Here is a 57,671-nt window from a genome sequence, read left to right as displayed (position 1 = left end):
TGTGATTTCTGCTCTGGGGTGCTTGTGGGCACCCGTCATCGGCGACCGCGCGACCCCGGAGCCATTGAGTCTTTCCACTATGCGTTGGCTTCGCGGATATATAGGACGTGGATAGCTCTGGCGATGTGGCCGGCGCGGTGGGGACAGCAGCGGAGCTTGGCCAAATTTCCCATGACTTGAGCTGGGCGATCGCTCGTTCGCCAGGCCGGCGGAGGCGGGCGTGGGAGCGGGCGGTGCTGATGCGGATCGGGTCGTTGACGGTCCTGGTGCGCCGTTGCCCATACGTGCGGCTCTCCCGGCACGTCACCAGTTCGCACAGGCGGGCGTATTCGGCTCTGGAGTCCTCACGGGTACTCCCGGGCGCCGTCTCCTGTCCGGGGCCTCCGGATGGCGGTGCTTCGTCGGTGGCGACGTCTTCGTCGTAGAGCCCAGCAGCGGCAAGGAGTCCGCTCTCGTCGAAGTCCTCGAGGAACCGCGTAGTGATCGCGTCGATCATCCGGACCCGCGCCGTGCCCGATCGGCGGGCGAGTGCGTAGACGGACCATGGGAGACCGCCGTCGGGCGCATGCTCGGCGAACCACGTCCGTACGGCGGCGTCGCCGTGAGCACGAGGAACGTCGGTGTGGCCGGGCAGGTCCCACAGTCCAGCGTGGAACAGCGCGGCGATCGGGTAGTCCGGCCGGCCCTCGCGGCGTTCGCCGTCTCGGCGGTGCGTCTGCAGCAATGGGGTCAGCGCGCCGGTGGTGTCGGCCCATCCCAGGAGGCGATCGTGGCCGGCGCGGGCGCGGCCGATCGCCCACAGGAGGACCACGGCCTGCTTCAGCATCGGCTTGCCGGCGACCGAGGCGCAGCGCAGGCCGCCGATGGCCGACGCGATCTCGCCCGCGGTCTGAAGACCGATCGGGTCGGCATCGGCTTCGCTGGTCACTTCGAAGCCGAGACGGCGCAGAACGGTGACCGCGTGGCCGATGCCGCCGGAGAAGTCTTTCGCCGCCAGGGGAGACCGGCCAGGAAGGTGACCATGGGCGACTCCCGCGATGGCCTTGGAGTCGTAGCGCGCTCCGTCGTACCGGAGCCAGTATCGCCGGGAGGAGTCGAACCCGTGCTTCTCCAGGAAGGCGTCCCGGCCAAGGCGGTCGAATTCCTCGCGATCGCGGCGAGGACTGCTTCGCGCGTGATGTCGGAGAGCGCCATGATCGCACCGTACGCCAGCTACATGACAGATATGGCGTGGCGCGTGCGGGCCGGTCGGGGCCCCGCTCCAGGTCGCGCAGCGAGAACAGATTTGGTGGACCATCGAGGAGTTCACCCAACGGCTCGGAGCCGAGAGGAAGCGGACCCATCTGCAGCTGTGCGCGGACGCCGCCGACCTGTTGAAAGCGGTCGGCCCGCAGGGACTTCAGCGGCCCGGGGACGACACCGTGGAGCACCGAGAGGCCGGCCAGAGCCGGAATGCCGACGAGCATGTACGGCTGGCCGGAACGCCGGCGCAGAGGGCGGCCGAGCCCAGCATCAGGGCCAGGAACGGACGAGTCTTGAGTCGGGTGATGAGAACGGCGAGCACGGCCAGGATCAGGCGGGTGTCATGACCGCTCTACGAGGAGACGACGATTGCGCCGTTCGCAAACGCGGGCATGGCAGATCTCTTCCTGCCATGCGTCTGGACGGAGGGGCCGATGCCTGTCATCCCGGCGTCACGACACCCGACGCCGCGAACGTGCTCGCATCGCCGGTGAGTGACACGCTGGGGCCGCTCACGAACCAAGCCGCGCCACTGAACCGGCGAACCTCTGTGGTCACCGTATGAGCGGTGAATGACGTGGTCTTTACGGAAGGACGCGCATCCGTTCGCCGCGCGCGCCCGTGGCGGCGTGTGGGACGGGTATCACCGTCGCGTGGAGCCGAAACTGTTCCTGTCGGGCGTCGTGACCAGCGATTTCTTCCATCACATCGGGTGGATTCACAAGGTTCTGATTGCGGTGGGCCTGGTGCTCGTGGTCACGTTCGTCGTGAGCCGGATCGTCCTGGCCCGGCGGGGCCACGACCGGGAGAAGTCACGCCGTCGGCACCGAGGTAGACGGCACGGCCCCGGAGAGGAGGGGGCCGGTGGGCCCGGCGACGAACGGAGGTGACCGCGCCCGTACGAGGCCGGCCACCGTGTCCTGGGGCAGCGCCCCGACGTACCAACGTCTCCGCGAGGTGCCCTCCAGCCCCGGAGAGGTCGAGCGGCTCATCAACGGTGAGCTGGATCGCGGGCTCACCGAGGACCAAGGTGCGCAAGGAGATCCGGGAGCGCTGCCTGATCGAGTCGCATGGCCTCGGCCGGAGCGCCCCGGTGGGCGCGGCCGAGGGCGACGATCGGCACGGTCGGCACGCCACAAACGTGCCGGCCGTGCCATGGGGTCACGGCGAGGGCGGGGTGATCGGGCCCGCGCCCGGCGTGGTCAAGGACATTGTGTCGCGTCGCCTGCCGGGTGCCTGGTGGGTGTCTGGAGTGCCTTGCCGGGCGTGACCTTGCGTACGCCGCCGCCCGCGAGCCGGACCGGGAGTGGCGGGCCGGACCGCAGGGTCAGCTTCGTCGCCTGCTGTCCGACGGAAAGGTCGAACGTGCGTCCGTGCCACTTCACTCCCGTGATGTCGACGCCCGGCAGTTGCGGAGGCAGGAAGGGGTTGATGGTGATCTCATCGGTTCCCCAGCGCAGGCCGGTGAAGCCGTACAGGAACTCCTGCAGGTAGCCGCCCTCACCGGTGGTGAAGGTGAACGCGCCGCCGTTGCGGGTCTCGTACCACTGGTTGAACGGTGCGGCCAGGAACGGGTCCGCGCTGTTGCGCAGGTAGGTGTAGACCGTGCAGCCGGGGGATCCGAGGGCGGCGCTGTTGATGGCGGCGATCGCGTCGGTCATCGACGGGCCGTTCGGGTCGGTGCGCTGCTTGTAGTAGTCGAGGTCGTTCTGCGCCAGGCCGGGCGACATCGGCACACCCCACGGGTACTGCAGCAGGGTGACGTCGGCCTGCTTGACGGTCTGCCCGTTGTAGCCCTCGAACTCGGGGTGGATATTGGCCGTGGCGTCGACCGGGATCTCCAGGCCGTCCGCGACCTTGCTCCACGCCGGATCGGCGGTACGGCCGAGGATGCCGGCGGCGCGGGTCGCGATGCGCAGGGACGCCTGTGCGCCGGCGTTGGTCGTCGCGCTGTTGTTCACGTTGTCGTGGTACTCATCCGGGCCCATGACGTCGTTGATGTCGTATCCGCCGGCCGGGTCGGGCACGGCGCGCGTGGCCCAGTAGTCGGCGATGTCCCTCAGTACCGGCCAGGCCTTGTCCCGCAGCCATGCCTTGTCGCCGCTCGTCTCGTAGTACTGCCACTGCGCCAGAGCGACATCCGAGTTGATGTGGATCTCGCTCTTGCCCGTGGTGCAGCACGGCGGGGTCTGCTCCGTGCCGCTCAGCGCGCTCTCCCACGGGAACTTCGCGCCCTTGATCGGCTGGGTGGGAGTGGACAGTTTCGCGGCGTCGGCCTCGGCCCCGGGCAGCAGCTTCTGCCGGTAGGTGTTCGCGCCGACCGCGATGTCGGGGAACTGCGCGAGCAGCGCCGGGTACATCCAGGTCTCCATGTCCCAGAACACGTGGCCGGCGTAGCCGTCCGAGGACAGCCCGCCCGGGCTGGCGCTCCAGGTGACACCGGCGCGCATGCTCGCGAGCAGGTAGAACATCGACGCGTGGATCCGTGCGGTCGTGGTCGCGTCGCCGGGGACCGAGATGCCGGACCGCCACAGGCGTGCCCAGGCGCCGTCGTTGCGGGCGAGCGCGTGCCGGTAGCCGCCCTTGGCGGCGCGGGACGCGGTGTCCGCGGCGGCCCGCTGCGGGCTCGCGGCCTTGAGCGACCGGTCGGTGTCGACGCTGGAGGCCACGCCGACGTACTTGGTGATCCGGTACGCCTGACCGGCGTGAACGGGGAAGCTCGCGCTCTGCCCCGCGCTGCCATCGCCGGGCGCGGCGATCGCCTCCGTGGGCACGGTCTTGTCATCGACGCGCAACACCGAGTTCAGCCCGGCGGTGACCAGCTTCCCGTCGCTCACGACGGTCTGTGACAGCGTCGCGGTCCTGCCGTCCACGCGCGGGTCCGAGGTCGAGGCGTGGTTCAGTCCCCGGCCGTCGAACTCGTCCACCACGGTGGCCGTTCCACTCCAGTGCGGCACGGCCTTCACGCTCACCGTCCCCAGATGACCGTCCGCGCGGTTGGCGTTGACCTCGTACGTGAAGCTGGTCCTGTCACCCGCGGGCGAGGTCCAGTCGAACGACGTGCTCAGCACCCCGGTACGCAGGTCCAGCGACTGCTCGTAGTCGCTGGTGGTGCCGACCGTGTCGGGGGCGATCCGCGTCGGTCGCTGCCCGCCGTCCGGATACAGCGCGAGGTAGTCGACGTTCACCCGGGCCTCGTCGCCCTGGGCGACGGTGACCTCGAGCGTGTTCGCGCCCGCGTTCAGCGTCACCGGCACGGTCACCACCCCCCAGTCGTCCCAACTGGACAGGCTGGGCACCGTCAGCTGTTGGAGCGTGCCATTCACGCCGAGGTGGATGGTCTGCGGGCTCCCGCTCGCGTTGCCGTACCGTACGGCCAGCGTCGCCTTGCCGGCCGGCGCGTCGCGGATCTCGATGACGTCGGTGCCGCCGACCGTCGGTCGGCCATTGGTGTTCAGACCGGCCAGATAGCCGCCGACGGTCGAGCCGGAGTGGGAGGTCTCGACGAAAGCTCCGCCGGAGATCTTCCCGTACGCCGCCGGGCACAGCTGGTCGAACGCGCAGGACCAGCTCCCCGTCCCGTAGACGCCACCGCTGCGGCCGAAGCCGAGCGTGGTCCAACTCGGCAGGCTGGCTCGCTGCTCGTTCTGGCCGGCCGGGTGGGCGTAGAAGCCGGCGAGCTCGGACTGGGTGACGATGGGCCTGCTGCCGTACCCCTCGCCCGCCGCGGGCACTCGCGCGGCCAGGTAACCGTTGCCGACGAACGTCGGGGAATAGTTCTTCGAGGTGTCGGTCGTGCTCAGCACCCAGCCTTCGCCGGTGAGCCGGCCCGTCGGCGGCGCGGCCGAGGCCGGCACCGCCGCCGTGCCCAGCACTACGCAGCCGAGTGCCGACACGACGGCCGCCGCGCTCCGTACGAGACGGCGGGGTCGGTCACGATGGGAGCGCGATCTCGTCATCAACGCACATCCTTGCCCGCTTGATTCGGTGGATACGGCCAGGTGAAGGGCCCGGGTCAACGTACGGTCCGGCCGAATACGCCGTCAATAGTGAATGAAGGGCGGTATTCCACCTTTTCGAGCCGGTGTCAGAGGCCCCGCTGGTCCAAGATGCTCATCAGGTTCCGCTTGCGCTTCTGTGTGGTGCGCAAGGCGGCGAGGTACGCGGTGAACTCGGCCTCGGTGCCCAAGCGCCGGTGGCAGTCGCGGGCCAGGAGGAGCAGCCGGGCGATCTCCTGGTAGTTGCCGTCGCCGGTGCGGCGGGTGCGCGGCTCGATCACCCGCAGGTAGACCTTCAGCGCGTCGGCCGGACGCTCCTCACGTACGAGGTCGGCGAGGGCGAGCCACTGCCGTTCGTTCGCCCGCTCCTCGGCGGCCCGCCAAGCGGCGGCCACGTCCCCGTCGTCGATCAGTACGTCGACCAGCACCGAACCGGCGTAGTAGACGTCTGGGACGTCCGGAACCGTACGGTGGGCGAGCAGATCCAGGGTCGCCGCGCGTTCGGTGTCCCAGCAGCCGGCCGTCCGGGCGGCGTCGCGGAGCCTCCGGTAGTCCTCCAGTGACGGGGCCGCGCGGAACCTGTCCCGCCGTACGGCGACCGCGTCGGCGAGCCGGCCGTCCCGTTGGTACCGGTCAACGACGTAGTCCGCGAGCCGGTCTTCGACGTACGGCTGCCGGATCGTGTCGCGCAGTCCGCGCTCGGCCCACTCCAGAGCCTCGGCGTCCCGTCCGACGCGGTCGAGTTCTTCGGCGATCCGCAGGTGTGTACGGCCGATCGGGTCGAGGTCGTCCGCGAGTGCGGCGACCAGCGCGTCCACGTCACCTCCGACCCGGGCGATCTCCTGTTTCACGTACTTCGCGGCCCAGCCGGATGACCCTTGTGCGGCCTCGGCGACTCGTTCGGTGAACCTGGTCCGGCCCGTGTCGCCCAACAGGGCCCAGTAGTCGCCGAGGTCGATCTCCGGCAGGTGTGACCAGTCGCCGAGCATGTGGCCGGCCAGCCACTCGGCGGTCTCCACCGGGTCGATCTCGGCGGCGGTGCAGGCCTCTCGGTGCGCCGTCTCCAGGGCATCGGCGGCCTCGCCCAACGTGCCGTCGGAGTCGTCGATCTGGTCATACACCTCGCCGAGGTACGCGATGGCCTCCCGGGCCAGCGTCACCGTGTAGGACGCCTTTCCGGCGGCGGTCAGGGACCGCAGCACGCCCGCCACCCCGCCGACCTGCTCCGCGTAACCGGCCGCTCCCGCGTACTCGACGTAGCCGTACCGGCCGTACGGCGCCGTGTCCAGCAGCGGCTTGATCTGCGCGCGCAGGGTGGCGATGTCGAGGTCAGCGTCCGCCTGCTCGGCGGTGGCCCGTATTTCGAGGCGGCGGCGGAGATTGCGGTCCTCGGCGATCTGCTCGCGCAGCAGGGCGAGCAGCCGCTCCCGGGGAAGGGCCTCCAGCCAGGTGTCCAGCCGCCGGCCGTTGAGGGCCGCACGGGACTGCGCCTGTCTCACGTCGAGGCCGCGTTCCAGGACGGCGAGGCCGACGGCGACGCAATGCTTGCAGAAGTTGCCGTCCTCACCGTACGGGCAGTCGCAGTCGCCGGACAGTTCACCGTCGGCGTCGAAGGCCAGGGTGACCTCGTACTCGTCGCTGCCGTAGACGGTCGCGGTGACGCCGGTCTCGGTGGCCTCCAGGCCGGTGACCGCGTCGAGGTAACTCTGGGCCCTCGCATACGACCGGTCGCCCGCGAGGTCGAGCAGAGCATCCTTGGAGAACGTCGGAACGCCGGTCATGCGCCCTATCCAACCGAATCCGGCAGCCGAACGAACGGGAACCGTGAAGGTAGCTCATCATTCAGGCCGAGAGCAGGTCGGTGAGGAGGAGTTCGAGGGCCGACTCCTCCTGGACGGCGACGCCCAGGGCGGTCATGGCGGGGGTCAGTTCCGGATCCCAGAGCGCGTCGACGGGGGCGCCGGTCAGGGGCGGCAGCGGCGTGCCTCGGTCGCGGGCCGTGGCGACGTGTTCCTCGTAGTCGGTCGCCCGCATGCGCCAGGGGCGGGCGGAGTACCGGCCGATCATGCGGTTGGCGATGGCGATTCCCGGCCAGTCGAAGTCGCCCCGGTAGGCGAGGCGCGCTCCGGCGGCGTGCAGGGCGTCGAGCAGGGTGAGCGCCGTGGTCGTCGGATTGCCGGATGCGCAGACCAGCGGCCGGGCGCATCCGCGGTCGGCGGCGGCCTCGACGACGCGTGGGTTCTCGCAGACGTGGACCTCGGTGTCCGGCGGGAGACGCCAGGTGATCCGGGCCAGGTCGCGCAGCGTCAGGTGGGTCTCGAAACCGGCTCGCGTGCGGTCGCGGAGCAGGCGTACGGCGGGTTCGTCGCCGAGGGGCACGAGCCCGTACGTGAGCACCGTGGTCGAGACGCGGTCGACGGCCACGCCGGCCGCCTCCCACAACTCACGGCGGGAGCGGGCGTCCTGTGGCGGCGGCACCTCAAAAGCACGGGCAAGGGCGCGCAGGACGATCCGGGACAGCAGGGTGCCGTCGTCCAGGCCGTGCGCGGTCCCGGTCACCCGTTCGGCGAGTTCGCCGCGCCCCGGCACGCCCGCCCTGCCCATGCCCGCGCCCGGGGACACCGGACCGGTCAGGACGCTCATGACGTCGATGGCCTGGCCGATCAGTCGTCTCGCGCGGTCCGGGGCGAGCCGGGCCAGGGTGCCGGCCCGCCGTAGCTCTTCGAGCCACGGTCCGGCCCAGACCGCGTCGGCGAGGCCATGGGACCGCAGCGTGTCGTCCGCGGCGGACCAGATCGCTTCGGCGGTGGCCCGGCGGGCGTCGCGGGCGGCGGGGCGGTCGGTGAGGGGGCCGCGGAGTTCCGTGACGACCTCGACGAGGCCGCGTCCGGCCGCGCCCGTACGGAGTTGCGCGTCGAGGTCGGCGAGCGCGATCGACACCGTGTCTCCGGCGTACGGGCGGCCGGTGAGCAGGGCGAGAGCCTCGCGTTCGGCGGCCGTGACGCCGTCGAGGCGTAGTCTGCCGCGCGCCTGGAGGCCGTTGCGTTCGAGGCGGTCGCGCAGCCGGTCCCAAAGGCGGGCGAGAGCGGGCTGGTCGAGCCACGCGCGTGTCCGCGCGCTCATCCCGGGCTCGGTCGCGGTCACGTGCTGACCAGTCGCTTGTGCCGGCCGTCCCAGGTGAAGTGGACGGTGGCCACGCCTCGGACGTGGGGGTCGCGCAGGCACTCGTAGATGTGCAGGCTCGGCACGGTCGCGAAGCAGCCCCACAGGCGTTCGCTGGTGACGATGAAGTCCAGGTCCAGTTCGACCAGCAGACCCAGCAGTCGCCCGTGCGTCGGCTCGTCGACCTTGGCGAACGCGTCGTCCAGCAGAATGAGGCGCGGGGCGGCCGGGGCGGCGTCGCTCAGCGAGGAGAAGTGCGCGGCGGCGGTCGCGAACAGCACCAGGTACGACACGACGCGCTGCTCGCCCTGGCTGAGCGCGGTCCGATGGCTGAGCACCCGTTCCCGGTCGGGGTTGGCGGCGTCGGTCACCTTCACCCGGAACGCGAACCAGGTCCGGTAGTCCAGCGCCGTGCGCAGGTGCAGGGCGTATCCGGCGGACGGATCGGCGCGTCGGGCGTCCTCGATGCGACGGCGCAGGGCGTCGCGGAGGCGAGCGGACTGGTCGCGGGTGCGCAGCGCCGACGGGCGGCGGAGCAGGTCGACGGCCGCGCGGATGTCGGCGTCGGCGCCGGCCGGCAGCTCCCACACGAGGCGGGTGCCGATGCCGTGCGACGAGCGGACCTCCTCCAGAGTCTCGTTCATCGCCGCGACGAGGTTGTGCGCGGCCAGGACCTGCCGGGACAGGTGATCGCCGAGCTCTCCCAGCAGGTACCGCTCGAACACGTCCTGCTCCCGCGTGGACAGCCGCAGCCGGGCCTCGGCGAGGGCCGCGCCGATGCGCGTGCCGACGACGGCGACGTCGTGTGCGCCGGTGTCGTCGTGCAGGGCGAACCGTTTGACGCCGTCCGTCTCATCCACCCCCGCGTCGTACCCCCCGGCCAGGTTGTCGCGCAGCTCCTCACCACGACGCAGGATCAGCGAGTCGCTGACGTCGGCGGAGGCCGGGCCGAGCCGGGTGCCGACGTCGTCGGCGAGGGCGTTCAGCGCCTTGATCCGCGCGCGTACGTCGCCGTCCTGCGCGGCGTCGTACGCGCGCAGCGGCTCCTCGAGATCGCCCAGTTCGGCGGCGAGCGGCAGGCCGGGCAGGCCGAGCGGACGCCGCAGCCGGACGCCGCCGTCGACGACGGTCCGTTCCTGCTCGGCGAGGGCGGTGAGGGCGTTCTCGCGCCGTACGCCGGCCTCGATGCGTTTCCTGAGGAGCTCGGCATGCCGGGACCGGAGCGCCGGCAGGCCGCGTGTCGCCGTGTCCAGCCGGTCCTGGACCTCGCGTTCCCGCCGGAGGATCTCCTGCTCGCTCGCACCGACCGACTCCTCCAGCAGCGCCAGCTCGCGCCGCGCGGCGGTGAGCGTCGCCCGTGCGGTCGCGTACCCGTCCTCGGCGTTCGTACGTTCGGCGCGCGCCTTCTCCCAGCCGGCGCGGACCGCGCCGTGCGCCGACAGTCGGTTCAGCACGCGGTCGGTATCACGGCCGAGCGTGCCGATCCGAGCCTGCAGGGCGCCGAGGCCGGCGCGGATCCGGGCGAGGTCGTCCCGGTCGGCGGGCAGGCCGTCGGCGCCGGCCTGCGCTTCGGCGCGGGTGCGCAGTTTCACCGCGGCGGCGCGGGACTCCTCGGCAGCGCGGCGTGCGTTCGTCAGATCCGCGGTGAGCCGTCCCGTTTCGGCGATCGCTTCGTCGTACGCCGTCCATGCGTCGGTAACGGCCCGTGGCCGGGGGACGTCGCGCAGCACCCGGCGGAGCGCGTCGCGCCGCTCCTCGATCCGCGACCGTGCGGCCCGTGCGGTCTCCAGCGTGGCCGCCAGCTCCTGGATGCGGGCGGTCAGGGCCGCGATGCGGCGCTGCCGGGCCGCCGCTCGGGCGCCCGCGCCGACGTACTCGGGGTGGTCCTTGCCGTACGCGCCATGGGCCACGCCGAGGCGCCATCGGCCGTCCACGGCCGCCCAGTTCGAGGCCGCCTCCGTCTCGCCGAGCCCGATCGAGCGCAGCAGTCTCTCCAGACCGGCCGCGCCGACCCCCTCGGCGGGTACGGGGCGGAGCACGTCGGCCAGGCTCGGGCCGGCGACGAGGGTGGCGGGGCGGAGCAGGACGTCGCGCGTGTCGGCGGCCAGGACGGTGCCGTCGGCGCACACCCAGGCGCTGAGGAGTCCGCTCGCCTCCAGCGCGGCCTCCAGGCCGGTACGGTCGGCGTCGGCCAGTCCGTCCGCGAAGTCCAGCAGCCGGAACAGCGGCGCGCCGCCGTGCGCCGGCCGGTCGGCGGTGGCGTACGGGGAGCGGGGTGGTTCGGGATCGGACTGCCGTTCCCAGCGACTCCGTTCGGCACGCGACTTGGACAGGTCGGCGTCGATGGAACGCTCGCGGGCGACCGCCTCGTCGCGTTCGATCTCGTAGGCCGCCAGCACCGGGTCGGCCACCTCGTGCGCTGCCTGAGCGATGGCCTCGGGGACGTCCCGGTCGAGGCAGCGGTCGGCGATCGGGAGTTCGTCGTCCTCGTCGGGCAGCGCCACGAGCGACTGGACCGCCGTCGGATCCGGGAGCCGGTCCGCCCACGCGCGTACGAGCCGGGCGTACCCGGCGGACGCCTCGACCAGGCGGGCGCCACGCTGTCGCTCGCGGTCCTGTGCGCCGCCGAGCTGAGCTTCCAAGCGCTCGGCCTCCTGCCGCAGGGCCGCCGCCCGGGTCTCCGCGGCGGCGACCTCCTTCAGCCGCCCGGTGAGCGCGTCGGCGGCGCGCTGCCGCTCCTTGACCACCTTCGTGGCCTCGGCCAGCCCGTCGCGCCAGGCGGCCAGGTCGGCGGTGGTCCGTTCGCCGAGCGTCTCGGCGCCGGGGCGTACGGTCTCGTGGTCGTGGCCGTCCGGGTCGGTGATCGTCTCGGTGGCGTGCGCGGCGAGCGTCGTGGTCGTCGCGGCGGGCGGCTCGCCCAGCAGCGCCTCGTCGATCCCGCACGCGCGGCTGCCGATGCGGGCATCGCGCAGCGAACCGCGCAGATCCGTCAGGTCGCCGGCGGCGGCATCGGTCTCCGCGCGGAGCCGGTCCGCGGCGGCCGCCTCGCCCGTACGGGCCAGGTCGGCGGCGATCCAGGCGCTGCGCGCGGCGTCGTCCACGGCGCGTACGGTGTTGCGTTTCTCCCGCAGGTCGTTCAGCGCGCCGTACGCCGCGCTCTCCCGCAGCGCCCGAAGGTCGGCGTCCGCGGCGTCGCGGGCCTGCTCCAGGCTCGCCACCCGATCCTCCGCCTCGGCCTCCTGCTCCTTGAGCTGCGTGAGGGTGCGTTCGGCGTTCCCGGCCGCGCGGCGTCGTTCACGGAGCCGGGACAGGGCGTCGTTCACCTGTGCGACGCGGCTGCGGAGGACGCCGCGCAGGTAGCCGCGGTACGCGGTGAGGAACGTCGTCAGCGCGGCGTCGGTCCGCTCCAGCCGCGCCAGTTCGTCGCGTACGGTGTCGAGGTCGTCGAGGTTGCGGGCGACCTTGTCGATGACCTCGTCGTCGAGGGGAGGCAGGGCGTCGCTGAGCACCTTCACCAGCTCACCGGACTCGATCCGGTCGCCGATCGTCGGACGGCGCAGCCCGTACAGCAGGTGGACCAGGTTCCGGTACCGCGCCAGGTCGGTGAGACCGAACAGGTCCCGGGCGACGCGAGCGCGGTAGTCGGCGGCGCGGTCGAAGCAGTTCTCCGGGCCGATCAGCTCCCGGAGTTCGGCGGGCGTGGGACGGCGGGTGGGGTCGTGCAGCGGTAGGTCGTCCCCGACGGTGAGCGAGGTCACGAAAAACATCGGCTTCGCCTCGCCCGTCGACCTCGACGCCCGGATCCCGGCACCGAGCGTGAGGCGTTCGCCCGCGCCGTCGTCGGCCGTCCGGGCGAACTCGATCCACAGGTAGCCCAGCCGGTTGGTGCCCGTCGTCCAGCCGTCGAGCATCAGCCACTTCAGCGTCGTCTTGCCGCCGCCGGCGGCGTCGATCCTGCGCGTGTCGCCGTCCAGCAGGAACGGCAGCAGCATCTCCAGCGCCTTGGACTTGCCGGCGCCGTTCTTGCCGCGCAGCAGCAGCCGCCCGCCGCCGAACAGGAACTCCTCGTCGTACTGCCACACCTGGTGGATCCCGGCGCGGCTCAGCCGGAAGCGGTGCGGGTTCCTCGGCAACGGGGTCACGTGGTCACCTCGGGGGAGTAGCGGGCGGCGGCGGCGAGCAGCCGCAGGCGGCCGTCGCCGGACCGGTCGATCAGACGCATGCGCAGCAGGAGGTCGGTGACGGCCTGGCACAGCAGCTCGGAGGACTCGGTGTACCGCTCCGCCCACGCCTTGCGGTGCCGCTCGACCAGCTCGGCGAGCACGGACTCGATCCTGCCATCGGGGAGGTCGGCGGAGCCGCCGTCCGGGGTCAGTTCGGCGACGAGGCGCTCGAGGACCAGCAGCGCGGCCCAGGGCACGGTCCCGGTGCCGGGGAACTCGATGTCGCTCAGCTCCCCGGCCGGATCGAGCAGCGCGACGCCCTCCGCCCGGATCTCGGCGTCCAGGCCGCAGAACTCCTCGAACGTGCGCTGCTCGCGGCGCTGGTTGCGGCGCAACCAGTCGCGTTCCTCGTCGGTCAGCTCGTCGACGTAGACGACCGGGGTCTCCACCAGCCGCCGCCGTACGGCGTGCCGGGGACCGGCATGCTCTGGCGTGGCGGCCAGCTCGATCAGCTCGTCGGCCGAGGGCGCGCGGCCGATCGGGCCGCTCACCAGGCGCCGCGCGATCTCCCGGTCGACGGTCAGCAGCGCCTCGGCGCTGCCGTCGCCGGAGTAGGACTCCACCGACCCCTCGTCCTCCGAGAGCACGTGCCAGGTCATCAACTGTTTGAGCGCCGCGACCAGCGCGCGGCGTTCGACGATGCGGTTCGGTTCGCCCAGGTCGATGCCCGCCTCGGCGGCGGCGGCCCGCGTACGGGTGACGATCTCCGACAGCAGCAGTTGCTCGGGCGCGGTCACCAGCACCGACAGCGCCAACGCGAGATAGGCGTACGTGCGAGGGGTGAAGGGCGCACCGGAACCGCGCTCGAGCCACCGGCCGGAGTTCCGTCCGAGGCCCGCCTTGAGCAGCCGCGCGAAACCGGGCTCGACGACGAGCCGGTACCCCAGCAACTGCCCGAACTGGCGAGCCAGCTCGTCCGCGTGCCGCCGGATCAGCGGGAACTCCTCCGGATGCGTCTCCGGGGTCACCAAGGGCTTCCGCAGCAGCAGCCGGGCCGCGGTGCGCCGCTCGGCCGCCAGCTCGTCCGCGAAGTCGCCTGCACCTGCCGTCATCCCGCCGCCTCCAGATCCGGGCGCGCGGCGGCGCCGAGGTCGACACGCAGCCCGTCGAGGACGAGATCGCCGTCCGCGCCGTGGACGACGGTCTCGGCGCCGGCCGTGCGGACGAGGCGGAGCCGTACGTCCAGGTCGTCGTCGGAGGTCTCCACGGTGTCGAACGCCGGCGGAACACCCGCCAGGGAGCGGGCGAGCAGGTCGAGGAACAGTCGCGTCGCTGGACCTGACAGTCGTACGTCGCCGAGCCGCGCGCCCGCCGCGCGGAGCTCGGCCGCCGCCGCGCGCTGCCGGCGGGTCTCCTCCTCCGCCTGCTCCCGCAACCGCGCCCTCTGATCCTCGTAGTCCTCCGGGCCCGCGGTACGGCCCCGGGGCGCGCGCGACCCGCGATCCTTCAACGCCACGGGCACACGGGCGGCAGGTCCGTCCCACCAGCTCGTCGTCGCCGGCACGTCCTGGTCGGTGTCCGGGGCGACGCCGAGGTGACGCGCCCCGTACAGCCCGAACGCCGCGACGAACAGGTCATGGGCGGTCGCGTCGTCGGCGCCGTCGAACCACTGCGCGAGCCGGATCAGGTCGCGCCGCCGGGACAGCCCACCGCCCGCCGACCGGATCATGCGCTTGGCGTTGGCCAGCAGCGCCTGCAGGGCCCGCAACGTCGCGTCGCGCAGCTGGTCGACCTGGCTGCCCTGGCCTGTGTCGTCGAAGAACCACGCGCGCAGCCCCGCCCAGTCGTCCAGCTCGCGGCCGCGGCTCCGCTGGATCCGTACGTCGGCGTCCTGGAGAGCGGCGAGGCCCTGGTCCGCTGCGTCGATGCTCGTCAGGAGGGCCGGCAGCCGCGGCCACAGCACCTGGATGCTCGCCTCGATCTGCGGCGCGAACAGCGCTACATCGTCGGTGATGGTCTCCGCGTAGTCGAGCAGCAGCTCCTTGAACCCGCTGAACTCCGCGCCGGCCAGGTCATACCGGAAGATGACCTGGCCGAGGTAGGCGTAGAAGTCGCGGACCGAGTCGGCGAACTGGCCGAACTGTGCGAACAGCGTCGAGACGCGGTCCAGCGCCTCGCGCGGGTCGATGCCACCCGGCCGCTCGGTCTCCTCCTTCAGCTCGGCCAGGCCCCGGGCCACGAGGGCGAGCAGCTCCCGGCTCACCTCCCGCGCGGCATCGGCGTTGAGGAGGATCTCGTCCGCCTGCCGCTGGATCCGCTCCCCGAGGGCGGACAACTGATAGCGGGAGCGGACCCGGTGGTACTCCCGGATGCTGCCCGCCTTGACCGGTCGTGAGCTGGGAATGAGGTTCCCCCAGGCCGTCAGCGCGTCCAGCTTCGCGGCGACCGTCTCGACCGGGTATTCATCGTGGAGCCGTTCGACCAGGTCATGCGCTGACAGATCCGCCAGCAGGGTCGAGGTGAACACCCGCATGATCGCGATGTACGCCGTGCGGTCCGGCACGGTGAGATAGGAGTACGCGGTCAGCCGCTCCAGATCTTCCTCCACGGTCAGCCACCGTACGCGCCGAATCTCATCGGAACGGACGGCTCGCCCATCTCGGGTGCTCCCGGTCTCCACGCGGGCGGCGACCCGGCGCGCTCTGCTGACGCGGACCGGCGGAGCCCGTCGGGCATCCTGCCCGTGAGGCCGCCGATCAGCGGGTCGTTGGTTTCCGAGAGGTCGCTTTGAAGGCGGCTTTGCGGGCGGCTTTGGCGATCTTCTTGTCGGGGTGATGGTCGCCGGTCAGGGTCAGGACCTCCATGACGTCAGGGTGGTCCAGGCGCCACATCACGTCGAGGAGATGCTGTGGCCCCTCACCGGGCGGGAGGGCCTCGCGGAGCTGTTCGGCGATTTCATCCGGGTCCAGAACGGGGCAGGTCGCGGCGATCGAGTCGGTCAGGAGCCACGCCAGGTCTTCGGGAGTGGGCTGCAGCTCGGCCGGGGCATCGGGAGGCTGGATCCCTGCGAGTTCGGCGAGCGCGACCTTGGCGTACGGGCGTAGCCGCGGGTCATCCAGGGCCTCGCGCCACCGCGGTTCGGCGGCGGCGCCGATCCGGGTGGCCATCGTCGTGGCGAACAACCGGTCCGCGGTGCTGCCCGTGGCGGCGGTCCGGAGCAAGTCGTCGGCGGCGGCCTCGGCGCCGCGCAGTTCGACCCAGGCCGTCAGCTCGGCGTCCATCTCCTCCTCGACGCCGCCCTCGGCCACCGCGATCAGGTCCGCGGCGGTCATCTCCTGCGCCGGCGGAAGGATCGGCACGTCGACACCGGACTGTTCCAGCTGGAGGCGTACGGTCCAGATGGCCGGCGGGGTGAGCCGGACCAACGGCGCGGCGTCATCGGAGGGCCGGTCGAGTTCGACCGCGCCGAGGTCCCGCAGGCACGCGAGCAGCAGGTCGGCCGGGTCGCCGTGTTCTTCGGTCCAAGCCGACCAGCTGCGATCCGCGAGGTCGGGCGGGAGGTCGGCGGTCGCTCCGTCGCGGATCATCTCGTGGAGCTCAACGGCCGGGATGCCCTCGGCGCGGGAGAGGAACAGCGCCATGACGATGGCGACACCGGCACCGTCGAAGACGAGTCGCGTCTGCTCGTCCGGGTCGACGCCGGCGAACTGTTCACACGACAGGACCTCGGTCAGCGCCATCTGCCAGGTGTCCAGCACCTCGTCGTCGTCTGCCGACGGCCAGTCCCCGGCGGACGGACCCGTCGTCACGTAGGTGTCGTGCCAGGACAGGAACTCGGTGTGTTCGGCGAAATGCCACACATGCGCGAGTTCACCGGCGTCGATGCCGAGAGCGGCCGTCGCGTCCGCCACATCGTCGGCTTCCAGTTCGTAGCCGTCGGCGATGTCACGTCTCTCGCCGACCCAGTCGGCCAGCCGCCGGGCGCGGTTCAGCAGGACGCTGGCCCGCGCGGCCTCGGCCAGCTCGCCGTCTCCGGGCAGTCGCAACGGCGGCAGCCGGTCCGGCAGTCCGAACGCCTCCGCGAGATCGAGGGTCTCGTCCTCGTCGAAGGGGCCGGCACCCTCAAAGCCCGTCAGGTCGTGGTCGTTCTCGCTGATCCAGCGGTCGACGGCGCTCTGATCGGACAGATCGACGCCGTCGGCCGCCATGGACTGTGCCAGCGACCGCGCGGGCCCCCAGTTCGCGGGGTCCATCACCGCATCGGCGAACCGCGGCTCGATCCCCTCCAACTCGGTCTCCAGCCGTGTGACCTTCGCCTTGCTCAGCCTTCCGGTGTCACGGCAGAACGCCAGCAGGTCCCGTACGGTCGGGATCACCGCGGCGGCGTCCTCGGCCTCCAGTACGGTCACCTTCCGGGGATAGACCTCCAGCAAGAGTTCGCTCAGGTCACCCACGGCCAGGTCGGTGAGGCCGAGCCCCAGATGATCGTGCAGCAGGTCCAGGAGCAGCCGCGCCTCATCGGCGTCGCCGCCCGGCGGACGGCCGGCCCGATCCGCCCACCCGCGCAGCTCCGTGAGCACCGCCTTGGCCGAGTCGTCGAACATTTCCGCCACGTCGTCGAACGTACCGACCATCGTGCACCGGGCGGGACCGATCCCACGCCATGGTCCGGATCCGCGCCGGAATCTTTGCCGCGACGAGGTCCGGTGCGGCGCCGACGGCCGCCGTGGTACGGCGTTCAGCCGCGGTCGGCCCACCAGCTCATCACCGCGCGGACCAAGGCACCGGCGCGGTTGTCGGACTCGATCGTTACGGCGTATCCCGCGTCACGGGCGCCGTCTCCGGTCACCGGGCCGACCGTGGCGACGGCGACCGGGCCGTTCAGTGCCTCGCGTACCCGGTCGCCGATCCCGGCCGCGTTCGCCAGCGTCGCCAGGCCGTGGGCGGCGCTCGGTGACATGAAGGTGACCACGTCGAGTTCACCGGCGACGGCCGCCTCGGCGAGTCGCGTGCCCGGGCCCGGGTCGTCGGGTGGGGCCGAGACGTACGGGGCGAGCTTCTCGACGATCGCTCCGGTCTGAATCAGTTTCCCGTACGGATCGCCGCCCGCGCCGTGTACCTGCACGGCGACCACCTCGTCGGTGCGGACGTGTTCGGCGAGCCAGGCCTCGACCTGGAAATCGCGTTCGTCCGGAGCGACCCATACCGGGGTGACGCCCAGGCGCTTGAGCCCGCCGGCGGCCTTCTGACCGCGCGCCACCACGGTCGCGTTCTGTAGTGCCCGCACCAGGGCGTCCCGGCGGCCGGTGCGTTCGGCGGCGGCGGCGAGCAGACGCATGCCCATGCCGGTCGAGGCGGCGAACCACAGCGGCCGAAGCTCCACCAGCCGGTCGATCGCCACGGCGATCACGTCGTCATCGACCGGACGGTCGCCGCCGAGCGTCGGGCCGTGCAGCACCCGCGCCCCGCGGCGTTCGAACGCCGTGACCAGCTCGGCGCCCTTGCGCGCGGAGGTCACACCGACCCGGATCACTGCCTCCGGGCTCGCCGGCTCACCCTTCATAGGTCCTCACAACAGGTCTGGGAACCGGCGGCTCGTGCCGGTGACGACCCCGGCCTCCCGCGGCCGGCTCGGCCGACGACGTCGTGCGCGGCGCGGACGAGCACCGCGCCCCTCCGACCAGGCTACCGAGCGCGACGACGGGCCCATGAAGGGAAGGATTACGGCCGGTGGTGGCTGGAGACGGGCGTCTGCCTGGTGGGGACCCACGTGGTCATGTCGCCGCCCGCGCGGAGGCCGTCCATCGCCCCGGCGAGGTCGTCGGCCAGGGCGCGAAGCGTGCGCGCCGGCCCGCAGCGCGGGACGGGCGCCGGAGGCCTCCTCATGGGGGTGTACGGCGTGTCGATCCTGAGCGTGTAGTCGCCGGTCAGCCGGCGCAGGGGCATGGTCAGGGGAGCGATCAGGTCCAGGTCCGGGACCGGCGAGGTCTCCATGGCCGCCGCCGTGGCCAGGGCCTTGGCGCGTACCGTGATCGCGCTGTACGAGGCGAGCCGGCGGGCCACCGGTGCGCTGTCGATGCCGGCGAGTGAGGCCCCGCCCCACGGGTGGGTGGCCAGGGCGAGCTGGTGCATTCGTGCGTCGAGGCGGCGGGCCGACATCAGCAGATCCGTCCCACAGCCTCGGCCGGCCGTCTTGTCCCGTACCTCCTTCACGAGACTCACCAGGTCGCGGACGAACGCGTCGCGTGCGGCGGCCGTGGTGTTCCGGTTGTGCACCGGCAGGATCAGAACGGCGATGAGGGCCGCGACGCCGGCGCCGACCGCCGTCTCTTCGAGCCGGGTGAGGATCAGCGTGTCGCTGAACTCGCCCAGGGCGTTGTACAGCAGTCCCATCAGCGTGGTGATGGCGAAGGCGAGGACCCCGTAGGCGACGCGGATGAAGTACACGGCGAGGAAGACGCACACCGCCATGACCGTGACCACGAGGGTGTCGTGGCCACGGGTGAGGTGCACGGCCGCGATCGCCGTCACCACGCCCAGCGCGGTTCCCAGCACACGGTGGGCGCCCTTGACCAGCGTCTCGCCGGAGGTGGCCGTGCCGGTCAGGACGATCAGGCAGGCGAGCATCGCCCAGTAGAACCGTACGGACGAGACCGGGAGCGCGCACAGCAGCGTCAGCAGCGAGGCCAGCCCGGCCTGGACGCACTGCCGGCTGTTGAGGGACAGGCGCAGCCATCGCGGACCCTTGACGCCGCCGGCCTCCAGCGCCTCGGCGGCGGTGCCGAGCGAACCCGGGAGGTTTCCGGCGATCAGCTGGACGCCCGGCTCGAAGGCTGGCGTCGGCGGGCCGTCGTCCGTGGCGTGCCGGGGACCCGCGTGCGGCCTGAGGGCGTCACACAGCCGATCGGCCGCGTCCGCCAGGCTGGTGAGGAGGAGGCCTTCGCTCTGGTGGAGGCCGCGTCCGTCCAGCTCACGCGCGTGTTCGCGCGCGCGGTCCAGGTCGCGGACCGCCAACGCCCGGAGCGTGGCGGTGGCGGCCGAGAGCACCGGCTCCGGCAGCGCGGCCGAACCGGCCAGTGCGATCGTCGCCGTGGCGAGTTCTTCGACGGCGAGCTCGGTGGCGAGCAGGCGGGTACGCAGCCGGTAGGCGTGATCGTGTTCGACCGCCGCCGGGGAGGCCAGATGTCCCTCGGCGATGAGGGCGGCCTCCAGCACGTAGAACCTGCGGGCGTGCAGCTCGCGTGCGTTCTTGGCGCCCGGTTCGGTGAGCAGGTCGGCGCAGGCACGGGCCACCGCCGCGACCCGCAGGTCGAACGCGCGCAGTGCCGCGCCGAGCCTGGTCCGGGGACGCTGGTACGTGAGCCCGGCCATCAGGATGACGAGAATCGCCACCGCGGATAGGAACACCAGGCAGAGGGGCAGGAGCTGATCCGGGCGGACCCGCGAGAACGCGCCGAACATGTAGGCGAACCACCCCAGCAGCCCGTAGTTCATGCCACGGATGCCGAAGCGCCGCACATAGACCGCGACCACCGTCAGCACGACGAAGCCGAGCCGCGAGGCGAGAAGGTGACCGTCGACCGCGACGGCCACGACCACTCCGGCGAACGCGACGAGTGGCATCCCGGCGGCCGTGAGGAGGGCGTCGAGGCGGGTCCGGCCGGCCAGCAGGAACGAACCGTTCATGGCGATCATGCCGCCCAGCAGCATGGCGACCAGTGCCGGCAGCCCGGCGGCCGGTCCCACCCAGTGCTCGGCGAAGGCCACGCACGCCACCGCGAGCGTGGCACGCCACGCGAGATGCCATCGAGATAGTCCGGGATCGGCGGCGACCATTCTGTCGATGGTGGTGCGGGCTCGCTGACCGGCCCGGCCTGTCCACCCGGACGTCATCGCATGGCTCCTTGTCGTGAGGGGGTAGGTACTGAATCCTATAGACGCTCCTTACAGCGCCATCGGCCAAGGTGGCTCGACCCGGCCCGTTCCCCGCGGATCAGCCCGTTGCGGCCCTGGTGCACGAGGACCCACCGCCGGTCCTCAGTGGCGGCTGAGGTAGGTGAGGACCGCGAGGACGCGGCGATGCCCGCTGTCGGCGGGCGAGAGACCGAGCTTGGCGAAGATGTTGCCGATGTGCTTGTGGACGGCGTTCTCGGTGATGACGAGCCGGGCCGCGATCGTGGCGTTGTCCTTTCCCTCGGCCATCAGGGCGAGCACTTCGCGTTCGCGCGGCGTGAGATCGGCGATCGGGTCACGGGCGTGACGGGTGAGAAGCTGCGCGATCACCTCCGGGTCCATGACGGTGCCGCCGGCGGCGACCCGCCGCAGCGCGTCGATGAACTCGCTCACCCGGCTCACCCGGTCCTTGAGGAGGTAGCCGACGCCGCCGCGGCGATCGGAGATCAGCTCGGTGGCGTACTGCTGCTCGACGTACTGGGACAGGACGAGCACCGGCAGGCCGGGGTGCCGGCGGCGGGCGTCGAGCGCGGCGTGGATGCCCTCGTCGCGGAAGGACGGTGGCAGCCGTACGTCGACGATGGTGACGTCCGGCCGGTGTTCGGTGACGGCGGCGACGAAGCCCGGGGCGTCCTGAGTGATCGCGGCGACGTCGAAGCCCTTGGCGGTCAGCAGGAGCTCGAGCCCGCTGGACAGCAGGACGTTGTCCTCGGCGATCACGACCCGCACGGCAGGCTCACAGCGATCGTGGTCGGGCCGCCGGCGGGGCTGTGCATGCGGACGGTGCCGTCGAGCGCCAGGACGCGGTGGCGGATTCCGGCGATGCCGGTACCCCGCGTCTCGTCGGCGCCGCCGATCCCGTCATCGGTGACCTCGACGGAGAGCCGGTCACCGTCGCGGGCGATCCGGACCGTGCTCCGGGCGGCCCGGCTGTGCTTGACGGCGTTGGTCAGCGCCTCGGCGACGGTGAAGTAGGCCACGGCCTCGACCGCGGCGGGCACCGTCCCGAGATCCCCGATGTCCAGCTCCGTGCCGATCGCCGATCGGGTCCCCAGCGCCGCCAGCGCCCCGGCGAGGCCGCGGTCGGCGAGGATCGGCGGGTAGATCGTCCGAATCACCGCACGAAGCTCCGCCATGGCCTCCTCGGTCCCCTCGTGCGCCTCCCGCAGGAGCCGGTCCACCATCTCGGGGTCCGTCTCCAGCGACTCACGGGCCGCGCCCAGCCGCATCGCGATGGCCACCAGCCGAGCCTGGGTGCCGTCGTGCAGGTCGCGTTCGATCCGGCGGAGTTCCGCACCGTGCGCGTTCATGGCGCCGGCTCGTGTCTCGGTCAGGGTCTCCACCCGCCGCGCCAGCCGCTCGGCGACCGAGGGGGACAGCAGCGCCACACAGATCCGGGCGTGCAGGCGCGCCAGCAGCGGAACCAGCCAGTAGGTCAGGGCCGCGAAGATGATGATCTGCAGGGTCCCCAGGGTCAACGACGTGCTCCACCCGGACAGTGGAACACCGAAGGCGAAGCCGCCCGCGCGGGTGCCGGCGGGCAATGCCCACCACAGGGGCACCGTGACGGCGGTGGCGACCGCGTTGCCGGCGCACACGACAACGACGAGCCCGAACGCCAGGCTGGTCACGATGTAGGTGCACAGCCACCCGAGAAAACGCCACGTACCGACACGGACGAGGCCGGAACCGGGAGAACGCAACAGCCGCTCGGCGCGGCCACGATGCCAGGACGCCCAGGCGCGAGCCATCGTCGGGACGGGGAGTACGGGCAGCGCGACCAGGGTGACCGCGGCGGCCGACAGGCTTCCCAGCAGGTAGCCCAGACCACGCCACGTCGCCGTGAGCCGGCTGGTCTCAGGGTCGTTCATTCGCACGAGTCTGGGCCATGGTGAGCGAGCCGGGCACTACAGCCTGCCACCCCTTTTTCCCACTGGTGAGCGGTATCGTCCGCTCGCTTCCGCCGGACCTAGCGTCAACGCCCATGACGACCTCACCGATTCGTTCACCACGGCGGCGCGCCCGGTCCGTCCGGCGGAACCTGGCCCTGGCCGCCATCGTGGCCGGGACCCTCTCCGCCAGTGCGCCCGGCGCGATGGCCGCACGACAGCACGACGACCAGAAGCGGCTCCGGCGTGACGCCGCCGCGATCACCGCACTCGGCGTGACGGGCGTCCAGGCCCGCTTGATCACCTCTGACGGCCGGAACCTGACCGCCACCAGCGGCGTCGCCGACGTGGCGACCCGTCGGCCGGTCTCCCCGAACGGCCACTTCCGGATCGCCAGCGTCACCAAGGCGTTCGTCGCCACCGTGATCCTTCAACTGGCCGGCGACGGCAGGCTCTCCCTGGACGACACGGTCGAACGATGGCTGCCCGGCGTGGTCTCCGGAAACGGAAACGACGGCCGCACGATCACCATCCGCCGGCTGCTCCAGCACACCAGCGGCATCCACGACGACTACCCCGACTACACCTCGGCGGAGGACTTCTACCGGCACCGATACGACGTCTACACCGCCGAGCAGACCGTCGCCCGGGCGATGCGTCACCGGCCGGACTTCCAGCCCGGCGAGGACTGGAGCTACTCCAACACCGGCTACGTCCTGCTCGGCATGATCATCCAGCGGGTCACCGGGCACTCCTGGCATGAGGAGGTACGGGACCGGATCACCCGGCCGCTCGGCCTCCATCACACCTTCTGGCCGGGTACCTCGCCCACGCTGCCCCGGCCACACGCCGAGACCTACCAGAGGTTCCAGCCCGGCGGGCCACTCGTGGACGTCACCGAGCAGGTCGGCTCCGGCACCAACGGAGAGGCCGGACTCGTCTCCACCACCGCCGATGTCAACCGGTTCTTCCGCGCCCTGCTCGGCGGCCGGCTCCTGCCCGAGGCGCAGCTGGCGCAGATGAAGCAGACCATGCCCGTCAGCGGGGAGTACCAGCGGTTCATGCCGGGCGCCCGCGACGGGCTGGGGCTCTTCTCCCGCCCGCTCTCGTGCGGCGGGGTGTACTGGGGCCACGAGGGCGGCGATTCGGGCTGGATCACCGCCGACGGCGTCACGGCCGACGGCCGGCGCAGCGTCACGGTCTCGCTGTCGGGCGTGTACGCCGATTCACCGGACGACGTCCTGCGGGTGGAACAGGCCGAGAGCAAGCTGGTCGACGACGCCCTGTGCACGGCCCCGGGCACCGACCGCACCCAGAGCTGAGCATCAACCACATGACGCGGGCGCGCTCAACGGCGGGTCTGATCACCCGCGCGGATCACGCGCCACGGGCCGGCAGGCTCACCGGGAGCCTGCCGACCCTGGAGACCCGACGCGGTTCAGCCGTAGCTGATCGTCGTGGCGGTTCGGATCGAACGGGCCGGGACCGTCACGGTCAGTGTGCGGCGGTTCGGGTCGTACTTCCAGCTTCCGGCCGGTGCCGGGGTGCCGTTGACGCGTACGGCCGACGGGGTGCCGGCGTTCGTGAAGACGGCCGTCCACTGGCGGCTGCCGACCTGGCCGCCGAACGAGCCCTTCGCCGGTGCGATCCGCAGCGTGTGGTTCTTGTCCGTGTAGCGCATCCTGGTCGTCGCCGACTTCGGGGAGGCGGACCGGCCGTCGTCCTCGTACAGCGAGTACGTGCCGTCCGCGCCGCCCGACACCGTCAGCGTCACCTTGGTCAGCGGGTTCTGCACGTCGTTGGTCACGTTGTCCGTACGGGTCGGCACGATGCCGCCCGCCTTCACGAACACCGGCATCGAGTTCCAGTCCGACGTCACGTCCGCCACCGCCGGGCCCGTGTAGGTCTTGCCGGTGAAGTAGTCCGTCCACTTGCCCGGCGGGAACCACACCGACGTCGTCGAGGACGTGCCCGCCGACGTCGCCGGTGCGACCAGCACGTCCGAGCCGTAGAAGTACTCACGCGACGCCGCGTCGTACGCGCCCGGCTGGTCCGGGTACTCCAGGTACGTCGCCCGTACCGCCGGCATGCCGGAGACCGAGGCCTCCCGCGCCAGCCCGTACGTGTACGGCACCAGGTCCTCGCGCAGGTTGAGGAACTTCTCCGCCGCCGTACGCGCCTGGTCGTCGTACTGCCACGGCAGGCGGTCGCTGTGGTTGCCGTGCAGCCGCAGGATCGGCTGGAACGCGCTCAGCTGCACCCACCGTACGTACAGGTCGTCGGCGAGGTGCGACGGGCCGTTGAAGCCGCCGATGTCGTGGCTGACCGCCGACAGGCCCGTGGCCGCCGACTCGCCCGGCGTGTAGCCGACCTCGAAGCGCAGCGTGTCCCAGCTCGACGTCGTGTCGCCCGTGAAGTGCACCGTCGTACGCTTGTCCGCCCACGGGCCCGTCGGTACGCCCGCCTGGCCGCTGTAGCCGCCCGCCTGCAGGGACCCGAACGCCCGGGAGAAGGCGAAGCCGCGGCCCACGTTCTTGGCCGTGTCATCGGCGTACTGCTGGTTGATCCACGCGTCCGGGGTGACGCCCGCGAGGGACGAGCGGGAGTCCTCGCAGCACCAGTCCAGCCACCAGAAGTCCGCTCCCTGCTTCTCCGTCGCCTGGTGCAGGTCGAAGTAGGCCTTGAGCTGCTTCGGGTCGCCCCAGTCGAACACGTGGCAGGTCTGGCCCGGGTCGGCCGAGCAGCCGCTCGCGGCCAGTTTCCCGTCGGCCGTGGCCTGGGCCTTCGCGTACTGCGCGTCGTCGCTGCCGATGCTCGGGTGGATGTTCAGCGTGTTGTGCAGCCCCTGCCGGGCGGACCAGTCGAAGAACGCCGCCGGGTCGGGGAACTTCTTCGGGTCCATCTCCCAGCCGTTCCAGGTGGAGGGCGACTTGTAGTCCGTGTCGGTGACCAGGACGTCCAGCGGCACCCCCTCGGAGCGGAACCGCGGCAGCACGGTGTTCTCATAGTCCGCGGCCGTGAAGTCGTAGTACTCGGAGAACCACACGCCGTACGCCCACCGCGGCAGCAGGTTCGGCGGGCCGGTCAGCGTCGCGAGGTCGGCCAGGCCGCGCTTGTAGTCCTGCCCGTACCCGAAGAGGTAGGAGTCCTGGTACGTCTTCTGGGCGGGCCGCTGGTGGACGGCGCGCGTCGCCGGGTCGTACAGCGCCGACGTGGTGTCGTCGAGCAGCTCCCAGCCGTCGCGGTACAGCAGGCCCGGTGTGGTGACCGCGCTGCCGTTGACGCCGTCGAGGCCGCGGCGGTACCCGCCCAGCGGGCTGTGGACCGGCCGGACCGGCGACGTCGTCGAGGTGACGGCGACCGTGTCGAGGTTGACGTGGCAGCTGTCGGCGGACGGGCAGCCGATCGCGACGGTGTCGGAGCCCTTGGTCAGCGTGACCGGGATCGTGGCCGTCGACCAGCTGTCCCAGTCGGCGGTCACCGGCAGGCTGGAGGAGGTGGCCGTCCCGCCGTTCACCGCGGTGGAGACCGTACGCGCCGAGCCGCTCGCGTTCGCGTACCGGAGCTGGAGCGCGTACCGGCCGTCGGCGGGCACGTTCCGCAGCGCGATGGAGTCCGTGGCGCCGGCCCGCTCCAGGCCGGCGACGAAGCCGCTGCCGGCGTAGCCGTTGTGGTCGGCGCCGACCTTGGCTCCTCCGGTGAGCGCGCCGTCCTCGGCCTCGCACACGGTGCCGTAGTCGCAGGGAGTCGCCGTGGCGGCCGGCGCGGGGTACGGCGCGCCGGGCGTGGTGACGGCGAGGCTGTCGATGTTGACGTTCCCGGAGTCCTTCGCGCCCCGGGAGACCACCAGCGTGTGCCGGCCGGCGGACAGCGACAGCGACATCGAGGCGACCGCCCAGGTGTTCCAGTCGGCGGTCGTCGGCAGCGAGAGCGTCGTCGCGTCGCCGTCGTCGACGGCCGCGCTCAGCGTACGGGTCGTGTTCCCGCCGTCGCCGCCCACGCTGTTGGCGTACCGGAGGCGCAGGTCGTACGTCCCGTCGGAGGGCACGTCGAGCTGGTACGTGAGCGAGGCGCCCACGCTCTGGAAACCGGCGGCGAACCCGGTGCCGGTGAACCCGCTGTGGTCCGAGGCGACGCTCACCCCGCCCGTGAGGGTGGTCTTCTCCGCCTCGCACAGCGTGCCGACGGGGCAGACCGCCGGCGCCGGCCAGGTGGGATGCGCGGTCACTCCGGTACGGAGGCTCACCGACACGTTCTCGGCGGTGAACGGCCCGGAGCCGACCTTGTACCGCAGGGTCATCCGGTCGGTGGCGATGGTCAGCCAGCCCTTGCTCACCTTGTGCGTGAAGGGCGTGTTCCCGAAGTCGTCCCGGCCGATCGCGTTGAACGTCGCGGCGTCGGTGAATTCGCCCTCGCCCGCGTACTCCATCCGGATCAGGGTGGGGGAGAGGACCTCGAACCGCGCGTCGCCCGAACGCACCGCCCGGTGCCGCGCCCCGCCGCCGGGCGAGGCGGCGGCCGGTGGCGCCGCCGCGATGGCGAACACCCCGGCCAGCGCGGCGACCAGCGCGACCACTTTCATGCGCAACGGCCGAGGCCGCCACGCTCGTCCAACCCGCCGGCGAGTCGACCTCATCCAACGCCTCCGGTGTTCGAAAATGTTCGATTAACTTCGCAGCAGATGATCAACCACCCGGTGCAGACGCAAAATGGCACGCGATCGGACAAAGATCAAGAGGTTGGAACGCGCCAGGATCGGCCAGGCCTTCTACCAGTCGTGCCCGTGGTCCCAGCCGTGGTCGTCGTCCCCGTCGTGATGCCCGCCGTCGTGATGCCCGGCGCCGTGGTGTCCGCCGTCGTGCCCGCCGTCATGGGCGGGGCCGTCGGCGCCGTCGTGGTCGCCGCCCTGCCGATCGCCGGCGCCCGCCCGGTGACCCGGCTGCGATGCGAGGTGGCGTTCCAGGACGTCCTGGAGATAGTCCACGAGCGTGTCCGCGGCCTCATCGAACCGATCGAGCCGTTCCTGGTCTTCGAGGGCTTCACTGACGATCCGCGCCTGGTCCGGCTCGGCGTCGTCATCGGGCCGCACGGCCTTCGTCTTCCGCCCGGCGCCTCCGGCCCGCTCCGCGGCGACGAGGAGGTAGGGCGCGTGGCGCGCCGTGACCTCGGCCGCGTCCGGGTCACCGCGACGCGCGGCCTCGGCACTGATCCGCAGCCGGCGCAGGAAACGCCGGAGCTGAAGGTGGCGCCGGCGGTCCGGGCGCCTGCGCTGTTCGCCGACGTCCGAGCGCACCGCCGCGATGGTCACCGCGGCGAACCAGAATGACAGCGCCGTGACGCCCCATCCCTCGTACCCGAACAGCCAGGAGCGCCCGCCGACCAGGCCGGCGAGCGCGAAGAACGCCGTCAGCCCTCCGGCCCACAGCAGGCCGGAGACGACTCCCCAGTACTCCGTCCAGCCTCTCGGGCGGTCGAACGGCCGATCCCATCCGCGTTCTCGCGCGGTGTTCTCAAGCTCGCTCACGATCGCCGGGGCGATGGAATGCAAGGTGTCCGGGCGGAGCGTCGTGGTGGTGTTCCGCGTGCCGAACAGTGCGTTCACCAAGAGTCTCTCGTAGCCGATGAGCCGTGCGTCCCGGGCGGCGTACGTCAGCCGCCAGGAGCCCCGGCCGTCATCGGCGGCGTGCACCACGCGGCGGTGGACCAGCTCGGCCAGGACCACCATCGGCGCGGCTTCCCGGGCGTTCCCCCGGAGCCCGGTCCAGGTCAGCAGGGCGAGCCCCGGATCGACGCCGCGCGGCGGCCGGCGACGGGTGCGCGCTCGCGCGTCGGAGCCGGGCCAGCGGCTCGCCCACCACAGTGCCGCGAGCGCGAGGAGCGTACCGCCGGCCAGCAACCCCGCGACGACTCTCAGCACTGTGCACTCCCGCGCCGCCAGGGGACACCCGGCCATCGGTCGGCGAAAAAGTCGAGGGCGAGGTTACTCCGCCCGCGTCTACGATCGCGGCATGCGGGACGACGAATTCCTCACCCACGTCGGCGAGCGGCTCGCCGGGCTTCCTCGCGTTCAGGCGGTGGCGCTCGGCGGGTCGCGGGCGGCCGGTACGCATCGGCCCGACAGCGACTGGGATCTCGCCGTCTACTACCGCGGCGACTTCCAGCCCGATGACCTGCGCGCGCTCGGGTGGGAGGGGCGGGCTTCCGAGGTCGGCGGCTGGGGCGGCGGTGTCTTCAACGGCGGCGCCTGGCTGCGGATCGACGGGCGGAAGGTCGACGTGCACTACCGCGATCTCGACGACGTCGAGCACCGCCTGGCCGAGGCGCGCGAGGGGCGCTTCGCGGTCGAGTGGCTCCTGTTCCACCTCGCCGGCGTCCCGACCTACATCGTCGTCGCCGAGCTCGCCGGCAACCGGGTGTTGCACGGCACGCTGCCGCGGCCGGAGTACCCGCGAGCGCTGCGTGACAGCGCGCCCGGTCGCTGGCGCGCCGACGCGCGGCTCACCCTCGACCACGCGCGGGGGGCACACGCCGTGAAGGGGCACGTCGCCGAGACGGCCGGGGCGATCGCGACCGCCGCCCACCAGGCCGCGCACGCCGTGCTGGCGGAGCGAGGGGAGTGGGTCACCAACGAGAAGACGCTGCTCGACCGGGCGGGGCTCCGCGGCGTCGACGCGATCCTCGCCGCGGTCGCCGAAGAACCCGTGAAGGCGGTCGACGCCGCCGTGCGTCTCGTCGGGTGAGGCGGCGACCGCCCGTCCGTCCCGGGTGATCAGCCGCAGCCCTCGAACTGCGGCACCGTGGTCGTCAGGTGCAGGCCCGTCGCGCCGAACCACTTCCGCAGGAGCTGGGCCGCCGTCCCGTCCAGGTACATCCCGGTGATCGCCTTGTTGATGTCCTCGCAGCCCGTGATGTCGTCCTGCTTGATGCCGACGCCGTACCGCTCGTCGGAGATGGGCGCGTTGACGAAACGCACCGACCGGCCCTTCTGGGCGGCGAATCCGGCGAGGATCAGGTCGTCGGTCGAAATGGCGTCGAGGCTGCCCCCGATGAGCTTGGTCATGCAGTCGCCGTACGTCGGGGCCTTGACCACACGGGCCGGCACGCCGCGCTCGACCGTGACACGCTGCCAGGACACCGACCCGGTGACCGCGCACAGGCGCCGGCCGGCCAGGTTGCGGACGTCCTTGACCCCGGTGTCGCTCGCGCGGACCAGCGTGTCCTGGTGAGCGACGTAGTACGGCCCGGCGAAGGCGACCTTGGTCTTCCGCTCGGGCGTGATCGAGTAACTGGAGATGACGAGGTCGACCTTGCCGGACTGGATCCAGCTCTCCCGCTTGTCGTACTGCACGACCTTGAAGTCGACCTTCTTCGGCTTCTTCTCCATGTGCGCGGCGATGTAGCGCGCCACGTCGATGTCGAAGCCCTGGAAGCCACCGTCGGGCTGTTGCGCCCCCAGTCCCGGCTGGTCCTTCGAGACCCCGATCACCAGGGTGTCCTTGTCCGCGACGGACGTGCCGCCGCCGGTGCCGCACCCGGCCGCGGTGAGGAGCAGCGCCAGCGCGGCGCCGATCCGACTCAGAGCTACTCGCATGACTCGCTCCCCTTACCGGAACTCGGACAGCCGCGGACGCACGCCGACCAGGACGAGGATCGCGATGACGACCGCGGCGACGGGCAGGCCGACGCTCCAGCCGCTCAGGCCGTGGTCGCCGTCGCGGATGGCGCTCTTGAACGCCTTCTGATGGATCGCGGTGAGCGACACGAGCGACTGGTCGTACGCGGCGAAGTCACGCGAGGCCGTGCCCATGCGCAGGACGATCGCGTCGTGGCGTCGTCCGGCGGTATTGGCCAGCGTACGCAGCTGGGAGTCGTCGTGCTGCACCGTCTCGTACCCCTGGAGCGTCCGGTCGACGGCGGCGCGCTGGCCCGGCAGCGTGACGTGCTGCGACTCCAGGCCGAGGAAGCCCGTGAACCCGCTGTGGGCCGCGATCCGCGCGTCGACCTGCTGGTAGTACTGCTGGAGATTGCCGGCCGTGACCGAGAGGATCTCCTGCGACTTGTCCAGGTAGACCTGTTCGTACGTGTCGGCCTGGTCGGGGTCGAGCAGGTACCTCGTCTCGTCGGCGTCGGCGTTGTTGCTGATCGCGCGGGCCCGCGACAGCGACAGAACCGAGTCGAAGCCGTCGTTCTTGGCCTTGCTCAGGTGGCGTGCCTCGCTCGCGAGCAGGCCGACCGTGGCCGCGACGAGCACCACCGAGGCCAGCGTCGCCAGCGCGAGCACCGGGTTGATGAGCCGGCGGAAGCGACGGGTCAGGTACACCTGGAGCCCGACGAGGATCACGATGAGCACCAGGCCGGTGACCACCACCCACGCGATCCCGTCCAGCACCGCCGTGTGCTTGGACTCGTACGTGCGCCGCACCGTCGTGCCGTTGTCGAGCGTGAGGTTGTAGGCCTTGGGCAGCACGTCGAGCTTCATCAGGTCGGTGGCCTGCCGGTACAGCTTGCGGACCTGGTCGCTCGGCGCTCCGGCGGCGTGGGGCTGCTGCTGGTCGAGTTGCTGCGCCTGGCCGGCGAGCTGCTCGTACCGGCCCAGCGCGTCGAGGATCGAGCGCGCGGTCTGCTGCTCGGCGCTGTCGCCGCTCGCCAGGTTGGAGCCCTGCAGCAGGGCGCGGTGCGCCTCGGAGCGCCGCTGGTCGTACACCTGCAGGGCCTTCGCCCGGCCCGAGCCGAGGTCCTCGCGACCCATGAGAAGGACGGCGGCGAGCTGGGCGTCCATGTCGCTGAGCGCGTAGTAGAGGTCCCCGGTGGCGACCACCTGGGGGCCGGCGTCGTGGCCGATGATCTTGAGGCCGTCGCGGGCGTCCTGCACGGCGAGTGCCGCCACCGTGAACACCGCGGCGACGGCCAGCACGGCCAGGAGCGCGAGCCCCCGGATCCGTCCGGGCAGCGTCCGGAGCCGTACGACCCGTGCCACGCCGGCCAGGCGCGCCGGTGGCCGGGACGGCGGAGCTTCTGTCATGGTCACCGGCCTCAGCCCTTCCGCAGCGTGATGGTCGTCCAGACGCCGATGTGGATGCGGTCGCCGTCGCGCATCGGCACCTCGACGTTGACGGGGATCGGCTCTTCCGAACCGTTGACGGTCGTGCCGTTGGTGGAGCCCGGGTCGACGAGGCTCACCGTGCCGTCCGGCCGGGAGAGCAGGACCGCGTGCGTGTGCGACGCTCCCGGATCCTCCGGCGGCTCGCTCAGATCGATCTCCGGAACGGTGCCCTGGGAGACGCTCCGCCGTCCGATGCGTACCTGCGGCCGGTCCAGCGGGATCCGGCGCTCGGGACAGTACGGCGGGAAGGTGAAGGCGCTGTTCGCCTCGTTCTGCCGCAGCACCGTCTCGTAGTAGTCGCGGTCGGCGTTGACGATCGCCGTCCACGCGGCCGGCTTCGTCGCACCGGACCCGCTCGCGCCCCACCGGCCGGTCGCCGGCTCATCCGACGGCCCCGACGGTCCCGACGGCACCGAGGGCACCGAAGGCACCGAGGGGACCGAGGACTCCGAGGCGGGCGCGGGGCCGGTTCGCACCGGGCCCGTCGCACCCGAGCGTCCGGCCCCGACCGCGAAGTCGTACCCGCAGCCCTCACAGAACCGGCCCGTACGCGGTGTCGCGCAGTCCGGGCAGGCCTCGCCCGACCCCGCCGCCGGGGGAGCGGCCGTGGCGGCCCCGTTCCCGGCCCCGCTGCCGGGTGCCGCGAGGATCGAGGACACCGTGGGCCCCGTCATGCGGGTGCCGCAGACGTCGCAGTAGTCGTCGGCGCCGGATGAGTGTCCGGCCGGACAGGTCGGCATGGATCAGGCTCCGCCCTTGCGCGTCCGTACGGTCTTGCTCGACCGGGTGTCCAGGGACATCTCGTCGGCCTTGTCGACGTTCTTCTTCAGCCGTACGGTGCCGGTCGCCTGGTCCTCGACGTCGACGACCTTGTCCAGCAGGCCCGCGATCGCCTCGTTGCCCGACTCGTGGGCGAGCTTGACCGCGCGGCCGAGGCGGGCGGTCGCGGTGTCGACGTCGCCGCTCTTGCGGGCCGCCAGTCCCTCCTGGATGGCCTCGGCGAGCTCGGCCTGGCCGGTGAAGTGGGCGACCTTCGGGTTGATGCGGGTCGACTGGGCCTCATCGTCGGTCCACTCCGCCAGGACGTTGCCGGTGGCGAGCACCTGCTCCTGGCCGCCGCCCGCGCCGGGCAGCACCAGCTTGACCCAGGCGGCGCGCAGCTCCTGGCCGATCGTGCCGGGCGGCACCTCGACGCAGATGTGGTAGTCGCGGCTCTCCGCGCCCCACGCGCCGATCGGGTAGTCGCCGGCGCGGGGCCCGGCCTCGACCCGCTTGCCGGTGAGGTCCTCGACGCTCGGCGTCACCTGTTTGACGAAGCGCAGCCGCGCGGCCTGCGGCGTCCAGACCCGCAGGGCCACGTCGGCGACCGCCTTGCCCATGGCCGCCTCGGTCATCGCGCGGAAGTCGGCGACCAGGTCGTTCGGGCTGGCGACGATGTCGACGCTGCCGAGCATGGTCGAGGCCACCTTGCGCAGCTCGGCGACCTCCCAGTCGGTGCCGACACCGCGGCAGTCGCACACGAAGTGGCCGGCGCAGGACTGGAGGACGGCGTCGAGCTGCTCGGGGCTCTCGTGCTGGTTCTTGCCGTCGGTGAGGAGGATGGCGTGCCGGATGCCCTCCTGGTGGGCGGCGAACAGCCGGTCGGCCAGGCCCAGCCACGCGCCGATCGCGGTGCCGCCGGCCGGCCGCACGCGCTCCAGCGCCGCCTTGGCCTCCTGCCGGGTCTGCGGGTTCGCGGGGACGAGCTGCTCGCCGGCCGGGTAGACCATCCGCGCCCGCGCCGAGCCGGACACGACCGCGAAGGCGACCCCGTCGCGGAGCGAGTCCACCGCGGTCTGCGCGGCCCGGATCGCCGCGGACATCTTGGTGCGCGGGTAGTCCATCGAACCGGAGGTGTCGATGATGATCACCTCGGCCGCGGAGGTCGACCGTACGGCGCCGGCGGCGGGTACGCCGCTCGCCTCGACCGTCACGATCGCGTGTACCTCCTGGCCCCCTTCGGGGAGGTACTTGTTCTGGTCGACCGTGAGAGTGAAATCGGGGTTGCCCGTCATGCGACTTCCTTCGTCGGAGGAGTGGCCCGAGCGCTCATCGGGCCGGCTCCTGGGTCGGTTGTGCGGAAGGCGGCGTCTGCGGCCGGAAGGGGATGACGACGACGGTGATGTTGTCGCGTCCGCCCGCCTCGTTCGCCAGCCTGGTCAGCGTCCGCGCCGCCTCCAGGGGCTCCGACGCGGCGGCAGGGGCGGCCTCGGCGAGCCGGGCGGGCTCGGGGTAGTAGTTCCACAGCCCGTCGCTGCACACGAGGATCACCCCCGGGGTGTCCGGGGTGAGCGTGCGTACGTGGGGTTCCGCGTCGGTGGCGTCCGCACCGAGCCACGCGGTGATCACGTGCGCGTTCGGGTGCCGTTCGGCCTCCTCCTCGGTGAGCGCCCCGGAGGCGACCATCTGGCCCGCCCACGAGTCGTCCTCGGTCAGCTGCGCGCCCTCGCCGCTCTCGGGCAGCCAGTAGGCGCGGCTGTCGCCGATCCAGCCGATCGTCACCGCGTCGCCGTGCACGAGCGCCGAGACGTAGGTGCACGACGGGGGCTCGGTCGGCTGGGTGTCGTCCCCGTCCCCGCCGACCAGGGCGGCCACGGCCTCGGCGGCCCGCGCGGCGGCCGTACGGGTGGCGGACTCGGCGTCCTGCCCGGCCGCGCGCAGCTCGGCGAGCGCGGCGGCCCCGGTGTCGGCGGCGACACGCGAGGCGTCCTCGGGACGCGTGGAGGAGGAGACGCCGTCGCACACGACACCGGCCACGCCGTCGGCGGTCACGGCCAGCGCCATCGCGTCCTCGTTGCGGCTGTGCCGCAGGCCGCGGTCGCTCACGCCCGCCGCCCCGGTGACCTCCAGCTCGATGTGATCGGTGCCGTCGGGCTGGCGCAGCCCGCACTGCTCGCAGTAGCCGTCGCTGATCGTGCTGCCGCCGCACCCCGGGCAGCGGGGGACGGGCGCGTCGAGGCGGTGGCCGCACGCCTCGCAGTAGTCCTCGTCCGGGTACACCGGCAGATCGCAGATCGGGCAGGCGCGCTCTTCGGTCGTCGCGGCCATCAGATCAGCGTCCTCGGGCGCGCGGCGTTGGCGCGGACGACGAGGTCGTGGCGTTCGGCCGGGGTGTCGGCGAGGCGGGCCAGCGCGCGGTAGGTCTCCTCCAGCCGGCCGCGCAGGGCGCGTTCGGTCAGAGCCGCATCGAAAAGTGTCCCGTTGCGGGGCGCGTCACTGGTGGCGTGCGCCCAGGTGAGGGCGGTCTCCAGGACCTCGGCCACGAGCCGGCCGCGCTGCTCCCCGTCGAGCTTGAGGGGGGACAGCCGGCCGCCCGCGCCGATGAGTTCCGGCTCGGTCAGCTCGGCCGGGTTACGGCCTCGGATCGCGGTCGCCACCGCCGCGACCTGCGCGGCGACGTGGTGGCTGGAGATGCTCGGCACCGAGTCCAGCACGGCCACGGCGGCGGCGCGGTCGCCGGCCGCCAGCCGCGCGCGTGCCAGCCCGAACGCGGCGCTGATGTAGCCGTTGTCGGTGCGCCAGACCCGCTCGTACAGGTCCGCGGCCCCGGCGTGGTCGCCGCGGTGCGCCCGGCAGTAGGCGAGGGCCAGCTTGGGCGGCGCCTCGCCGGGCAGCAGGGAGTACATCTCGTCGAAGAGCCCTTCGGCCCGCGCGACGTCCCCGGAGGCCAGCACGGCCACCGCCTCGTACCACGGGATCCGCCAGTCGCCGGGCCGCTCGGCGGCCAGCTCGCCCAGCAGCCGGTGCGCCTCGGCGATGTCGCCGAGCTCGATGCGGACGCGCGCCAGCGTCAGGCGCACCTCCGGAGAGGGGTTCGGCGCGGCGGACAGCGCGGGCACGAGCTGCTCCGCCTCGGCACTGGTCAGGCCGGCGAGGAACCCCGCGGAGGGGTCGCCCGCGTCCACCAGCGGAGTCGGCAGCGCGGCGGCCACCTCCGCCGGCGCGGGCGAGTCGAGCACCGAGCCCGTGTCACCGGCCAGCTCGGTGCCGACGGCCCGCAGCTCCATGCCGAACAGCGAGGAGCGGCCGGGGCGCGGCTGCCCGTCCTCGGCCGACAGGACCTCCCGGAGCACGCCGGTGAGCTGGTCGGCCATGTCCGTGGCGTCGGCGAACCGCGCCTCGGGCTCGGTGTGGGTGGCCCGCCGCAGCAGCCGGTCGTAGGACTCGAACCGCTGGAGCAGCGGGATCTCCGCGCGGTCCGGCAGGCGGTCCGCGTACGTGGTGGTGAAGTTCTTGAACGGGAAGCTGAGCACCGCGAGCGTACGGCCGACGGTGTAGAGGTCGGAGCTGACCGAGGGGCCCCGCTCGGCGATCTCGGGGGCCTGGTAGCCGATCGTGCCGTAGATCGCGCTGTCCATGTCGTCGACGCGGCGGACCCCGCCCAGGTCGATGAGCTTGAGCTGCTCGTCGGACTGGATGGCGTTGTCCGGCTTGAGGTCGCAGTAGAGCAGGCCGACGCCGTGCAGGTAGCCGAGCGCGCGCAGCAGCTCCAGGCCGTACGCGATGGCCTGTCCGAGCGGCAGCGCGTCATCGCCGGCCTTGCGGCGTTCGAGCAGCACGTCCTTGAGCGGCTTGCCGCCGACGTACTCCATGACGATGTAGCCGGAGCCGCCGTGCTGGACGAAGTTGTAGATCTTGACGATGTTCGGGTGCTCGACCTCGGCGAGGTAGGAGCGCTCGGCGGCGGCGGCCGCGAGCGCGTCCGCGTCACCGGTGTCGAGCAGGCCCTTGAGCACGACCCAGCGGTCGTTGACGTTGCGGTCGCGGGCGAGGTAGATCCAGCCGAGGCCGCCGTGCGCGAGGCAGCCGAGCACCTCGTACTGCCCGCCGACCAGGTCGCCCGCCTTGAGCTTGGGGGTGAAGGAGTAGCCGGCGCCGCAGTTCGGGCAGAAGCCCTCCGTACGGCCCGGCCGACCGCCGCGCGCCCGGCCGACCGGCTCGCCGCAGCCGCTGCAGAACCGCTTGTGCTCGGCGACCTCGGGATTCTCCTTGATCGCCGTGGTCGGGTCGCGGTAGGGGACGCGGGGCACCTCGACCAGCCCGGCGCCCAGCATGCCGCGCCCCGACGACCGCGAGCGCGTGGAGCCGGTGCGGACGCTGCGGCTGGACCGGATGCTGCCGGTGATCGAGCTGCCGGTCGTGACGCTCGGCGTGCTGCCCGAGGCGCCACCGGACGTGGCCGGAGGCGACGCGGGAGGCGACCCGCAGGTGGAGCAGTAGCCGTCCTCGATCACGCCGTCGCAGCCCGGCCGGCCGCACCGCCCATCGGGCGCGGCGGCGGGGGCGGGGGCCTCCGGCGTGGGGGCGGCGGGCTTCGCGGCGGGGGCGGGCGCCATGCCGCAGGTCGTGCAGTAGCCGTCCTCGATGGTGCCGGCGCACCCCGGCTGGGTGCAGCGGCCCGCCGGGGCGCTCGCGGGCGACGCGCTCGGGCCGCTGAGTCCAGGTGCCATACCGCATTGGACGCAGTAACCGTCCTCGACCGTTCCCGTGCATCCCGGCTGGGTGCACCGAATCATCAAGCCGTCCCCTCCGCGCGCGATGCGATCGCCCGCTGGTAGTCCGCCAGCGCCCTCGTGGCCCCGCGCAGGTCGCACGGTGAGGTCCAGAGCAGGTCATACGCCCGCTGGTGCAGCCCGGTGAGCTCGATGTCCTCGGCCAGCCCGAGCCGGCCCGCCTTGGCCTTGTACGCGTCGAGCCGTCCGCGCAGTTCGTCCCGCCGGTCCAGCACGCCGGTGATCAGCGCGGTCGTCTGGCGCGCCTGGTCCAGCGCGGTGGCGGCGGCCTGCTCGACCTCGGCGGCGCGCGTCGCCAGCTCGAGCCACCGGCCCTCGCCGCGCAGCCCCTCCAGGGCGGCGAGCCGGTCGCGGAGCGCGACCGACGTCACCGGGATGTCGGGCAGCGCCGGTGAGTCGATCTTGGCGAGGACCTGGTCCCTGGCCTCGGCGGCCTCGTGCTCGGCCGTCTCGACCAGGGCGATCGTGGCCTCGATGCCGCGGGCCCGCGCGTCGTGCTCGTCGCGGATCCGCAGGGCGTCCTCCAGCCGGCCGCGCAGGGCCGCGAGGTCGGTCCCGATCGCGTCGATCCGCGTGGTGTCGGCCTGGTCGCCGGACGTCAGCGCCATCGGGTCGGACCGTACGGTCTCGCGCACCGCCGCGAGGAGCCCGGACAGCTCGTCGAACTCCGGTTCGCGCACGCCGAGGGCGCCGTGCAGGGCCGCCACCGCGCGCGCCGTCTCCTCCACCTCGCCCAGGCGGGTGAGCAGGGCCGACCAGACCTCGTTCACCGCGGCGACCAGGCCGGCGGTCTCCTCGTACAGGGGCGTCATCCGCTCGATCACGCCGTCGAGCGTCAGCCACTCGCCGGTCGGCCCGAGCAGGGTCCGCTCCTCCAGCGGGATCTCCTCGCTCACCAGCTCGACGGAGGTGCCGGTGAGCAGACGGGTCAGCTCGGCGAGCTGGGCCTGACCGGGCTTGGAGTGCCGCGCCCGCAGTTCCTCGGCCTCGCCGAGCACTTTTCCGTGGGCCTCGAACAGTTTCCACAACGTGGCCATCCGGCCGCTGATGCCGGCCCAGGACCGCTCGGTCTCGCCGGTCAGCCGGGTGCCCTTCAGCATCTGGTAGCCCTGGTGGTCCTCGAGCTCCAGCAGGCCCTGGGTGATGCGTTCGCGCTCGCCTTTAAGGCGTGTCAGCGTACGGTCGATCTCGTCCCGGCTCATCGACCGGCCGACTCCCGCGTCCCCCAGCAAACCGACCCTCGTCCGTGCTCGACCCCGTGTGCACCGTGAGAAAAAGGCGGCTCGACGCATTGTTCCGATGCCGCGCTTATCGGTGGATCAGTTTCCACCAAGAACCGTGGTCATCACAAGCGATCTGCACATTCTGGGAGATAAGGCGCCGTCGCGTTCGGGTGTCGTCTCGGCGGTGGAGGAGAGTCAAGGCGCGGTTACGGGGCGGCCCGGGGACGCCGCGTGGGACGCTTGGCAGAGACGGACGGGCCCGGGACGGTCGACCCGGGGAGCTGGGGTAGGGGAACATGCCGATCACTGACGAGGCGATCGAGAAGATCAAGGGAATGATCGTTTCGGGTGAGCTCCGGCCTGGGGACCGGTTGCCGAAAGAGGCCGACCTGGCCGCCCAGCTGGGGCTGTCCCGCAATTCTCTGCGCGAGGCCGTGCGCGCGCTGTCGCTCGTGCGCATCCTCGACGTGCGCCAGGGCGACGGCACGTACGTCACGAGCCTGGAGCCCAAGGCCCTCCTCGACGGGCTGAGCTTCATCGTCGACCTGCACCACGACGCGACCGTGCTGGAGTTCTTCGAGGTCCGCCGCATCCTCGAGCCCGCCGCCACGGCCCTCGCCGCGCAGAAGATCAGCCTCGAGACGGTGGACTCGCTGCGCGACCACCTCGCCCGCGTCACCGGCGACTCCTCCGTGGAGGACCTCGTCGAGAACGACCTGGAGTTCCACCGCCGCATCGCCGAGGCGGCCGGCAACGCGGTGCTCTACTCCCTGGTGGAGACGCTGTGCGGGCCGACCGTCCGGGCGCGGGTCTGGCGCGGGCTCACCCAGGAGGGCGCCCTCAGGCGCACGCTGGACGAGCACCATGCGATCCTCGACGCGCTCGCCGCCCGCGAGGCGGACGTCGCACGCGCCCTGGCGACGGTGCACATCGCCGGCGTGGAGCAGTGGCTGCGCAAGGCGCTCTGAGCGGCTCCCCGCGACGTGCTCGACCGCATCGACGGCCGGCGCCGCGGCGCCCGGACCTGCGGCCTGACTCGGGTCACGCGGTTGTCACGGTGGTATTGAACCGCCCGGGGCGTTCGACCGGGGCGCGGACAGTGCGGGCGACGGAGCCTCCGGCGTTCATGCTCTGCCGACTCTTCCGGCATCGTAGGTGTCGGTGACGACGGCGCGGATGTGGTCTCGGAGCCATCGGTGTGCCTGGTCGACGTTGTGTCTGGGATGCCACGCCATACCGATCTCGATGGGCGGAACATCCACTGGAATGGGGAAGGTCCGCAGTCCGAGCGCGGTGGTCGCGTCGGGCAGGTCTCCGGTGCTGGTAGCGATGGTGAGACAGACCAGATCGGTTGCTCTGGCCAGCATCATCGCGCTGGTGTGGCTGGGTACGACGACGGTGACGTTTCGCCGCAGGCCCAACTTCGCGAGCGCCGTGTCGATCGGGCCATGACGTTTGCCCGTACGGGAGATGCCGATGTGATCAGCGTCGGCGAACCGGCGGGCGTCGATCGGGGCATCGAACAGCGGGTGATCGTTCCGGGCAGCGCCGAGCAGCGGGACGGTGACCAATTGCTCGGCACACGTCTCCGGGTCGAGGTGGCCGAGTACCCCCAGCTCGATGTCCACGAAGCCCTGCCGCAGCGCCGGAGTGCCCTCAACGGACTCGGGTAGAAACACGATTCCCATCGCAGGAGCCTCGGAGTAGAGCCGGCCGGTCAGCTGCGCGGCCAGGTCGGCCAGGAGCAGCTCACTGGCTTGAACGCTGAACTTCCGGTGCATGGTGGCGAGGTCGAGCCCGCCCGCCGGCGTGAGCACTGCCTTCGTTCGATCGAGCAGCGCGCGTACCTCCGCCCTGAGCTCGAGGGCCCGGGGGGTCGGTGTCATCTCTTGTCCTGCTCGTACGAGCAACGGGTCACCCACCATCCTGCGGAGGCTTGACAGCTTGCGGCTCGCCGCGGCAGGCGAGGTGCCGAGCCGATCGGCGGCCTTGGTCACGCTGTTCTCCTCGAGCAGCGCATCGAGCGCGACTAGCAGGTTCAGGTCCATAAGCCCTCCGCACTCAGCGTCATTGCGGTGAGCGCAAAGATTACATGCCGATCTTTGCATTGCCCTGCCTTGGTGTCCCTGCTGACACTTGAGGTGCTCGCGGAACGCGGGCAGAGCAGTCACGGAGAGGTCGTCATGCGGCAATCAGCGCGAGATGAGCGAGCCGGCGATGGAGCACGGTCCGCACGGTCTGGCTCTGGACGCGGAGCGCGGCCGGTTGTACGTCAGCGCCGAGGGTTCCACAGGCCGGACCGGCGGTGTGGTGGTCATCGATACCGGGACCGGGCGGGCGATCGGGCGGATCGACACCGGAGCCCCTGGCCCGCACTGGTTCGTGGCCGGCCCGGACGGCAGGACGGGTTATGCCGGCAACAAAGAGGCGCCTTTCGTGTCCCCGTGCACCTCACCTCTGGTGGGAAGCTGCTGGGTGAAGTCCGGATGGCGTCGGATGTCGGTTCTGAAGCGGCAATTCCTGCCAGTCCTGCTGTTGAAAAGAGGCTCATCCATGAATCGCATCGCGCTGATCACCGGCGGAAACCGCGGTATCGGCCGAGCGGCCGCGTACGCCCTCGCCGACGAAGATATCGACATTATTCTCACCTACCGATCCAACCCCGACGAGGCGGACACGGTCGTCGCCGAACTCGTGAAACGGGGCCGGACCGCGATCGCCCTTCCGCTCGACACCACACGCCACGACGACTTCCCCGCATTCGCCGACCAGCTCGGCGACCAACTGCGCGAGCACTGGGAACGTGATCACCTTGACATTCTCGTCAATAACGCGGGCTTCGACCGTCTGACCCCATTCGGCCAGACAGAAGCGGCAACCATCGACGCGCTCTTTGCCGTCCACGTCAAAGGTCCGATACTGCTGACCGAGCTCCTAAGCCCATTGATTAACGACGGTGGCCGTATTCTCTTCGTCTCCTCCGGTCTCACCCGATACGTCGCCAACCCCGCCTACTCCGTCTACGCGTCCATGAAAGGCGCCATCGAAATCTACACAAAATACGCCGCGAAAATCCTTGGCTCCCGGGCGATCACCGTCAACGTAATTGCGCCAGGAGCAACTGCAACCGACTTCGCGGGCGGTGTGATCCGAGATGATGAGAAATATCGGGCCATGGTCACCGCCAATCATGCTTTCGGGCGAGTCGGAGAGCCGCAGGACATCGGCGACGCCGTGCGCGCCATCACCTCTGCGAGCGCCGGATGGATCACCGCGCAACGGATCGAGGCCTCCGGAGGGCAAGGCCTTTGATCGTGTAGACAGTCAAGCATGCCGTGCATGCCGTGCATGCCGTCAGGTGAAAAACGTGCGATCTCTTGCGTGCTCCCCTCAGATGCCGGTCAGCCGGTGGCGAGGGCTTCGACCGGGGTCAGGCGGGCCGCGCGGGTGGCAGGGTAGAGGCCGGCGAGCATGCCGATCACCAGAGCGGAGCCGATGCCGCCGAGCACCGCGCCCGCGGGGATGACCGCGGGCCAGCCGCGGGCCACCGCGTAGCCCGCGGTGCCCAGCGCACCGAGCGCCGCGCCGGCGAGTCCGCCGTAGACGCTCAGAGCCATCGACTCCACGAGGAACTGGCCGCGGACCTGCCCTCTCGTGCTACCCAGGGCACGTCGCAGCCCGATCTCGGGACGGCGTTCGAGCACCGCGATCACCATGGTGTTGGCCACCCCGACACCGCCGACGAGCAAGGCCACTCCGGCGAGTCCGAGGAACAGCCCGGAAAAGGCGGTGACGGTGATGCGCTTGGCGGCCAGCACGTCGGACGGACGGCTGACCTCGACGCGGGCCGGGTTCTCGGGGAACACCGTCGCGGCGAGCACCGACCGTACGCTTTCGATCTGGTCTTCCCGGGCGCGGACGAAAAGCTCGGTCGGGTGCCCGTCGAATCCCAGCCATCGGCGTGCGGCCGGCCAGCCGACCAGGACCGAGCGTTCGACGTCCGGCGCGAGCGGGAGCGGCGCGAGCACGCCGACGACGGTGAACCGGCGGCTGCCGATCCACACGGTCGGTGCGGATCCGCCCGGCACGACCTCGGTGATCCCGAGCCGCGTCGCGGCCTTGTCGCCCAGGACGACCGTCGGCAGCGCGGCGGTGGTCGCGTCCAGGTACCGGCCGGACACGACGTGTCCGCCGATGGCGGGCAGCAAGCCGGTCTCGGCGGCGAGCACGGTCAGCCCGGACCCGTCTTCGGGCGGGATGCGGTCGGAGCGGCGCACCTCGGCGTGGGTGTTCGCGACCGCGCTCGCGCGCTGGACCGGCCCGATCCGGGCGACCATCCGCGCCGCGGGCTCGGGCACCGGCGGCAGCTCGTGGGTCCGCTGATCGAATGTCGACTGCACCACCAGCAGGTTGGTGCCGAGTGCGGAGAGCCGGTCCTCCAGCGCCCGCCGACCGGACGCGGGGACGCCCACCACCATGACAATGGTCGCGATCCCGATCGCGATCCCCAGCGCGGACAGCACGGCGCGTACCGGGCGGGTTCGCAAGCCCGACAGCCCCAGCGCGAGCAGGTCCGCCGGCGTCATCCGCACCGGCGTGGTCGGGGGGCGGCTCACCCGCACACCTCCTGTGGTGTTCCGGAGTCCAGGCGGACCCGGCCGTCGACCATCTCGACCCGGCGGGGCAGCGCCGCGGCGATGTCGCGGTCATGGGTGATGACCGCGATGGTGGTCCCGGCGCGGTTGAGGTCCTGCAACAGGCCGAGGATCGTACGGCCGGTCGCGGTGTCGAGTGCGCCGGTCGGCTCGTCCGCCAGGACGATCGCCGGTTCGTTGACCAGCGCGCGGGCGATCGCGACCCGCTGGCGTTCCCCGCCGGACAGCTCGTACGGGCGGTGTGCCGCGCGGGGACCGAGGCCGACGCGTTCCAGCGCCTCGGCGACCAGCGGGCCTCGCCGCCGCCTGGGCACCCCCGCGTACAGCAGTCCGGTGGCCACGTTCTCCGCCGCGGACAGACCGCCGGCGAGGTGGAAGTGCTGGAACACGAAGCCGATCCGCCGTGCCCGCAACGCCGACAGGCCGCGGTCCGGCAGGGCCGCCACGTCGATGCCCTCGACCGCGACACCGCCGCTGGTCGGCCGGTCCAGCGTGCCCATCACGTGCAGCAGGGTCGACTTGCCCGACCCCGACGGTCCGACGACCGCCAGCAGCTCACCCCGGCGGATCTCAAGGGACACGTCGTCGAGTGCGCGTACGCCACCGGGGTAGACCTTGCTCACGTTCCCGACGGTGAGGGCCGGCGTCATGACGCGACCACCACCCGCAGGCCCTCGGCCAGTCCGGTGCCCGCGACCTCCACCATGCCGCCGGCGAAGAGGCCGGTCCGAACGCCGACGAGGGCCGTTCTGCCGCCGCCCACGACCTGCACCGCGTACCCGCCTTCGGCCAGCGCGAGCAGTGCGGTCACGGGGACCGCGAGCACGCCCCGGCGCACCTCGTTGGTCACCTTGATCTGGACCGTCCCCTCCACCGTCGCCATCGCCGCCTGGTGTGCCACCGTCACGGTGGCGGTGCGCGCCGACGCGCCGTCGTCTCCGGCTCCCGTGTCCTGCGCGGACGGTGTGCTGACCCTGGCCACCCGTCCTGCGGTGTGCCTCCCGCCGGGCAGCAGCACCGTGACCGTCACGCCCGGCTTCACCGCGGAGACGTCGGCCTGCGTGGGGTCGAGCTGCACGATGACCACTTTGCGCACGGAGGTGTAGCCGAACAGCTCGGCGGTCGCGGGGGAGCCGGGCCGCGCCTTCAGAGAGCCGATCCGCACCGCGTGCGGCAGCATCACCGCGTCGCCCACGCCCAGCGTGCCGGTCGCGCGCAGACCGTTCGCCTTCTGCCAGCGTTTCAACGCCGCCTCGGTGCCGCGCCCGAAGGTGTCCCCGGCGCCGGCGACGCCGTAGCCCATGGCGCGCAGGTTCTCGGTCAGCTCGCGGACGTCCGGTCCGGCCGGGACACCGGCGCGCAGGGTGCGATACAGCGGCGTCGGGCCGATCAGCAGCGGCACCGGCCGCGCGTTCACCTCATACAGCCGCTGCCCGCGCCCGACCACCGTTCCCACCGCGGGCAGCCAGGTCAACGTGCCCCGCCTGCGGCCGGTGAACGGGATCGTGGCTCCATGGCCGACCGTGCCGCCGAGAGTGAACGAGGTGTCCAGGTCCATCCGGCGGATCACGGCGGTCTGGGCGGCGGCCGGCGTGACGACCGGCGCGACCGGGGAACGCCCGGCCAGTCTGCTGTAGGTCACCACCGCGCCCACGGTGACGGCGAGCGCGGCGCCGAGTCCCGGGAGCAGCCACCGTCTCATTTCCTACCGCCGCCGACGACGACCTCCTTCTCGCACGTCGGCGTAAGGTTCAGGCCCTTGCTGATCGACCCGGGGTCGTTGTTCTTGCCGCCGAAGGAGATGGAGTTCTGGTCGTCGCCCGGACCCGCGGGTTCCTCCTCGACGTACCGCACTCCCTTGGCGCGCAGACACCGCACCAGCTTGTGGATGAAGTCGAGGGACTCGGGGTTGGCCCTGTCGTACTGCCACGCCGGCAGCGGCTTCATCGGCAGGCAGGCGGCTTCGGCCTTGGCCTCGACCTTGGAGTCGACCGGACGCCCCGGCACCGCGGCCGGCCTTCCCGCCGGGGCGCGGCCTGCCTTCGGACCGGCGCCGTGGTCCGACAGGCACCGGTTGTAGGTCTCCCAGAGCGCGTCGCTCTCCTCGGGCGTCATGTCCAGCCGCTCTCGGGGCCGGGCCACGGCCGGCGTTCCGGTCGAGGCACGCGCGCCCGCGGTGGCGGTGGTGCCCGGGGTCCGCAGAGTCGCCACCCTGTGGCCGGGCTCGGACGAGCCGCAGGCGGCCAGCGCGGGCAGCGCGGCCAGCGCGGCCAGCGAGGCGATGACGACGATGCGTCGTGTAAGCGTCATGATCGACATGGTCGTCGGCGAATGTGAAGAAGTTGTCAGGGCGGCGTTCAGGTTTCTTCGCGAGCCGCCGGGAGGCGGATCGTGAACGTCGTTCCCGCACCGAGGGTGCTGGTCACCGTCACGGTGCCGTGGTGCGCCTCCACCAGGTGCCGGACGATGGCCAGCCCGAGACCTCGCCCCCCGGTGACGCGGCTGCGCGAGCGGTCGGCGCGCCAGAAGCGTTCGAACACGTGCGGCAGGTCCTCCGGCGCGATGCCGCTGCCGGTGTCCTCGACCTCGATCACGACCTCTTCGGCGGCCCGGCGGCCGCGCAGCGTGATCCGGCCGTCCGGCGGAGTGTGCCGTACCGCGTTGACGACCAGATTCCCGACGGCCTGCCGCAACCGGACCGGGTCGGCGTCGAGCTGGAGGTTCCCGGACGTCTCGACCGCGAGCCGGGTCGGGTGCACGGCGGCGGCCTGGGCCAGCAGCGCGCCGGCGTCCATCGGCTCGGGCCGCAGCCGCAGCCGCCCGGCGTCGGCCGAGGCGAGCTCCTGCAGGTCGTCGACCAGGTGCTGGAGCACGAGGGCCTCCTCCAGCAGCGAGGCCAGCAGTTCGGGTCCGAGCTCGGCCACCCCGTCCTGCGCGGCGATCAGCCAGCCTCGGATGTTGCCCAGCGGTGTGCGCAGCTCGTGCGATACGTCGCTGACGAGGTCCTTGCGCTGTCGCTCCGTACGGTCCAGGTGCTCGGACATCTCGTTGAAGGCGGTGGCCAGGTCGGCGATCTCCCACTTCGCCCGTACCTCGGCGCGGGTGGCGCGGTCGCCGGCGCGCATCCGCTCGGTCGCGGCGGTCAGCGCCTTGAGCGGTCGCAGCACCCGGCCGGCGAGCAGGGCGCTCACGCCGATGGTGAGGGCCAGGACGGCCAGCGCGGCGGTGATGATCTTGGCCACGTCCGCCGCGGGCAGCCCGACCACGGTCTGCCGTTCCGCGGGAACGCTGATGAACAGCAGCACCGCCGGAGAGACGTACGGCTCCAGCAGGATGCGCCTGCTCGATCCGAGGCAGTCGAAGAACGCCTGCCGGTCGGGCGGGGCGGCCGTCGGCACGAGACCGCCCATGGCGGTGAGCTGGACCTCCGACGCCGGGAGGGAACGGTCCCTGAGGCACGAACCGAGGTAGTCGTTCAGGATCGCCAGGGCGCTTGCCTCGGTGGCCATCGGCTTGACGACCGCGTTCCCCCGGGGCATGCGGTCGCACCGCGAGGCGGGCCGTACGGCCGTACGGACGTACGGCCGGCCGGCGGCGGACTCGGCGACGACGGCGTCCTGACCGTGGGCGCGCATGCACGCGGCCTCGGCGTCCGCTTCCCGGCGCAGCGCGACGTGCTCGGGCGGCGGCAGCCGGAACGAGCCGACGGCGCGCGTGTCGATCCTGTCGTCGGAGACGTCCGGCAGCAGCGTGACGTCGACGGCGAGGGGATCGACCACGGCGGTCGGCGTGGCCGGCAGCGGAGGATCGTCGGGCCCGAACGCCCCGGCGATCGGTACCCTGTTGCCCGCGGTGAGGCCGATCCGCAGGCCGGCGCGCCGGCTCACGTCGGCCAGGACCGGGGCCACCTCGTTCCACCCCGGATGGGTCGCCCCGTAGGCCAGCACCTGGTTGTAGATCCAGGCCACCGTCGCGCGGTTCTGGCCCTGCTCCGCCCGGATCGAGCCGGTGGTGCTCTGCACCGACAGCCACGCGGTCGCGCCGATCGAGCAGGCCGCGACCAGCACCGTGCCGGCCAGCAGCCGGACCCGAAGTCCCCGCCGCCGACGCGGCTCAGCCGTCGGACCGGCGGCCATCGACGATCTTGTATCCGACGCCGTGGACGGTGCGCAGGTAGGTGGGCCTGCGCGGGTCGTCCTCGAGTTTCTTGCGCAGGTTCATCACGTGCACGTCGATCGTCCGCTCGGTGATGTAGCCGTCCAGCCCGCGGGCGTGTTCGAGAAGCTGACGGCGGCTGAACACCTGACCGGGCGCCGCCATCAGCGTGGCGGCGACGCGGAACTCCGCGGGAGTACAGGCGACGGGCCGTCCGCCGACCCGTAGCTCATGCCGGAGCAGGTCCAGAGTGAGGCCGCCGACCCGCAACGGCGGCGCCGCCGGTCCGGAGGAGGACTGCGAACGTCGCAGCAGCGACCGCACGCGTGCCATCAGCTCGCGAGGGTCGTACGGCTTGGTCAGGTAGTCGTCGGCGCCGAGGTCGAACCCGAGCAGCTTGTCGTCCGCGTCGGCCCTGGCCGTGGCCATCAGCACCGGCAGGTCGTACTCCCGCCGGAGCGCCCTGCACACGTCCAGGCCGTCGAGCCCGGGCATCATCACGTCGAGCACCAGCAGGTCGGGGGAGTTCCGGCGGACCTCGTCGATCGCCGACCGGCCGTCGCCCACGACCTGCACCGTGTGGTCCTCGCGACGCAGGTAACGCCGGACCAACTCCGCCTGCTTCGGATCGTCCTCGGCCACCAGGATGTACGCGCACACAAGAGCCCTCTCACCGTTGGCGCCATGACCTCCCGCCGCCATGATCCCGTCTGCCCCGCCCGGCTGTCCGGCCATCGCCCGATCTCCGGCCCCGGCCCACGGAACACCACCGCCGCCCCGACCCCCGCCGAAGTGAGCGCCCGGCGTACGCCCAGGGGCACGTCGGTCCGCAGCAGGTTTGCGACAGAACCGCGACGCGGCTCGGACACCGGTCGGACATCGCCGGCAGACCCTGTCGTTCATGAATCTCATTCGCCGGTCCGCCGAACCGCATCGGCAGGGCTCGTGCCGCGAACAGGCGCGAGGAAAAGCGCGCAGGGCCTTGATGGCCACGACCGTGCTGGCCGGCGCGGTGGGGGGCGCCGGCACGAGCTTCGGCGCCGACGGCTCGCCGCGTCTCCGCACGGTGGCGGACGCGGCCGACGCGGGCGGCGGGAAGTACGACGTCACCGGATATGGCATCACGATGAGCTACCGGCCGGACACCCGAACGGTCCGGGGCGTCACGGTGGTCACCGCCACGGCGGTCGAGGCACTGGATCGGTTCACGCTCACCCTCAGCGGGCCGGCGGTCCGTTCGGTCACGGTCGATTCGAAACCGGCGAAGTCCTTCGCACAGACCGGAGGGAAGGATCTCCTCATCGTGCCGTCGGCGAAGATCGGCCGCAGAGCCCGGTTCCAGGTCCGGGTCGAGTATGACGGGTCGCCGGGAGCCGGGTGGCTTCCCACCACGTCGGGCGGAGCCACCGCGTTCGAGGGAAGCTCCAGCGCGTGGTTCCCCGTCCACGAGGACGCGCACGACAAGGCGGCCTTCCACCTGACGGCGACCGTGCCGGACGGTTGGAGCGTCGTTTCCGTAGGCCGGGAGGATCCGGTGAGGCACGGCTCCACCGGCGCCGCGTTCCGCTGGACAGAGCCTTACGTCGACCCCGCCGACCTCGCCGTCTCCATCGACCGTTTCACGGTCGAGCGGTCCGCGCCGGCCGGCGGAACCCCGGTGGTCAACGCGTACGCCCCAGGACTGCGGAAGTCGACGAAACCGCTGGCGGACAGGTTGCCGGAGATCCTCCAGTTCCTTTCCAGAAGGTTCGGTCCCTACCCGTTCCGGGCGGCCGGCAACGTGTTCGTCCAGGTAGACGACGACGCGCCGGCGACCGCGCCGCAGACCCGGCCGGTATACCTCGGCGCCGGCAACAAGCGGTTCATGACCCTCGACGCGGTCGTCCACGAGCAGGCTCACCAGTGGTACGGGGTCTCGGCCGCCGCCCGCCGGCCCGAGGACGACTGCCTGGCCGAGTGCTTCGCCGCCTACGCCACGTGGTTGTGGAACGAGGACAGGGACGGCGTCGACCTCGATGCCCGCTACCGCGAACAGGTCGGCGCTGAGAGGGACGACGCCGATTTCTGGAAGGCGCTCTACCGGCCGGGTGAGGCACCGGGGATCAACGAGTACGGCAAGGGCGCGCTCGCTCTGCACGCACTCCGCCGGCAGATCGGCGACGAGGCGTTCCACCGGTTGATCGAACAGTGGCCGCAGGAGCACCGCGGCGACTACGTCGATTGGCCGCAGTTCGAGGCGTTCGCACAGAAGGTCGCCGGACAGGACCTCACCGGCTTCTTCCAAGCGTGGTTCCGCGGCGCGACAGTGCCCGCCGACCAGTACCTCTGGCCCGGCACGTTGACGTCAGGGCCGCGCTGACCACCGCTCATCGAACAGCGGGTGCACGACCGGACCGGCGGAATCCTTTGCGCCGGTCCGGTCCGGAAGAGACGAGGGTGGACTGGATCACCGGGCGGCGCCACGCCAGACTAGGAATGTGTACGACTTCGACGTACTTGTCCTGGGGTCCGGGCCCGGGGGGCAGAAAGCGGCGATCGCCGCGGCGAAGCTCGGCCGCCGGGTGGCGGTCGTCGAACGCCGGAACATGATCGGCGGGGTGTGCATCAACACCGGCACCATCCCGTCCAAGACGCTCCGCGAGGCGGTGCTCTACCTGACCGGCCTCAACCAGCGCGAGCTGTACGGCCAGAGCTACCGGGTCAAGGAGGAGATCACCGTCGCCGACCTCGCGGCGCGCACCCAGCACGTGGTGGGCCGCGAGATCGACGTGATCCGGAGCCAGCTCTCCCGCAACCACGTCGCCCTCCTTGACGGCACGGCGCACTTCACCGACCCGCACACCGTCGAGGTGAGCGATCCGCTGACGGGACGCGAGAACAAGTTCACCGCCGACAAGATCATCATCGCCACCGGCACGCATCCGGCGCGCCCGGAGACGGTCGAGTTCGACGACGCCACGATCATCGACTCGGACGGCATCATCCGCCTCGAGCGCCTGCCGCAGACCATGGTCGTCGTCGGCGCCGGAGTGATCGGCATCGAGTACGCCTCGATGTTCGCCGCCCTCGGCACCAAGGTCACCGTGGTCGAGCGCCGGGAGCGCATGCTCGAGTTCTGCGACCTGGAGATCGTCGAGGCGCTCAAGTACCACCTGCGGGACCTCGCGGTGACCTTCCGGTTCGGCGAGACCGTCGCCGCGGTGGAGCGCCGGTCGTTCGGCGGTGTACGGAGCGGCGCGATGACCATCCTGGAGAGCGGCAAGAAGATCCCCGCGGACACGGTCATGTACTCCGCGGGCCGCCAGGGCTCCACGGACGACCTCGATCTGGACCGGGCCGGCCTGACCGCCGACGCACGCGGGCGCATCGAGGTCGACGAGTACTTCCGCACCACCGTGCCGCACATCTACGCGGTCGGTGACGTGATCGGCTTCCCGGCCCTGGCGGCGACGTCCATGGAGCAGGGCCGCCTGGCCGGTCACCACGCGTGCGGCGAGCCGGCCCGCGAGATGCAGCGGACCCAGCCGATCGGCATCTACACGATCCCCGAGATCAGCTTCGTCGGACGTACGGAGGACGAGCTGACCGCCGGGCGAATCCCGTTCGAGGTCGGCATCTCCCGCTACCGCGAGCTGGCGCGAGGGCAGATCATCGGCGACTCGTACGGCATGCTGAAGCTGCTGGTGTCCCCGGAGGACCGCCGCCTGCTGGGCGTGCACGTCTTCGGCACGGGCGCGACCGAGCTCGTGCACATCGGCCAGACCGTGATGGGCTGCGGAGGGACGATCGACTACCTGGTCGACGCCGTGTTCAACTACCCGACGTTGGCGGAGTCGTACAAGGTCGCCGCCCTGGACACGATCAACAAGATGCGCCAGGTCGCCGCGCTGTCCGAGTAGGGAGGCGGAGGCGCCGGGACCTCCCGTGCGCCGCCGCCGTACCGCGCCGCGACCTCGAACGGTCGCCTCGGTCAGCCGGCCCGCGTCGCGGTGAAGGTCAGCCGCACGTAGTCCACGACCGGCTCGTCCAGCCGCGCCGCCACGGCCTCCACGAAGGCGCGGTGCTCGGCCGGCGGGATCCGGTCCAGGTGCGCGCCGAGCACGACGATCGCCAGGTAGCTGTGGAACCGCTCGCCCGGCTCCAACCGCGCCGGATCCTCCACCAGGGCGACCTCGACGTCGGTGAAGCCCGCGCGTTCGAGCCGTTCGCGCGTCTCCTCGGGGCCGGCGAAGTTCCACATGCCGGTGGGCTCGCCGAGCACGTCCTCGATGGCGGCCCGTACGCGCGCCACGTTGCCCTCCCCGCCGCAGTCGACGGCGAACCGGGCGCCCGGCCGGAGCGCGCGGGCGATGTTGGCGAACAGCGTGTCGTGGTCGTGGATCCAGTGGAAGGTCGCCACGCTGAAGGCCGCGTCGGCCGGTTCGGCGACGGGCAGCGGCGCGAGAAGGTCCGCCTGGATCGCCTCGACCCGGTCGAGCCGGCCGGCGAGCCGCTCACGCAGCCGCTGGAGCATCCGGGCCGATCCGTCGACGGCGACGACGCGGCCGTGGGGGAGCCGGTCGAGCAGCGATTCGGTGTCGCGGCCGGTGCCGCAGCCGGCCTCCAGCACCGTCTCGTCACCGGCGAACGACAGCCGTTCGAGCGTGCGCCGTCCCCAGCGAAGGTGCGGCAGCGGGAGCGAGTCGTACGCGGCGGCGTCCCATTCTCGGAGCATCGTCATCACCTTGCCCTTCGCCGATCACCGTACTCGTGATCTCGGTAAATGAGAGAATCCGTCTCGTTATTCAAGACCTCCATCCATCGCGAGGTTCGTTCCCGGCGGGAAATCCGTTGACCTCCGCGAGGGGGATGGGGAGCCTGGCCGGATGCTGATCCGACGAGAGACGCCCGCGGACACCGCGGCGGTCCACGCCGTGACCTCCGCGGCGTTCGCCCGCCCCGGCTCGACCGGAGAGGTGACCGAGGCCCGCCTGCTGGGCGAGTTGCGCGCCTGCGACGCGTGGCTTCCCGCGCTGTCCCTCGTCGCGTGCGAGGGACGGGGCGGGGAGGTGCTCGGCCACGTCGTCTGCACGCGCGGCACCGTGGGCGCCGCGCCCGTCCTCGGGCTCGGCCCACTGAGCGTCCGGCCGGGGGACCAGCGGCGTGGCGTCGGACTGGCGCTCGTGCACACCGTCCTGGGCGCGGCGGACGCCCTCGGCGAGCCACTGGTCGCGCTGCTCGGCAGCCCCGCCTACTACGGGCGGTTCGGCTTCCGTCCGTCGGCGGAGTTCGGGATCACGCCGCCCGTCCCCGCATGGGACGCCCATTTCCAGGTGCGCGCCCTGTCGGCGTACGACGCCGGGGTCCGCGGAACGTTCGCCTACCCGGAGCCCTTCGACCGGGTCTGAGAGAGCCCGGAACCCCTCGCCCGCCGCGCGGCAGGGCGTGGGGTTCCGGGCGGTCTCCGCGCGGCTCAGTCCGCGACCGCGCGCAGGATGTCCATCCGGGCGGCCCGGCGCGCCGGACGGAGCGCGGCCAGCACCCCGGCGAGCGCGCCGATGACGGCGATCACCACGAGCTGGACGGGTGGCGCGGCGAACGTCCCGTCCGTCGCCGCGCGGGCCAGCGCCCACCCGGGCACCAGGCCGATGGCGAGGCCGCCCGCCGTGCCGGACAGCGCGACGATGAGCGACTCTCCGCGGATCATCGATCGGATCTGGCCGCGCGTCGCGCCGACCGCACGGAGCAGTCCGATCTCGCGGGTCCGCTCGTGCACCGACAGCGACAGCGTGTTGGCGATGCCGAGCAGCGCGATCACGATGGCGAGCGCCAGCATGACGTACACCAGGGTCAGCAGGGAGTTCACCCCGGACGCCTGGGCGTCGATGTAGTCCGCGCGCGTCCGCACATCGGGCGCGGAGTAGGGCCGGGCGGCCGCGGTGACCGCGCGTTCGCCCTCCGCCGCGCCGACCCCGGGCCGCAGGGCGATCAGCACGGTCGTGTCCCTCGGCTGCGGGTCGTGCGCGATCCAGTCCGCGCGGGGCATCAGGTAGTCGCCCGCCGGACCGCCCGGCGCGTACGTGCCGCCGACCGTGAGCGTGCGGCGGGTGCCGTCGGCGAACAGGACCGTCAGCGGGGTCCCGGTACGCCAGCCGTGCGCGCGGGCGGCGGTCCGGGAGACCGCCAGCCGCCCCGGCGGCAGGCTCGCCGCCGACCCCAGGTCGAGCACCCGGCTCAGCGCCGCCGGGTCGGCGTAGGTGACGCGGACCGCCCGGCCGCCGATCCGCACGCCGCCGGTGCCCATGCCGGCGGCGACCCGGACCTGCGGCAGCCGGGCCACGTCTCCGGCGAGCCGCGGGTCGAACCCGCCGCCGATGGCGGAGCCCGTACTGATCACCAGGTCGCCGCCGAACGACCGCGCGACCGTGTCCCGCACCGATGTGCGCACGGACGCGGCGAGCACGGTGATCAGCGTGACCACGCCGATGCCGACCATCAGCGCGGTCGCCGCCCCCGCCACGCGTCGCGGCTCACGCGCCGTGCTCCGCCGGGCGAGTGCGCCGGTCACGCCCCGCAGCGGCGCGCCGAGCAGCGCGCCCGCGGGCCGCGCGGCGACCGGGCCGAGCACCACCACGCCCGCGACGCAGGCGACCGTGCCGAGGACGGCCATCACCATCGACCGCCCGGCCGCCGCCGAGACGGCGAGCAGCGCCAGGCCGGCCGCCGCCAGTGTCCCGCCGCAGACGGCGCGGACTCGGGACACGCCGGGCCGTTCCGCCTCGGTCGCGCGCATCGCGGCGACCGGCGGCGTACGGGACGCGCGGACCGCCGGGAGCAGGCACGACAGGACCGTGACCACGACCCCGGCCGTCACGGCGACGGCCACGGAGGTCGCCGTCACGACCAGCCCGCCGACCGGCAGGGAGGCGCCCATCGCGGTGAACACGCCCTCCAGCAGCGCCGCGAAGCCGAGCCCGCCGAACACCCCGGCCACCGACGCGGTCAGGCCGAGCACGAGCGCCTCGGCGATCACCGAGGCCAGCACCTGCCGCCGCGACGCCCCGACCGCCCGCAACAGGGCGGACTCCCGGCTCCGCTGGGCCACGGTGATCGCGAAGGTGTTGTGGATGCCGAGCATGCCCACGAGCAGCGCGATCCCGGCGAACGCCAGCAGGAACGCGCGGAACATGTCGAGGAAGCCCTTCGTCACCGCGTTCATGCCCTCCCGGCTGAGCGCTCGGCCGGTGATCGCCTCGGCACCCGCGGGGAGCACGCCCCGCAGCCGGCGGACCAGCTCGTCCTGCGACACCCCGCTCGCGGCGCGGACGGACACGCCGCTGACGCGGTCCGGCGTCCGCGCGACGTATTTCCGGGCGCCCTCCAGCGTGAACGCCGTGAACGACGTGCCGCCGAAGCCGTCCTGGTCGCCGAACTTCGCGATGCCGACGACGCGCACCGGCACCCGCTGCGGCGTGAGCACCGCCGTGGCGTCCCCGACGCGCAGCCGTCCCTGGACGGCGGTCGCGCGGTTGACCACGACCTCGTCGTCGGTGCGCGGTGCGCGGCCCTGGACCACGTGGTACGGGTTGAGCCGCGGGTCGGTGAGCCAGTTGCCGGCCGTCCTCGGCCCGAGCACCGCGATCGCCCGGCCGTCGTGGCCGAGCAGCTGGCCGGAGCCGCTGATCACCGGCTCGGCGACCGCCACGCCCGGCACCCGGCGTACGAGGTCCACGACGCCCGCGTCGATCATGCCGCGCTCCCCGTTCGGCGTGTCGCTGACGTTGGCCGCGCCGCGCACGGAGGCGTCCGTCCCGGCGTAGGCCTGGTCGAAGAACCGCCCGATGCTCGCGTTCATCGTGTCGCCGAGCATGAGCGCCCCGGCGAGGAACGCGACCCCGAGGAAGACGGCGGCGAACGAGCCCGCGAGGCGACGCCGGCGGGCCCACAGGCCCTTGAGCGCGATGCGCGTCACCGGTGCCTCCCCGTGGCCCCGGCCTCGTAGGCGCTCATGCGGTCGAGCACCGTACGGGCGGTCGGGCCCTCGACGCGGTCGCGGACCCGGCCGTCGGCGAGGAAGACCGCGGCGTCGGCGTACGAGGCCGCGACCGGGTCGTGCGTGACCATGACGATCGTCTGGCCGAGTTCGTCCACGGCCTCACGCAGGAAGGCCAGGATCTCCGCCCCGGCACGCGAGTCCAGGTTGCCGGTCGGTTCGTCGGCGAAGATGATCTGTGGCCGCGTGGCCAGCGCCCGCGCGACCGCCACCCGCTGCCGCTGGCCTCCGGACAGCTCGGCGGGCCGGTGCGAGAGCCGGTCGCCGAGCCCGACCGTGGCGACCACGGCGTCGATCCATGCCCGGTCGGGCCGCGTGCCCGCGAGCGTCAGCGGGAGGGTGATGTTCTCTTCCGCGTCGAGGGCGGGCAGCAGGTTGAACGACTGGAACACGAACCCGATCCGTTCGCGCCGCAGCACGGTCAGCTGCCGGTCCGACAGCGACCCCAGGTCGACGTCGCCGATGAACACCTGCCCGGAGGACAACGTGTCCAGCCCGGCGACGCAGTGCATCAGCGTCGACTTCCCGGCGCCGGACGGTCCCATGATCGCGGTGAATCGCCCGGCGTCGAACGCGAGCGTCACGTCGTCGACCGCCCGCACCTCCGCAGCCCCTGACCCGTATACCTTGGTGGCGCCCACCGCTCGTGCCGCGGCGTTCCGTTCGCCCGTCATCTCGTCTCTCCTCCTCGGGGGGTCTGCCCGAGGGTCCAGGCACGGCACCGCCGGTGTCGTCCCGCGGAAAGCGGCACCTGCACTGCGTCCGGCAGGGTAGGCGCTCCCGGGGCCGGCTACGCCACCGGGCGTATTGGCCGACCTCGTGAGCGGGGAGCGGCCGGTCGCGGCGGCGGGGCTCTTCCATGAACAGGTGAAGGCACTCAACGGCCGGACGGGGCGATCGGCCGGTTCCGCGGGCCGTGGACGGGGCATGCTCGCCGCGACACGGGAAAAGTTGCCGTGATCAGGTGGTCCGGTTCGGCGTTTCTCCGCTGGACCGCCGCTCATCCGGGTGTGTGTACTGGCATGACCCGAACGTGAGGAGGGCGCGGTGCGGTTCGACGGCCTGTCCCGCGCGGACGCCGAGGCGGAGCTGCTGGCGTGCTGCGCGTCGCGGCGCTGGGCGGCGGCCGTGGCCGGCGGACGGCCGTACGGCTCGGCGGAGCGGCTGCTGGCCGCGGCGGGACGCGCCGTGCGCGACCTGGACTGGCCGGACGTCGAAGAGGCCCTCCACGCCCACCCGCGGATCGGCGAGCGCACCGCTTCGGCGCTGTCGCGCCAGGAACAGGCGGGCGTCGGCGACGGCGACCGGGCGGCGTTCGCCGTGGCCAACGCCGAGTACGAGGAGCGGTTCGGCCACGTCTTCCTCATCCGTGCCGGTGGGCGGAGCGCCGCCGAGATGCTCGCCGAGCTGCGGGAACGCCTCGGCAACGACCCGGCGAAGGAGCGCGAGGTCGTGCGCGGGGAGCTGGCCGAGATCACCGAGCTGAGGCTGAGGAAGCTGGTCACATGAGCGAACGGGTGAGCGAATCGGCAGCGCGGCCTCCCAGGGCCTCTCCTCCGGTGAAGGAGGGCACATGACTCTTTCCACCCACGTTCTCGACGCCGCGAAGGGGCGTCCGGCGTCCGGTGTTGCGGTGCGCCTGGAAAGCCGTGACGGCGACGGGTGGCGGCACGTCGCCGACGCCCGTACCGACGAGGACGGCCGGGTGCGCGACCTGCCCGCACCCGGTGAGGGCGTCCACCGGCTCGTCTTCGACACCGCCGGCCATTCGGACTTCTACCCCGAGGTGGCCGTGGCCTTCACGGTCACCGACCCCGGCGAGCACTACCACGTGCCGCTGCTGCTCAGCCCGTACGCCTACTCGACCTACCGGGGGAGCTGACCATGGCACGGAGCCGGCTCGGCCCGAACCGCTACGGCAAGGCGGAGACCCACGTCGTCCGCGTGACCAGGGACGGCGACGTCCACCACCTCCGGGACCTCACGGTGAGCGTCGCGCTGTCCGGCGCCATGGAGGCGGTCCACCTGACCGGGGACAACTCCGCCGTCCTCACGACGGACGCGCAGAAGAACACCGTCTTCGCGTTCGCCCGCAAGCACGGCATCGACTCGCCCGAGGCGTTCGGGCTGCTGCTCGCCCGGCACTTCGTCGGCTCGCAGCCGACTATCCACCACGCACGCGTGTCGATCGAGGAACACCTCTGGGACCGGATCGGGGCCGGGCGGCACTCCTTCGTCCGCCGGGGCGGCGAGACCCGCACCGCGCTCATCCACCACGACGACGAGGCCACGCACGTCGTGTCCGGCATCAGGGACCTCGTCGTGCTCAACTCCACCGACTCGGAGTTCTGGGGGTACGTCAAGGACGAGTACACGACGCTGCCGGAGACCCGGGACCGGATCCTGGCCACGGAGGTGGCCGCGCAGTGGCGGCACACGTCGGCCGAGGCGGACTGGGAGGGCTCCTACCCTGAGGCGCGGCGGCACCTGCTGGAGGCCTTCGCCGGCACCTACAGCCTGTCCCTGCAGCAGACCCTGTACGCC

Annotated in this window: 41 protein-coding genes and 2 pseudogenes (1 of these 43 running past the window's edge); 11 read left to right on the top strand and 32 right to left on the bottom strand. The window is 72.2% G+C overall.

All coding sequences use genetic code 11. From position 1 onward, the window contains the following. Positions 1–77: 77 nt before the first annotated feature. Both ABEA10_RS43520 and ABEA10_RS51535 read right to left on the bottom strand, forming a co-directional pair. Positions 78–229: pseudogene (locus ABEA10_RS43520) on the bottom strand (IS5/IS1182 family transposase); the annotation flags it as partial. Positions 230–430: 201 nt separating this feature from the next. Further along, positions 431–1,297: pseudogene (locus tag ABEA10_RS51535) on the bottom strand (phosphorothioated DNA-binding restriction endonuclease family protein); the annotation flags it as partial. A gap of 598 nt (positions 1,298–1,895) precedes the next feature. Here ABEA10_RS51535 and ABEA10_RS43515 point away from each other — a divergent pair. Then, the gene (locus ABEA10_RS43515) at positions 1,896–2,132 is read left to right on the top strand and encodes a hypothetical protein (protein WP_345474346.1); all 237 of its coding nucleotides are present in this window, start codon (positions 1,896–1,898) and stop codon (positions 2,130–2,132) included. Positions 2,133–2,444: 312 nt separating this feature from the next. Here ABEA10_RS43515 and ABEA10_RS43510 read toward each other — a convergent pair whose 3' ends face one another. The 11 genes from ABEA10_RS43510 to ABEA10_RS43460 all read right to left on the bottom strand — a co-directional run bounded on the left by ABEA10_RS43510 (position 2,445) and on the right by ABEA10_RS43460 (position 22,389). After that, positions 2,445–5,201 carry a glycosyl hydrolase family 65 domain-containing protein gene (locus ABEA10_RS43510; protein ID WP_345474345.1) on the bottom strand — a complete coding sequence of 919 codons (2,757 nt, stop codon included), beginning with the start codon at positions 5,199–5,201 and terminating at the stop codon, positions 2,445–2,447. Positions 5,202–5,329: 128 nt separating this feature from the next. After that, positions 5,330–7,021 carry an SWIM zinc finger family protein gene (locus ABEA10_RS43505; RefSeq protein ID WP_345474343.1) on the bottom strand — a complete coding sequence of 564 codons (1,692 nt, stop codon included), beginning with the start codon at positions 7,019–7,021 and terminating at the stop codon, positions 5,330–5,332. Positions 7,022–7,082: 61 nt separating this feature from the next. Beyond that, the gene (locus ABEA10_RS43500; RefSeq protein ID WP_345474341.1) at positions 7,083–8,363 is read right to left on the bottom strand and encodes a TIGR02679 family protein; all 1,281 of its coding nucleotides are present in this window, start codon (positions 8,361–8,363) and stop codon (positions 7,083–7,085) included. Positions 8,364–8,380: 17 nt separating this feature from the next. Then, positions 8,381–12,544 carry a TIGR02680 family protein gene (locus tag ABEA10_RS43495; protein ID WP_345474340.1) on the bottom strand — a complete coding sequence of 1,388 codons (4,164 nt, stop codon included), beginning with the start codon at positions 12,542–12,544 and terminating at the stop codon, positions 8,381–8,383. Next, complete coding sequence (locus ABEA10_RS43490) at positions 12,541–13,677, bottom strand: TIGR02678 family protein (RefSeq protein WP_345474338.1); 1,137 nt, start codon at positions 13,675–13,677, stop codon at positions 12,541–12,543. Before ABEA10_RS43490 ends, ABEA10_RS43495 begins: the two co-directional genes overlap by 4 nt. Beyond that, complete coding sequence (locus tag ABEA10_RS43485; protein WP_345474336.1) at positions 13,674–15,173, bottom strand: TIGR02677 family protein; 1,500 nt, start codon at positions 15,171–15,173, stop codon at positions 13,674–13,676. The genes ABEA10_RS43490 and ABEA10_RS43485 overlap by 4 nt, the downstream gene beginning before the upstream one ends. A gap of 148 nt (positions 15,174–15,321) precedes the next feature. Beyond that, positions 15,322–17,178, bottom strand: coding sequence for a hypothetical protein (locus ABEA10_RS43480; protein WP_345474334.1), 1,857 nt, complete (start codon positions 17,176–17,178; stop codon positions 15,322–15,324). 125 nt (positions 17,179–17,303) lie between these two features. Next, entirely contained in the window at positions 17,304–18,128 is an 825-nt protein-coding gene (locus tag ABEA10_RS43475) for a uroporphyrinogen-III synthase (protein WP_345474332.1), read from the bottom strand. A 158-nt stretch (positions 18,129–18,286) separates the two neighbouring features. Further along, positions 18,287–20,458, bottom strand: a complete 2,172-nt coding sequence (locus ABEA10_RS43470) for an FUSC family protein (protein ID WP_345474330.1) — start codon at positions 20,456–20,458, stop codon at positions 18,287–18,289. A gap of 144 nt (positions 20,459–20,602) precedes the next feature. After that, on the bottom strand, positions 20,603–21,247 hold the full coding sequence (locus ABEA10_RS43465; RefSeq protein ID WP_345474328.1) for a LuxR C-terminal-related transcriptional regulator: 645 nt from the start codon (positions 21,245–21,247) through the stop codon (positions 20,603–20,605). Next, entirely contained in the window at positions 21,235–22,389 is a 1,155-nt protein-coding gene (locus ABEA10_RS43460; protein ID WP_345474326.1) for a sensor histidine kinase, read from the bottom strand. The genes ABEA10_RS43465 and ABEA10_RS43460 overlap by 13 nt, the downstream gene beginning before the upstream one ends. Before the next feature lie 113 nt (positions 22,390–22,502). Here ABEA10_RS43460 and ABEA10_RS43455 point away from each other — a divergent pair, with 113 nt between their 5' ends. Beyond that, a complete protein-coding gene (locus tag ABEA10_RS43455) occupies positions 22,503–23,729 on the top strand; it encodes a serine hydrolase domain-containing protein (RefSeq protein ID WP_345474324.1) in 1,227 nt (408 codons plus the stop codon). A gap of 116 nt (positions 23,730–23,845) precedes the next feature. Here the strand turns inward: ABEA10_RS43455 and ABEA10_RS43450 are convergent, their stop codons facing one another. Next, positions 23,846–26,989: a TIM-barrel domain-containing protein gene (locus ABEA10_RS43450; protein WP_345474323.1), complete on the bottom strand. Its 3,144-nt coding sequence runs from the start codon at positions 26,987–26,989 to the stop codon at positions 23,846–23,848. 186 nt (positions 26,990–27,175) lie between these two features. Beyond that, positions 27,176–28,324 carry a hypothetical protein gene (locus ABEA10_RS43445; protein ID WP_345474322.1) on the bottom strand — a complete coding sequence of 383 codons (1,149 nt, stop codon included), beginning with the start codon at positions 28,322–28,324 and terminating at the stop codon, positions 27,176–27,178. 91 nt (positions 28,325–28,415) lie between these two features. On the opposite strand from ABEA10_RS43445, the gene ABEA10_RS43440 reads away from it, so the two are divergent. Beyond that, positions 28,416–29,147 (top strand): nucleotidyltransferase domain-containing protein, encoded by a 732-nt coding sequence (locus ABEA10_RS43440; RefSeq protein WP_345474320.1) that lies wholly within the window; start codon positions 28,416–28,418, stop codon positions 29,145–29,147. Between the two features lie 29 nt (positions 29,148–29,176). Here the strand turns inward: ABEA10_RS43440 and ABEA10_RS43435 are convergent, their stop codons facing one another. From ABEA10_RS43435 to ABEA10_RS43405, 7 genes are all read right to left on the bottom strand, one after another. Continuing rightward, entirely contained in the window at positions 29,177–29,998 is an 822-nt protein-coding gene (locus ABEA10_RS43435; protein ID WP_345474318.1) for a glutamate ABC transporter substrate-binding protein, read from the bottom strand. Between the two features lie 12 nt (positions 29,999–30,010). Next, a complete protein-coding gene (locus ABEA10_RS43430; RefSeq protein WP_345474316.1) occupies positions 30,011–31,429 on the bottom strand; it encodes a hypothetical protein in 1,419 nt (472 codons plus the stop codon). Positions 31,430–31,440: 11 nt separating this feature from the next. After that, positions 31,441–32,250, bottom strand: a complete 810-nt coding sequence (locus ABEA10_RS43425) for an FHA domain-containing protein (RefSeq protein ID WP_345474314.1) — start codon at positions 32,248–32,250, stop codon at positions 31,441–31,443. A 3-nt stretch (positions 32,251–32,253) separates the two neighbouring features. Beyond that, positions 32,254–33,564 carry a vWA domain-containing protein gene (locus ABEA10_RS43420; RefSeq protein ID WP_345474313.1) on the bottom strand — a complete coding sequence of 437 codons (1,311 nt, stop codon included), beginning with the start codon at positions 33,562–33,564 and terminating at the stop codon, positions 32,254–32,256. A 34-nt stretch (positions 33,565–33,598) separates the two neighbouring features. Further along, the gene (locus tag ABEA10_RS43415) at positions 33,599–34,597 is read right to left on the bottom strand and encodes a PP2C family protein-serine/threonine phosphatase (RefSeq protein ID WP_345474311.1); all 999 of its coding nucleotides are present in this window, start codon (positions 34,595–34,597) and stop codon (positions 33,599–33,601) included. Further along, a complete protein-coding gene (locus tag ABEA10_RS43410; protein ID WP_345474310.1) occupies positions 34,597–36,999 on the bottom strand; it encodes a serine/threonine-protein kinase in 2,403 nt (800 codons plus the stop codon). Before ABEA10_RS43410 ends, ABEA10_RS43415 begins: the two co-directional genes overlap by 1 nt. Before the next feature lie 65 nt (positions 37,000–37,064). After that, the gene (locus ABEA10_RS43405; RefSeq protein WP_345474309.1) at positions 37,065–38,264 is read right to left on the bottom strand and encodes a hypothetical protein; all 1,200 of its coding nucleotides are present in this window, start codon (positions 38,262–38,264) and stop codon (positions 37,065–37,067) included. Positions 38,265–38,581: 317 nt separating this feature from the next. Here ABEA10_RS43405 and ABEA10_RS43400 point away from each other — a divergent pair, with 317 nt between their 5' ends. Then, positions 38,582–39,253 carry a FadR/GntR family transcriptional regulator gene (locus tag ABEA10_RS43400; RefSeq protein WP_329259681.1) on the top strand — a complete coding sequence of 224 codons (672 nt, stop codon included), beginning with the start codon at positions 38,582–38,584 and terminating at the stop codon, positions 39,251–39,253. A gap of 156 nt (positions 39,254–39,409) precedes the next feature. Here ABEA10_RS43400 and ABEA10_RS43395 read toward each other — a convergent pair whose 3' ends face one another. Further along, entirely contained in the window at positions 39,410–40,333 is a 924-nt protein-coding gene (locus ABEA10_RS43395; RefSeq protein ID WP_345474305.1) for a LysR family transcriptional regulator, read from the bottom strand. Between the two features lie 154 nt (positions 40,334–40,487). Between ABEA10_RS43395 and ABEA10_RS43390 the strand changes: the two genes are divergently transcribed. Next, a complete protein-coding gene (locus ABEA10_RS43390) occupies positions 40,488–41,597 on the top strand; it encodes an SDR family oxidoreductase (protein ID WP_345474303.1) in 1,110 nt (369 codons plus the stop codon). An 89-nt stretch (positions 41,598–41,686) separates the two neighbouring features. Here the strand turns inward: ABEA10_RS43390 and ABEA10_RS43385 are convergent, their stop codons facing one another. Genes ABEA10_RS43385 through ABEA10_RS43360 form a run of 6 tightly spaced genes read right to left on the bottom strand, consistent with a single transcriptional unit; the run spans position 41,687 to position 47,755 of the window. Beyond that, positions 41,687–42,901, bottom strand: coding sequence for an ABC transporter permease (locus ABEA10_RS43385; RefSeq protein WP_345474301.1), 1,215 nt, complete (start codon positions 42,899–42,901; stop codon positions 41,687–41,689). After that, complete coding sequence (locus ABEA10_RS43380) at positions 42,898–43,563, bottom strand: ABC transporter ATP-binding protein (protein WP_425551036.1); 666 nt, start codon at positions 43,561–43,563, stop codon at positions 42,898–42,900. Before ABEA10_RS43380 ends, ABEA10_RS43385 begins: the two co-directional genes overlap by 4 nt. Positions 43,564–43,586: 23 nt before the next feature. Beyond that, positions 43,587–44,642, bottom strand: a complete 1,056-nt coding sequence (locus ABEA10_RS43375; RefSeq protein WP_345474298.1) for a peptidoglycan-binding protein — start codon at positions 44,640–44,642, stop codon at positions 43,587–43,589. Then, on the bottom strand, positions 44,639–45,250 hold the full coding sequence (locus ABEA10_RS43370) for a hypothetical protein (RefSeq protein ID WP_345474296.1): 612 nt from the start codon (positions 45,248–45,250) through the stop codon (positions 44,639–44,641). The genes ABEA10_RS43375 and ABEA10_RS43370 overlap by 4 nt, the downstream gene beginning before the upstream one ends. 47 nt (positions 45,251–45,297) lie before the next feature. Beyond that, positions 45,298–47,076: a sensor histidine kinase gene (locus ABEA10_RS43365; RefSeq protein ID WP_345474294.1), complete on the bottom strand. Its 1,779-nt coding sequence runs from the start codon at positions 47,074–47,076 to the stop codon at positions 45,298–45,300. Beyond that, positions 47,054–47,755, bottom strand: coding sequence for a response regulator transcription factor (locus tag ABEA10_RS43360; RefSeq protein WP_345474292.1), 702 nt, complete (start codon positions 47,753–47,755; stop codon positions 47,054–47,056). Before ABEA10_RS43360 ends, ABEA10_RS43365 begins: the two co-directional genes overlap by 23 nt. 325 nt (positions 47,756–48,080) lie before the next feature. On the opposite strand from ABEA10_RS43360, the gene ABEA10_RS43355 reads away from it, so the two are divergent. Together ABEA10_RS43355 and sthA are read left to right on the top strand one after the other, a co-directional pair. Continuing rightward, positions 48,081–49,454 carry a M1 family metallopeptidase gene (locus ABEA10_RS43355; RefSeq protein WP_345474290.1) on the top strand — a complete coding sequence of 458 codons (1,374 nt, stop codon included), beginning with the start codon at positions 48,081–48,083 and terminating at the stop codon, positions 49,452–49,454. 118 nt (positions 49,455–49,572) lie between these two features. Then, a complete protein-coding gene (sthA, locus tag ABEA10_RS43350) occupies positions 49,573–50,994 on the top strand; it encodes a Si-specific NAD(P)(+) transhydrogenase (protein ID WP_345474288.1) in 1,422 nt (473 codons plus the stop codon). Between the two features lie 71 nt (positions 50,995–51,065). Here sthA and ABEA10_RS43345 read toward each other — a convergent pair whose 3' ends face one another. Beyond that, positions 51,066–51,809: a class I SAM-dependent methyltransferase gene (locus ABEA10_RS43345; protein ID WP_345474286.1), complete on the bottom strand. Its 744-nt coding sequence runs from the start codon at positions 51,807–51,809 to the stop codon at positions 51,066–51,068. A 151-nt stretch (positions 51,810–51,960) separates the two neighbouring features. On the opposite strand from ABEA10_RS43345, the gene ABEA10_RS43340 reads away from it, so the two are divergent. Beyond that, positions 51,961–52,482 carry a GNAT family N-acetyltransferase gene (locus tag ABEA10_RS43340; protein ID WP_345474284.1) on the top strand — a complete coding sequence of 174 codons (522 nt, stop codon included), beginning with the start codon at positions 51,961–51,963 and terminating at the stop codon, positions 52,480–52,482. A 65-nt stretch (positions 52,483–52,547) separates the two neighbouring features. Here the strand turns inward: ABEA10_RS43340 and ABEA10_RS43335 are convergent, their stop codons facing one another. Both ABEA10_RS43335 and ABEA10_RS43330 read right to left on the bottom strand, forming a co-directional pair. After that, positions 52,548–55,046 (bottom strand): ABC transporter permease, encoded by a 2,499-nt coding sequence (locus ABEA10_RS43335; protein ID WP_345474283.1) that lies wholly within the window; start codon positions 55,044–55,046, stop codon positions 52,548–52,550. After that, a complete protein-coding gene (locus ABEA10_RS43330; protein ID WP_345474282.1) occupies positions 55,043–55,801 on the bottom strand; it encodes an ABC transporter ATP-binding protein in 759 nt (252 codons plus the stop codon). Before ABEA10_RS43330 ends, ABEA10_RS43335 begins: the two co-directional genes overlap by 4 nt. A gap of 373 nt (positions 55,802–56,174) precedes the next feature. Between ABEA10_RS43330 and uraD the strand changes: the two genes are divergently transcribed. The 3 genes from uraD to pucL form a co-directional block, all read left to right on the top strand. Beyond that, entirely contained in the window at positions 56,175–56,636 is a 462-nt protein-coding gene (uraD, locus tag ABEA10_RS43325; protein WP_345474280.1) for a 2-oxo-4-hydroxy-4-carboxy-5-ureidoimidazoline decarboxylase, read from the top strand. 64 nt (positions 56,637–56,700) lie between these two features. Then, the gene (gene uraH / locus ABEA10_RS43320; RefSeq protein WP_345474278.1) at positions 56,701–57,009 is read left to right on the top strand and encodes a hydroxyisourate hydrolase; all 309 of its coding nucleotides are present in this window, start codon (positions 56,701–56,703) and stop codon (positions 57,007–57,009) included. 2 nt (positions 57,010–57,011) lie between these two features. Next, positions 57,012–57,671, top strand: partial view of a factor-independent urate hydroxylase gene (pucL, locus tag ABEA10_RS43315; protein ID WP_345474276.1) — the 5' portion only. The gene runs 207 nt beyond the window's last position; 660 of the gene's 867 nt are visible here — the first part of the coding sequence; the start codon lies at positions 57,012–57,014; the stop codon falls past the right edge of the window.

Source organism: Actinoallomurus oryzae, assembly GCF_039541955.1.
In the GTDB taxonomy this organism is placed as follows: Bacteria; Actinomycetota; Actinomycetes; order Streptosporangiales; family Streptosporangiaceae; genus Actinoallomurus; species Actinoallomurus oryzae.
The sequence above is the reverse complement of the archived record's forward strand: the minus strand, read 5'-3'. Positions and strand labels throughout refer to the sequence as shown.

Excerpts from the sequence above, each read along its gene's own strand:
- ABEA10_RS43355 (WP_345474290.1), top strand. The coding sequence starts at position 48,081 with ATGGCCACGACCGTGCTGGCCGGCGCGGTGGGGGGCGCCGGCACGAGC.
- ABEA10_RS43390 (WP_345474303.1), top strand. The coding sequence starts at position 40,488 with ATGAGCGAGCCGGCGATGGAGCACGGTCCGCACGGTCTGGCTCTGGAC.
- ABEA10_RS43460 (WP_345474326.1), bottom strand. The coding sequence starts at position 22,389 with ATGAACGACCCTGAGACCAGCCGGCTCACGGCGACGTGGCGTGGTCTG.
- ABEA10_RS43450 (WP_345474323.1), bottom strand. The coding sequence starts at position 26,989 with ATGAAAGTGGTCGCGCTGGTCGCCGCGCTGGCCGGGGTGTTCGCCATC.
- ABEA10_RS43470 (WP_345474330.1), bottom strand. The coding sequence starts at position 20,458 with ATGACGTCCGGGTGGACAGGCCGGGCCGGTCAGCGAGCCCGCACCACC.
- ABEA10_RS43330 (WP_345474282.1), bottom strand. The coding sequence starts at position 55,801 with ATGACGGGCGAACGGAACGCCGCGGCACGAGCGGTGGGCGCCACCAAG.
- ABEA10_RS43370 (WP_345474296.1), bottom strand. The coding sequence starts at position 45,250 with ATGACGCTTACACGACGCATCGTCGTCATCGCCTCGCTGGCCGCGCTG.
- ABEA10_RS43340 (WP_345474284.1), top strand. The coding sequence starts at position 51,961 with ATGCTGATCCGACGAGAGACGCCCGCGGACACCGCGGCGGTCCACGCC.
- ABEA10_RS43475 (WP_345474332.1), bottom strand. The coding sequence starts at position 18,128 with ATGAAGGGTGAGCCGGCGAGCCCGGAGGCAGTGATCCGGGTCGGTGTG.
- ABEA10_RS43505 (WP_345474343.1), bottom strand. The coding sequence starts at position 7,021 with ATGACCGGCGTTCCGACGTTCTCCAAGGATGCTCTGCTCGACCTCGCG.
- ABEA10_RS43510 (WP_345474345.1), bottom strand. The coding sequence starts at position 5,201 with ATGACGAGATCGCGCTCCCATCGTGACCGACCCCGCCGTCTCGTACGG.
- ABEA10_RS43500 (WP_345474341.1), bottom strand. The coding sequence starts at position 8,363 with ATGAGCGCGCGGACACGCGCGTGGCTCGACCAGCCCGCTCTCGCCCGC.
- ABEA10_RS43400 (WP_329259681.1), top strand. The coding sequence starts at position 38,582 with ATGCCGATCACTGACGAGGCGATCGAGAAGATCAAGGGAATGATCGTT.
- ABEA10_RS43395 (WP_345474305.1), bottom strand. The coding sequence starts at position 40,333 with ATGGACCTGAACCTGCTAGTCGCGCTCGATGCGCTGCTCGAGGAGAAC.
- ABEA10_RS43345 (WP_345474286.1), bottom strand. The coding sequence starts at position 51,809 with ATGCTCCGAGAATGGGACGCCGCCGCGTACGACTCGCTCCCGCTGCCG.
- ABEA10_RS43365 (WP_345474294.1), bottom strand. The coding sequence starts at position 47,076 with ATGGCCGCCGGTCCGACGGCTGAGCCGCGTCGGCGGCGGGGACTTCGG.
- ABEA10_RS43490 (WP_345474338.1), bottom strand. The coding sequence starts at position 13,677 with ATGACGGCAGGTGCAGGCGACTTCGCGGACGAGCTGGCGGCCGAGCGG.
- ABEA10_RS43435 (WP_345474318.1), bottom strand. The coding sequence starts at position 29,998 with ATGCGAGTAGCTCTGAGTCGGATCGGCGCCGCGCTGGCGCTGCTCCTC.
- ABEA10_RS43425 (WP_345474314.1), bottom strand. The coding sequence starts at position 32,250 with ATGCCGACCTGTCCGGCCGGACACTCATCCGGCGCCGACGACTACTGC.
- ABEA10_RS43415 (WP_345474311.1), bottom strand. The coding sequence starts at position 34,597 with ATGGCCGCGACGACCGAAGAGCGCGCCTGCCCGATCTGCGATCTGCCG.
- ABEA10_RS43375 (WP_345474298.1), bottom strand. The coding sequence starts at position 44,642 with ATGAGACGGTGGCTGCTCCCGGGACTCGGCGCCGCGCTCGCCGTCACC.
- ABEA10_RS43410 (WP_345474310.1), bottom strand. The coding sequence starts at position 36,999 with ATGGCACCTGGACTCAGCGGCCCGAGCGCGTCGCCCGCGAGCGCCCCG.
- uraH (WP_345474278.1), top strand. The coding sequence starts at position 56,701 with ATGACTCTTTCCACCCACGTTCTCGACGCCGCGAAGGGGCGTCCGGCG.
- ABEA10_RS43455 (WP_345474324.1), top strand. The coding sequence starts at position 22,503 with ATGACGACCTCACCGATTCGTTCACCACGGCGGCGCGCCCGGTCCGTC.
- ABEA10_RS43420 (WP_345474313.1), bottom strand. The coding sequence starts at position 33,564 with ATGACGGGCAACCCCGATTTCACTCTCACGGTCGACCAGAACAAGTAC.
- ABEA10_RS43405 (WP_345474309.1), bottom strand. The coding sequence starts at position 38,264 with ATGAGCCGGGACGAGATCGACCGTACGCTGACACGCCTTAAAGGCGAG.
- ABEA10_RS43430 (WP_345474316.1), bottom strand. The coding sequence starts at position 31,429 with ATGACAGAAGCTCCGCCGTCCCGGCCACCGGCGCGCCTGGCCGGCGTG.
- ABEA10_RS43440 (WP_345474320.1), top strand. The coding sequence starts at position 28,416 with ATGCGGGACGACGAATTCCTCACCCACGTCGGCGAGCGGCTCGCCGGG.